This window comes from Halopseudomonas sp. 4NH20-0008 (genome assembly GCF_057548395.1).
In genome coordinates this window covers 172,171-228,066 of sequence record NZ_BAAJMD010000001.1, presented here as the reverse complement: position 1 = coordinate 228,066, position 55,896 = coordinate 172,171, and the positions used below count along the sequence as shown (strand labels likewise).

The window sequence follows — 55,896 nt, the reverse complement described above, 5'->3', positions numbered from 1 at the left end:
GTTGCCGGGGAGGGCCGAGTTCCACCTCGGCCTGCGGTGTATCGGCTGGCCCAGGTGTCGAGATGGAACTCGACACTCCCAGCATAAAGGATGGCGCATAAGACGAGCGATTTGTTCAAAGCGTTCAATTGATTGTTCGCCGGGCAGTAAAAGCGACCAGAAAAGTCATCATGCCAAGAGGGGATGGTCATATGTACAAAAAAGCCCGCCCCCTGTTAGTCAGGGACGGGCTTTTCCAATACAGCTTGTAGCTTGCGGCTTAAAGTTTGCCGCTATCTGCTCAGGCGAACTTCTGGATATTGGCCATCAGCTCACGCAGGGCTTCGATATTGTCTTTCGGGTGTACGGCGCCTTCGAAGCTGCACAGCTGCTCGAAGTTGGCTGCTACATCTTCCGGGGTAAAGCCTTCGTCCGGGTTGAAGCCTATACCCAGCGAACGCTCCCAGCGTACCTTGCCCATCCATCCGCCGCCGACTTCAAACAGGCTACCGGTCTCCTGGCACTGCTCGGAGCACAGGAAGGCCACCAGCGGGCTGACCAGCTCGGGCTTGAGCTTGTCAAAGGCGCCAGGTGGGAACAGGCCTTCTGTCATGCGCGTGCCGCCTGTCGGGGCAATGGCGTTGACGAAGATGTTGTTCTTGCGGCCTTCGATCGCCAGGGTGCGGGTCAGACCGTACAGGCCGAGCTTGGCCATGCCGTAGTTGGCCTGGCCGAAGTTGCCATAGATGCCTGAAGTGGAAGCGGTGAAGATGACGCGGCCGAAGTTGCTGTCCTTCATGTAGGGCCAGGCAGCGTGGGTGACTTTGTAGGCACCCTCAACGTGGACGCGATAGACCAGATCCCAGTCGGCGTCGGTCATCTTGGCGAAGCTCTTGTCGCGCAGGATGCCAGCGTTGTTGACGACCACATCCACACGGCCAAAGTTGTCCATGGCGCACTGAACGATCTTGTCGCCGTTGATCACGTTGTCCGGGTTGGCGACGGCAGTACCGCCAGCAGCCTTGATTTCTTCAACCACCTTCATGGCGGCTTCGCTGTTGGCGCCTTCGCCCTGGGTACTGCCACCCAGATCGTTAACCACTACCTTGGCGCCATGCTTGGCAAACAGCAGGGCGTGGGCGCGGCCAATGCCGCCACCGGCACCGGTGACAATAACGACTTTGTCGTCAAAACGAATATCGCTCATATAACTCTCCTGATTTGCGAGTCGAGTAAAAAGTGGCGCTCAGTGTCGAACACTTGTTCGAATCTGGCAAGCAGCGCAGCAAAGGTGAATGGTGCTGCATAATCGGCAACAAGCCACAGTTCTGGATGTTGACGGTTGGGTGGCCGCGAAGCCGCGGCTATACTTTTGCCTGTAGCTGGTGTGGGCAAGGGAGGCCTGAGATGCCGCCTAGCCGACACCCTGCCGTCCTGTCTCTGGAGAAAGCCCCATGGCGTCACTGTTTGCCCGCTTTTCCACCTGTTTTTATGTGCAAATGCGTGAACGCCGCTTGACCGTGACCAATGTTGCCACGGGTGAGCGCTGGGATCAGGCTCCTCTGCTGGCCATAGAAACCGGCGACAAGGGTCAGAAAGTCGTGGTCGCCTTTGGTGATGAGGCTAAACATCGCGCCAGCCCCACCATTCAGGTGATCAATCCATTTGCCCATCCGCGCTCGCTGTTGAGCGATTTTTCTGTGGCAGAGAAGCTGTTGCAGTTGGTTTTCAAGGCCTTGGGCAAGCGTCGCTTTATCCTTGTCACGCCTGCGGTGATCATGCATCCGATGGAAAAAGCCGAAGGCGGTCTGTCGCAGATTGAGATTCGTGCCTTCAGAGAGCTGGCCCTGGGTGCCGGCGCCCGCCGCGTGCTGGTTCAGGAGGGGCCTGATTTGCTTTTAACGCAGATCGACTTTGCCGAGCTGGAGCTGGAGCACCTGCGGCAACACTTCGGGGGGCTTGAGCAAGGTGTGTCGGCTGCGCGCCACGGCGGCTGGCTGATCAATATGCTTTTTATAGTGGGTGCGGTATTTTTGTTCTGGCGCCTGGGCAATGGCTGATCTTCAGCAGGTCAACCAACAGGTCTGTCCACTCTGTGGCGCCGGGAACAGCTGCGCCATGGCGGTTGGCGACGGCGGTGCTGAAACCTGCTGGTGCATGGGTGTAACCATCAGCCCGCAGACACTGGGGCTGGTGCCGGATCAACTGAAGAACCAGGCTTGCCTGTGCCCGGATTGTGCAGCAGGGCGGGTGCGCAATCAGGATGCAGACCGTGACGGGGTCTGAATCAATGGATGGCTGGCCAGCATGAGGCAGTCAATGGATAGCCGTCACCTGGTCATCTTTGATGGTGAATGCAACTTCTGCAATGGCGCGGTGAATTTCATCATCCAGCGCGACCCCGCTGGGCGCTTTGTGTTTACGCCCATGCAAAGCGAGCTGGCCCAGCAGACCATGCAGGCTTACGGTGTCATGAACGTCGGTATTGATACCTTCTTGCTGGTCAAGGATGGCAACGCTTTTCTCTACTCCACGGCGGCGCTGGAAATTGCCCGGGATCTGAACGGCTACTGGCCACTGTTCAACCTGTTCCGGGTGGTTCCTCGACCGATCAGGGACTGGTTTTATCGGCTCTTTGCTCGCAACCGATATGCCCTGTTTGGCAGAAGCGACTCCTGTATGGTGCCGGGCCCGGAAATTCGCGGCAGATTCGTGGGTGTGTGAGTCCGCTCAGGGGTAGTCCTCAAGTGGCTATACTGAGTTTTTCTCTCGCCAGGCCCTATGATTGCCACGCTGATGAGCTAAAAGGAACAAGGATGGTATGACGGTATTCAGGAAGCGCTTATGACATGTGTTCGGTTGCCTCTGTTACGCACCCCCCTTTTGTGGGTGGCAGGTCTTTTGTTCCTTGCCTGTGCCCCGAGTCTATCCCTGGCAACAGGTGTTGCCGGGGTTGATGCGGCTGGGCCACTGAGTGCTACAGATCACGAGCGGCTGCGTAACCAGATAGCAGGGTTGGCGGCGGAGCGTCCCGGGGTCAGGGATGTGTATTTCCTTGCCATCGGCGGAGATGGCAGCGAATCGGTGTTCATGCGCGATATCGAGGTGGCCCGAGCCGGCCTCGCCGCCCAGGTTGATCTGGATAATCGGGCGATCCGGTTACTCAATCATCGGGATTACGAAACGTTGCCGCTGGCGACACCAACGGGCATGCGCATGGCCTTGCGTGCACTGGATGCACAGATGAATCCGCAAGAGGATCTGCTGTTCATTCATCTGGTCAGCCACGGCGGACGGGATGGCGCGTTGGTGATGCGCCAGCCCGGCATGGACCTGCCCAACCTGACGCCCGAGGCCTTTGCACAGATGCTGGCGCCATTGGATGTGCGTCGCCGGGTGCTGGTGGTCTCGGCCTGTTATTCCGGCCATTGGCTGAGTCCGCTGGCCAATGCGGATACGCTGATTCTGACTTCCGCAAGAAAGGATCGCACCTCCTTTGGCTGTGGTGACGATTCGGAAATGACCTGGTTTACCAAGGCCCTGTATCAGCAGGGGGCGCTGTCACTGAGCGATCCGGATGGGATGTTCAAACAGGTCAATCAGTTGATTCGTACCTGGGAAAAGGACATTGGCATGGACAAGGACAGCTGGTCGCATCCGCAGTTTTTTCTGGGTAGCGCCCTGCGCCGGTGGTTGGGAGCAAGCCACCCTCAATAATGCGCTTAGGGTTTATCGTTGTGTTCATCTGGTGTTAATCCTTTGGATGGCCAAAGTTAATGGCAACAGGAGGCCGCCTTTCACGCTCGTGGGTTAATTTGGATCGTGCAGGCAGGCGTTGCTTGCTCCCAAGACAAACTCACGAGAGGCCGAGTATGCGAACAGGTATTGCTTCAACGATGTCCATCATTGCGCTGGTGTTTGGCGCAAGCCAACTGCAAGCAGAGACGGTTGTGAACAACAATATCACCGAAGCTGAAGTGCTTGAGGCACAACAGGCTTGGGGTGAGGCTTTGATGTCAATCAGTCTTGCGTATAGTCAAAACGGGCGTGAGCAGGCAGAACACCGGGCGCGTGAAGTGCTGGACGCCGCTTATGCATTCAATCAGGGCGCGGTCTTGTTCAAGCCGACGCTGGCCAGCGGTGATCAAACCTTCCGTACGGATTATGAGGGTGCACTTGCCTATTTTGTCGGAGGCAACCCCGCCTTTCCGAATGACAGTGGCTTTGCACTGAAGGGATGGCAAGGTTACCAGTTCAGCAATGCCGGTGTTTACATCAGCGGACGCCTTGCTTTGACCACAGGTCATGTGATGCTGACGGATGCTCAAGGTCAGACGACGACGGTGGACAAAACCTGGGGCTTTAAAAAAGATGAGCAAGGTAACCTGCGCATCGTTTTGCACCACTCCTCGTTACCGTTCAGTAGCTGATCGCCACGGTTGATTTTCTTGAAGGCCGGTCTAGTTCACGACTGACCGGCCTACTAAGGTGCCAGCAGGTAATACCCCAGGCCGCGACGGGTGTGCAATAACTTGAGCGTATGTTCATCGTCTATCTTCTTTCGCAATCGAGCGATGTAAACATCAACAATGTTGGTCAGTGGGTCTTCGTTCAACCCCCATACATTGGTCAAGATACGTTCGCGACTGAATACCTTTCCGCAGTGGCTCATCAGCAGCTCCAGAATCCCGAGTTCCTTGGCTGTCAATGTTAGCAGCTGTCCGCCGCGCTGGGCTTGCATGCTATCCAGATCCAGAACCAGGTCTGCTACACATAATTGCCGTTCATTGACAAAGGACGTATCGCGTTTGGCCAAGGCCTCAATGCGGGCCAGCAACTCTTCAAAGTGAAAAGGTTTGCCCAGGTAATCGTCCGCACCAGCACGCAGGCCTTTGATGCGTTCGTCTACTTCTGACATGGCAGACAGGATAAGGATTCGACAGGAAATCTGTTGGGCACGAATCTGCTGGCAGAGTGTCAGCCCATCGAGTTGCGGCAACATACGGTCCAGTACAACCACATCCGGCTCAAATTGCCGGACAAACTGCAAGGCATTCAGGCCATCGGCCAGTAACAAGGTCGTATACCCTTCAGCCTTGAGTCCTCGGGACAAAAAACTGCCGACCTTTTCATCATCCTCAATGATCAGGACTTTCATGCTCTACTCCGTGAAAACAGGGAAGTGCCAAATGCACCGTTGTGCCGGCTGGATGGTTCTGGCTCAGCTGGATGGTGCCGTCATGTGCTTCCATAATCGCCTTGGCGATACACAGGCCAATACCCAGTCCGTCTGGCCGTGTTTTGCGGGCCTGAGCCCCGCGATAATGACGAGCAAATAGCTGGCTTTGATTGTCCGCTTCCAGACCAATACCCTGGTCGGACAGTGAGAGTTGTACGTCACTGTCCGTCAGTCTGACAGACCAGGTAAGCACCCTGTGATGGGGGGAGTACTGTTGTGCGTTATCCGTGATGATGCGTAGTACACCGGCGAATTTGTCAGCATCAACCAATACCCATTGGTCAGCCTCGGGTTCCGGCAGGGATGACGTATCCATGCTGAACTGGCTATTTAACTGCTGCTCAACAGTGGTCGTCGCCATGCTAATGAACGCCTGCATACTCAGGGGTTTCAGAGCTATCTGCAGTAACCGTTCTTCACCGCGCGCCAGCATAAGCAGGTCTTCAATCCGCTTGGTCAGGTGCTGGCTGGCGGCCAAAATACGCTGGAATGATTCCTTGTATTCGCTGCTGTCCTTGTCTCGGCCGCGCAGGCTAATCTCCGCTTCACCCTGAATGCTGGTGGCCGGTGTGCGCAGTTCATGACTGATATCAGTCAGCAGTTGTTTTTGCCGGTTCTCGCTTTCATGCAGTTGCCCCAGCGTGTGTTGAAGTTCGGCTGTGCGCGCTTTGACCCGTTCTTCAGTGAGTTGCTGATTGAGCTTTTCCTGGGCTGCAAAGTCGGCGATGTAACCTGACATCAGATTGAATTGTTTGGCCAGTTCGGCAAACTCGCTGGGTCCCTGCTCTTCAATGCGATGGGCAAAATTGCCCCGTCGCAACTGCGAGGTGCCTTCAATCAAGCGCTGCAGGGGGAGGCTGATAGCCCTGGATAGATACCAGCTTAGGAAGATAGCGAAGATCAAGCCGCTAGCGCTGATCCAGATAACAATAGCCTGGATTCGTTGAACGGCATTTAGGGCATCATCCTCGGTGCTCTTGGCGCGTTGTTTTTGTTCCGAAATAGCACTCTGTAACAGCTCTGACAGATCGGTGTCCTGGAACTTGTCAAACAGGACAATCAGTCGCTGCCAATCGGCGCTGTCATAAGAATGGGCACTGATTGGCTCGTTTTTGAGCACGTGCTCCAGTGTGACCAGATTGGATTGCAATAACGAGATGACCTTGACTTGCTCCATGATGCTAAGCAGGTCCTGTTCACTGGTACTGTGGAGTTGGTCGCGCACGGCAAGTTGTTCGAGGGCGTTCAGCTGCTGACGCATGCGCAGAAACAACTCGTCGCGAAAGCTGATATTGGTGTCTTCGGTCAGCAAGTACTCTGCCAACCAGACTTTAAGACGCTGTTTGTCCGCGCGCAGGGAAATGAACTCCGAGAGCATCTGGTTAGCAATGCGGTTGCGCTGCGTATGCAGCTCTGAGCTCTTCAGCGCCCAAATGCCTATTCCAGATAACAGAAGAATAATCGTCATCATGATGCTGATAGAGACGATCAGTTTGCGAAGAAACATAGGTAGCGCCAGCAGGAGAGGGTGGTTGCCAGTATAGGTGGGCGATTGGCTGTGATCATGAAAATTACGTTAAGTTACCCGCGCGCGGCCATTCAATGCTGTGGGCGAGTTGATTGGCCGTACACTTTTTAGCCAGACATCGCTAGAATGCCGACCGCGCAAAGCCAGTCAGGCTGCGGCTATGGGTTCCCTCACCCCATTTCACCTAAAAAAGGACATCACATGCCACTGCTTTCTGCCTCGGTCAGCCGGTCCGTTGTTGCCGGACTGATTGTCTTTCATATCCTGATCATTATCGCCAGCAATTATCTGGTGCAGCTGCCGATCACCCTGTTCGGTTGGCACACCACTTGGGGCGCGTTCAGCTTTCCGTTCATCTTTCTGGCCACCGATCTGAGCGTGCGGATCATGGGCACGGGCGCAGCAAGGCGGGTGGTAGCGCGGGTCATGTTACCGGCACTGGTTGCCTCCTATGTGGTGTCTGTGCTGTTTCAGGAAGGGCGATTCGGGGGCCTGGCGGCACTGAGTGAATTCAATCTGTTCGTCTTTCGCATCGCTGTGGCCAGCTTTCTGGCCTATGCGCTGGGACAGCTTCTCGATATCAAGGTGTTCGATCGTCTGCGCCAGGTGCGCCTGTGGTGGGTGGCGCCAGCGGCGTCAACGGTGCTGGGCAATCTGCTGGATACTTACCTGTTTTTCTCGGTGGCGTTCTGGCATAGCCCCGACGCGTTCATGGCGGCCAACTGGGTTGAGATCGCCACGGTGGATTATCTGATCAAGCTGGTGATCAGTCTGCTGCTGTTTGTGCCGCTCTACGGCATGCTTTTGAACGGGATTGTTCGGGCGTTACAGCCGCGTGACGTGGTCAGCGGCTCTGCCTGAAAACCCGGCTGCGCATGGTGCTGATGTTTTATAGCGGCAATACGTCAGGTCTAATGCCAGTCATCGCCGCTGACTGGCTCAACGCTCTAGCCATATTCACAGGATGACCTATGTCGAGGAAGGCTTTTGCCACTGTGTTCTTTGCCCTGATAATCACCATGACCGGCTGCACCCCGCGTCTGGTGACCGAGCATGACGGCCTTGAGGCTGTTTTTGTTTCCGCCCGGACCCATGAGCCACTGGCCGATGTCAGGGTGTATGCCGGCCAGCCGGGCAGGCCTGATCAGCCGATACTGGCGCGCAGCGATGCGTCAGGCCGTGTCAGCATCAAGCCCAGCAGGCGCCTGGAATTTATCGTGTTTCTTGGTGAGCGCATGGCGCTGATGTCGTTGTGGGCCTGCAAGCCGGGTTATGCGCACCATGAGGTGGCGGGGCGGATGGGTTGGAATGCGGATTTTCGGGCAGTTACCCATCAGCCTGCAGAGCCGATAGTACTGACTCAAGCAACAGAAGACTGTCCCTAGGCTTGCTAGTCGGCGAAAACAAAGGGCTGCCGAGGCAGCCCTTTTTCATGGCCAGCAGCTATTACAGCAGCTCAATGGCCACCGCTGTCGCTTCGCCGCCACCGATACAGAGCGACGCTACACCCCGTTTGCCGCCGGTTTTCTGCAGGGCATTGATCAGGGTGACGATGATGCGTGAGCCAGTGGAGCCAACCGGGTGGCCCTGGGCGCAGGCGCCGCCGTAGATGTTGACCTTGCTGTGGTCCAGACCGTGTTCGCGCATCGCCAGCATGGTGACCATGGCAAAGGCTTCGTTGATTTCGAACAGGTCAACGTCATCCTTGTTCCAGCCGGTCTTGTTGAACAGGTTGGTCATGGCGCCGATCGGTGCGAGGGTGAATTCGCTCGGGTCCTGGCTCTGGGTTGCGTGGCCGACAATCCGTGCCAGTGGCTTGAGGCCCCGCTTCTGCGCTTCGGCGGCGGTCATCATGACCAGGGCGCTGGCGCCATCGGAGATCGAGCTGGCGTTGGCAGCGGTAATGCTGCCGTCCTTGCGAAAGGCTGGCTTGAGGCCGGGGATCTTGTCGACGTTGGCGTTATAGGGCTGCTCGTCATCCTTCACCAAGGTCTCGCCTTTGCGGCTGGTCACTGTGACCGGCACGATCTCGCTGTCCAGTGCACCGCTTTCAATGGCTTTTTTTGCCCGGGTCAGGGATTCGATGGCGTAGCCGTCCATGTCCTCGCGGCTGATGCCGTATTGGTCGGCGGTGTCCTGGGCAAAGGAGCCCATCAGGCGGCCAGTGCGGGCGTCTTCAAGGCCGTCGAGGAACATGTGGTCCTTGATTTCACCGTGGCCCATGCGCAGCCCACCGCGGGCCTTTTCCATCAGGTAAGGGGCGTTCGACATGCTTTCCATACCGCCGGCGACCATGATCTGGTTGCTGCCGGCCTTGAGCAGGTCATGGGCCAGCATCACGGCTTTCATACCGGAGCCACAGAGTTTGTTGATGGTGGTGCAGCCGGTGGCGGCGGGCAGACCGGCATTCAGGCTGGCCTGGCGAGCGGGGCCTTGCTTGAGACCAGCGGGCAAGACGCAACCCATGATCACTTCCTGTACATCGGCGGCGGTGATGCCGGCGCGCTGCACGGCTTCGCGAATGGCAACAGCACCCAGTTCAACGGCCGGGACGCTGGCAAGACTGCCCTGAAAACCACCCATGGGGGTGCGTGCACCACTGACGATGACAATGCTGGAATCGGACATCTTGGCTCCTGCTGAAAAAAATGACTGAAAAATGACCTGGAGTCATCTGACGACTGCTTTGCGGATTATAACCTCAAAGATGCTTTGCGGGCGGCCCGTAATGCGGTTCATACTTTGGAGTGATAGGTGGTCCTGCAACTGCTTGACTATAGTGCCTCTCAACCAGGCCCTATGCCTGATGGATAGACCATACAAGCCCAACAAAACAGGTCAGAGACAATGCTCAATACCCGTGTTATCAAACCGACCGAGGGTGCGCATTCAACGCCCCTGCTGATCAAAAACATTCTTTTGTCTGGCCAGCGCTACGAGCGCAGCCAGGAGATCGTCTACCGTGACATCAGTCGTTACGATTACGCCACCTTCAATCAGCGTATCCGTCGTCTGGCCAATGCCCTGACCCAGGCCGGTGTGAAGCCGGGTGACACGGTAGCGGTGATGGATTGGGATAGTCACCGCTATCTGGAGTGCATGTTTGCCATTCCGATGCTCGGCGCTGTGCTGCATACCATCAATATTCGCCTGTCGCCGGACCAGATTCTCTATACCATGAATCATGCCGAAGACATCTTCGTGCTGGTGAACAGTGAATTTCTGCCGATCTACAAGGCCATTGATGCTCACCTGACTACGGTCAAGAAGACCATTCTGTTGACCGATGGTGATGACAAGACCGCCGACCTGCCTGGTCTGGTAGGCGAATACGAAGAGCTGTTGGCGGCCGCCGAGCCGACCTATGAGTTTGCCGACTTTGACGAGAACTCGGTGGCGACGACCTTCTACACCACCGGCACCACCGGCAATCCCAAGGGTGTGTATTTCACCCATCGCCAGCTGGTACTGCACACCATGACCCAGGCGGCCATGATGGGCGGCCTTGAGGATAATCGGTTATTTGGCAACCGTGATGTGTATATGCCCATTACCCCGATGTTCCATGTGCATGCCTGGGGCATTCCCTATACCGCCACCTTGCTGGGTACCAAGCAGGTCTATCCGGGTCGTTACGAGCCAGAAATGCTCTGCAAGCTGATCAAGGAAGAGAAGGTTACCTTCTCCCACTGCGTACCCACCATTCTGCAGATGGTGCTGAATGCCAAGGGCGCCCAGGACTTTGATTTCGGTGGCATGAAAGTGATCATCGGCGGCAGTGCGCTGAACCGCAGTCTGTTCGATGCCGCCAAGGCCAAGGGCATGTTGCTCTCTGCGGCCTATGGCATGTCGGAAACCTGTCCGTTGATTTCGGCCGGCTATAACAATATCGAACTGGACCGCGCCAGCGCCGATGAGCGTGCGGCGTACAAGATCAAGGCCGGTATTCCGGTGCCGCTGGCCGATGCGCGGTTGATGGATCCGCAGGGTAATTTCCTGCCGCATGATGGCAAGGCTCAGGGCGAGCTGGTGCTGCGTGCACCCTGGCTGACCCAGGGCTATTTCCGTGAACCGGAAAAGAGTGCCGAACTCTGGGCCCATGGCTGGATGCATACCGGCGATGTGGCGAGTATTGATGAGATGGGCTTTATCGACATCCGCGACCGCATCAAGGATGTGATCAAGACCGGTGGTGAGTGGATCTCCTCGCTGGAGCTGGAAGACCTGATCAGCCTCAGCCCGGCGGTCAAGGAAGTGGCCGTGGTCGGGGTGCCTGATCCGCAATGGGATGAGCGGCCCTTTGCGCTGATTGTGGCGCGTGAAGGACACGAGATGAATGCCCGCATCCTGCGCGAACACCTCAAGCCCTATGCCGATGAAGGTCGCATCAACAAGTGGGCGATTCCGAATCAGATTGCCTGCGTCGCAGAAATCCCCAAGACCAGTGTCGGCAAGCTGGACAAGAAGGTTATTCGTGGCGAGATAGCCCAGTGGCAAGAGGCGCAAGCTCCGTTCCTGTCAACCCTGTAGGGTTTCGGCCGGCATCCCGAGAGGGGTGCCGGCTTCGTTTTTCCGGTTTATCCGCCCTGCAGTGCCCCCTGTTATGAATTGTTACCGACAGGCAAATTCATACTTTCGAGCGATCACCTCACGCCCTGCCTTGGCTATAGTCGCCACCCTGCACTACCCTTAATTCAGGCCTATCCAAGGCTGCAGGGTAACTGTCTCGTTAAATCTGCCGGTGTCATCTCCTCCCGGCCCCAATAAAGCAGAGCCTAATCATGAAAACACCCCTTCTGTCCTCCGCCCTCTGGGCCGCTACCCTGGTGCTGGGTAGTACTGCTGTTGCGGTCAACGCGCAGCAGGCATCTGATCTTGGTGGCAGCCTGACACCCATTGGTGCCGAAATGGCCGGCAATGCCGCGGGTACTATCCCAGCCTGGACCGGTGGCCTGGCTACCGACGCAGCGCCGATTGACGAGCGCGGCTTCTCCGCTGACCCCTATGCTGACGACAAGCCGTTGTTTGTTATAAATGCAGCCAACTTTGAACAGTACCAGGACACCCTGACACCCGGTCAGATTGCCATGTTCCGGCGCTATCCTGCCACTTTCCGTATGCCGGTGTTCGAGTCCCGTCGAAGCGTTGGCATGCCCGAGGCGGTCTATGAAGCGGCCCGTTACAATGCTGACAATGCTGAGCTGGTGCAGGGTGGTAACGGTGTCGTGGGTTACAAGCTGGCCAACGCCTTCCCGATTCCGCAGAGTGGCATCGAGGTAATCTGGAACCATATCACTCGTTTCCGCGGTGAAGCGCTGTTCCGCGTTGTGACCCAGGCCACACCGCAGACCAACGGCAACTTCACTATCGTGCGTTTCAACGAAGAGTATGTGCTGCCAACGGGTTTGACCGACTACAACCCTGAAACCATGCAGAACATCCTCTACTACTTCAAACAGCAGGTAACCGATCCGGCACGTCTGGCGGGTAACGTTCTGCTGGTACACGAGACCGTGGATCAGGTAGCTACGCCGCGCATGGCCTGGATTTACAACGCCGGTCAGCGCCGCGTTCGCCGCGCTCCGCAGGTGTCCTACGACGGTCCAGGTACCGCTGCTGACGGCATGCGTACGTCGGATAACCTTGATCTGTATAACGGTGCCCCTGATCGCTACGACTGGCAGTTGGTTGGCAAGCGCGAAGTCTATATTCCTTACAACAGCTATCGCCTGGGTTCGCCGCAGAACACCTACAGCGACATTATCCAGGCCGGTCATATCAATCAGGATCTGACCCGCTATGAACTGCACCGTACCTGGGAAGTAATCGCCACCGTCAAGGAAGGTGAGCGCCACATCTACGCCAAACGTCACTTCTTTATTGATGAGGACTCCTGGCAGGCTGCCCATATCGATCATTACGATGCCCGCAACACCCTCTGGCGTGTCGCTGAGGCCCATGCCATGCACCGCTTCCAGCCTCAGGTGCCTGGGTATGCCATGGAAACCCTGTACGACCTGGTGGCCGGCCGTTATCTGGCAACCGGTATGAGCAACGAAGAAGCGCATGACTACAACTACAACCACTCGGCCAGTGCCAGCGACTTCACCCCTGCTGCCCTGCGTCAGGCGGGTGTGCGTTAAGTTGAGTGTCATGGGTAAATAACCCGAACGGGTTATTTACAATTCTGCAAGACAGCTGGATGGGCATGCCGATACACTTATCGGCATGCCCATGTCCATCGCATCCTTCCCCGGCAAGATTTTTCGGCCGCCGCTACCGGCGGAGCATGTGCCGCGTCCCGAGCTTATCGGCCAGTTAAACCAGGCCGAACACTGTCGCTTGATTCTGATCTGTGCACCCGCCGGTTTCGGCAAAAGCACACTGGCGATTGAATACGCGGAGCAGCGTGACGCCCGCCATCCCTCTGTCTGGTTGGCACTGGACAGTCAGGACGCCGAGGGTGCGACCTTCCTGCGAAATCTGATCCTTGGCCTGCAGTCCCTGTATCCCGGTTTAGGGCGGCATGCATTATCACTCCTGCAACAAAAACAACGGCATCAGGCGTTGGCACTCGATCAATTGGTGGTGTCGCTGATGGCTGATCTGGGGCGCTGCTATGACGCTGCCTCGCAGCCGCTGCTGGTGCTGGATGACTATCATTTGATCCGTGGTCCGCAGGCAGACCGGCTCTGTGCCTTGCTGCTGGATCAATTGCCCAACGGCTTCCAGCTGTTGATCACCGGTCGTTGCAAGCCCGATTGGCACCTTGCGCGTCTGCGTTTGAATAATCGGCTGTTAGAGCTGGGTGAGGCGCAACTGCGCTTGACCCATGACGAGTCACGTTTTTTTCTGCAGAACAGCGGCCTGAGTCGCGCTGATCCGCTTTGGCTGCGGCAACGTCTGCTGCGCAACGAGGGCTGGATAGCTGGCCTGCGACTGCTGGCCATGACATCGCAAGCGACAGCAACAGCCGGCTCAGTGGTCGGCCCTCAGCCGCTGATCGGTGAATACCTGCTTGAAGAAGTCATCCTGCGGCAGCCACCAGAGGTGCAGGCCTTTCTTGACGATATAGGCGTGCTTGATCGCTTCACTGCCGCGCTATGTGACCAGGTCCGCTGTTCTGATCAAAGCGCCGAGATCATACAGTACCTGTTGCAGCATCAGGTCTTCCTGGTGCCGCTGGATGCGGACGGACAGTGGTTTCGCTTTCACCACCTGTTTTCCGATGCCCTGCGCGCTCGCCAACCACAGAACGTGGAGCAGCGGCGAGCCATGCAGCTGCGGGCCAGTGACTGGTTCAGCCAGCAGGGCAGGATTGCTGAGGCGGTGGAGCAGGCCCTGGCAGCGGAGCACCCGGAGCGGGCCGCCAGTCTGGTACAAAACCTGCCGCTGGAGCGACTGCTGGCTGAACAGCATGTGGACACCTTGCTGCGCTGGATGGCTCAACTGCCCGTCGCGTTGCAGGGTAGTTCCGCGCATCTGGTCATGTTGCATGGCTGGACCCTGGCGCTGGCCTGTCAGTTGGAAGAAGCCCGCAGCATGTTGGCGCGGTTGACGTATTTTCTACCGCAGCCCAGCGCTGACGGGCAGCGGCGGTTGATCGGGCAGGCACTGGTGCTGCGCGGCTTTATCGAACGTTCAGCGGGCCACCTTGAACAGGCCGCGCTGTTATGTCATCAAGGTTTGGCCACACTGGATGATGAGGATGCCGGCAGTCGTCTGATGGCCATGTTGCTGTTGGCTGATATTGATCTTTGTGAGCATCGGTTGGACAACGCCAGGCACTGGGGTCGCACGGCGCTGGAGATGGCCCAGCGACTTGGTGAGCCGCTGTTTGAAGCGCAGGCCATGTTGATGCGCGCACGGCTGTTGCAGGTGCGCGGGCATATTCAGCGTGCACTCAAGGTCACGACCCAGCAATGTCAGGTGTTACAGAGGTTGAGTTACCCCCGTGGCCTGGCGGTGCGCGCCAGACTCACGCTCTACGGGGGCTATCTACAGGGTTTGCTGGGCAACCTGCCCGAGGCGGTTCAGCAGTTGCAACAAGGTATTGACGAGGCGCGGGACTGCCGCGACGTGCACGTATTGCCCGGTTATTGCCTGCTGGCGGCATTCCAGGCACAACAGTCTGGCGGGACGGTCGACGCCTTTGACACCTTGACCGAGGCCGAGCGCCTGATGCATTTGTGGGATATCCCGCCGGTCTATTACCTGGGCTGGGGGACCGCACTGAAAAGTGATATCTGGATTACCTCGGGGCGCATGGATCTGGCCGAGCAGTGGCTGCCGCGCCTGCGCCAGACCTACTGTATGGATCGGCAGGCGGCACCGCCGCCGTTCTTCCATGCGTTGCCTGCCTTGATTGAGCGGGTCTATGCGCGGCTGCTCTGGCAACGTGGCGAGCAGGTAGCGGCTGAAAGCATCCTGCGAGGCCAGCTACGCCAGTTGCAGCACAGCGGTGAGCATTTACAGGTGTTGCTGGTCATGACGCTGCTGGCACGTCTGTTGTACCGCAGTGAGCAGGGCGTTGAGGCGGATAAGGTGGTGCTGGCTGCGTTGGCATTGGCAGCTGAGGACAGCATCCTCGGACCCTTTCTGCCATTAATGCAGCAAACCCCACCAGGCCTGCCGGATATTCTCTCGCGTGCGCCGGCATCCTCACTGCGTGATACCTTGCTGGGCATGTTGCCAAGGGTGCCGCGTCCAGACGGTCGTCAGGTCGCCGTAACGCTTCAGGGTGCCCTGAGCGTCCGTGAACTGGATGTGCTCAAGTGCATCGCCCAGGGTTATTCCAATCAGCAGATCAGTGAGGCATTGTTCATTTCGCTGCATACGGTCAAAAGCCACGCCCGCCGCATCAACCACAAGCTGGGTGTCGAGCGCCGTACCCAGGCGGTGGCGCAGGCCAAGGTGCTGGGTCTGCTTCAGTAGCCGCAGGCCATGATTGCGCTGAACCCATGCCGGGGGTATAAATCAGCGCCCTGTCTTCCCTGAGTATGTCGAGTGTCTCCATGTCGTTAGATCATGCGCGTTTTGAATCATTGACGCCTCGGCCAGCCGGCCGCAAGCAGTGGTTGGGTCTGGCGGTGCTGATTCTGCCAACGCTGTTGCTGGCGTTGGATATGACCGTATTGCATCTGGCGGCTCCGCACCTGAGTGCCGACCTGCAACCCACCAGCTCGCAGCTGCTATGGATACTGGATATCTACGGCTTCATGATTGCCGGCTTTCTGATCACCATGGGTACCCTGGGTGACCGTATCGGTCGCCGTAAACTGCTGCTGATCGGTGCCGCCGCTTTCGGTTTTGCCTCGGTTCTGGCGGCGTTTTCCACCTCGGCCAACATGCTGATCCTGACCCGCGCGCTGCTGGGCATCTCCGGTGCCACGCTGATGCCCTCGACCTTGTCGCTGATCCGTGGCCTGTTTGAAGTGCCTGCCGAGCGAACCTTGGCCATTACCCTGTGGATGACCGGCTTTCTGGTCGGCAGTGCCATCGGTCCGTTGGTGGGTGGTGCCTTGCTGGAGTTCTTCTGGTGGGGCTCGGTGTTTCTGCTCGGCGTGCCAGTCATGCTGGTGCTGCTGATTGCCGGCCCGCTGCTACTGCCCGAGTCCCGGGATACTCAGGCTGGACGGCTGGATATCACCAGCGCCGTGCTCTGCATTGGTACCTTCCTGTCTTTGGTCTATGGCATCAAGGAGCTGGCGCGCGACGGCATCAGCCTGATAGTTGGCGTTGCGGTTGCGCTCGGACTGGTAATCGGCTGGTTGTTTGTTCGCCGCCAGCGCAGGCTGGCCCAGCCGATGTTCGATCTGGGGTTGTTCGCCAATCGCGGTTTCAGTACCTCGGTCGGCGCCATGCTGCTGACCATTCTGGCGCTGTCCGGCTCCTGGCTCATGGTGTTCCAGTACTTGCAGGGCGTGCTCGGGCTCTCGGCATTCCGGGCGGGCGTGCTGATGGTGCCCTCGGCGGTCATCCAGGTCATGGTCTCGTTGCTGGTGCCGCGTCTGGCACGGCACGTCAAACCGTCGCACCTGGTCAGCAGTGGTTTGTTGCTCGGCGTGCTGGGCTTTGTCTGTCTGATGCTGGTCAACGGCATGGATACCCTGTGGCTGCTGATAGTGGGCACCGTTGTCATGGGGGTGGGGATCATGCCGATGATGATTCTGGGGACTGATCTGGTGGTCAGTTCGGCGCCCGCAGAAAAGGCGGGTGCCGCTTCCGCCACCTCGGAGACCGCAGCCGAGCTGGGGATGGCGCTGGGTATCGCAGTGATTGGCAGCATTGGCACAGCGGTGTATCGACGGCATATGGCTGAGAATATAGCGCCAACACTGGCGCCGGATCAGGCGGCCGTGGCCATTGATACCATAGGCGGTGCGCTGGGAGTGATTGAACAACTGCCGGTTGAGGCGGCAGCGGTGTTGCTGGTGGCCGTACAGCAAGCCTTCAGCGCTGCGCTGCATACCAATGCCATCATTGGTGCTTTGATCATGTTTGCCACGGCGCTGCTGACGGCGCGCTTTCTCAGGCATTTGACCGTGCCGGCCGCCAGTCATGCCGAGTATCCGCCACATTGATGTATTCTTGACCCCTGACAGGACGCAAACAGCAGCATAAAACCAGCGGAGATTCTATCCATGCCCAGCTCCATGCCCAGCCTGAACATACAGATTCTGATCGCCGCCTGCCTTGGCGTGCTGGTGGGTTGGCTGGTCGGTGGACTGCCGGCTGACGACAGCCTGCGTGAGGGCGTGCTGTATGCGAGCCAACTGGTGGGCAGTGTGTTTGTCGGCATGCTGCGGATGATCCTGATCCCGCTGGTGTTCACCTCGATTGTGGTCGGGGTAGCGAATCTGCAGGCGCACCATCAGGTGGGTCGGGTCTGGAAAGTAACCCTGGCCTATTTTGTTCTGACCCTGTCGCTGGCCATGCTGCTGGCGCTGGTAGCAGCGAATATCTTCAAACCCGGTGCGGGATTGTCGATCACCCTGTTTGCCGATGCCATGGCCGACTTCGAGGCGCGACAACTGAGTGTGCCGGAATTCTTTTTGCACTTTTTTGCCAACCTGTTCCAGAACCCCTTTGCCGCCCTGGCCAATGGCAGCATTCTGGCCGTGGTGGTGTTTGCCCTGTTCATGGGTGTGGCACTGGTCGCCGGTGGCGAGCGCTACCGCTCGATTCTGCAGGTGTTTCAGGAGTTCCTTGAGCTGCTGCTGCAGCTGGTCGGCTGGATCATGCGCCTGGCCCCCTTGGGTATTCTGGCGCTGCTGATCGGTCTGGTGGCCGGGCAGGATGCCAGCCTGCTGGTGACTATGGCCGGTTTTGTGGTACTGGTATTTGCCACCACCCTGTTGCATGGCGTGGTGGTGTTGCCGGGGATTCTCTATGCGGTCACCGGCAAGTCGCCTTTGTGGTTCTGGCGCGGCGCGCGCGAAGCGCTGATTACCGCCTTTGCCACCAGCTCCAGTGCCGCCACCCTGCCGATTTCCCTGCGCTGCGCCGAGCACAACCTCAAAGTCAGACGCAGTGTGGCCGGTTTCGTTCTGCCCCTCGGCGCAACCATGAACATGGACGGCACTGCCCTTTATGAAGCCGCCGCCGCCCTGTTCGTGGCCAATCTGGTTGGTATCGAACTGAGCTTTGCCCAGCAGATGGTGGTGTTCTTCACCGCCATGATCGCCTCCACCGGCGCACCCGGCATCCCCAGCTCCGGCATGGTCACCATGGTCATGGTCCTCCAGGCCGTCGGCCTGCCCGCCGAAGCGATCGCCATCCTGTTGCCGATCGACCGCTTGCTGGATACCGTGCGCACCGCGGTGAATGTCGAGGGCGATATTGTTGGTAGTCTGGTGGTGGATAAGCTGGTGGGAGACAAGTCGGCATAATGCCAGGCATTTTTGAATTGGAGAGCATGCTATGCAGCCAGATACAGCCCTGATCCGCGAAACCTTCCCGGTCGGGCCCTTGCAGTGCAATTGCACCATCATCGGCGATCCGATGACGAAAAAGGCCCTGGTGATTGATCCCGGCGGAGACCACCAGTTTATCCTCAAGCGGCTTGAGGAACTGGGTCTGCAGGTGGTGAGCATCATTCATACCCATGCGCACCTGGATCACTTTCTGGCGTCCGGTGAAATGAAAAAAGCCACCGGGGCGACGCTGCACCTTCACAAGGACGATCAGTTCCTGTGGGATAACCTGGAGATGCAATGCCGGCTCTTTGGTGTGCCCTATGTCCCGGTTCCGGCACCGGATCAGTGGCTGAGTGATGACGAGGCGCTGGCCTGTGGTTGTGGCGTGGCGCTGCATACACCCGGGCATACGCCGGGCTCCATGAGCTTCTGGTTTCCCCAGGACAAACTGCTGATTGCCGGGGACACGCTGTTCCGTCGGGGTATCGGGCGCACGGATTTATGGGGGGGTGATTATGCGCAGATCGAGAAGTCGATTCGTCAGCGTCTGTACAGTCTGGACGAGGAGGCGGTGGTAGTAACCGGGCATGGCCCCGATACCCTGTTGGGTGATGAAATCCGCGAGAACCCCTTTATCCGAGGCTGATGTCTGTCAGGGAAACTAATCCTTGTTTTGTGGTCTTATAGTCGGAACCTGTGGTGCAATGCGTGTTAGTGTGGTGCACCTGTGTATTAGCAAATAAAAGGACTATTTCATGAAAACCCAAGCATTGCTTGTTGCCGGCTTCTGTACTGCTTTGCTGGCAGGCTGTACGACCAACCCTTATACCGGTGAGCGTGAAGCTGGCAAGGCCGGGATTTATGGCCTGGGTGGCGCTGCAGCCGGTGCCGTTATTGGTGCCGCTACGTCCAGCCGTGATGATCGCGCCAAAGGCGCCCTGATTGGTGCCGCTGTTGGTGGCGCTGCGGGTGGTGGTTACGGTTATTACGTTGATCAGCAGGAAGCGCGCCTGCGTCAGGAGCTGACCGGTACCGGTGTACAGGTTATCCGCAATGGTGACAATCTGCAGTTGGTGATGCCGGGTAATATTACCTTTGCCAGCAACTCCTCGGATGTATCCAGTAGCTTCTACCCGACGCTGAATTCACTGGTACGGGTGTTCAAGGAGTTCGACAAGAACGGTGTCGATATCGTCGGTCACACCGACAGCACCGGTGGTATGGACCTGAACATGCGTCTGTCCCAGGAGCGTGCGGCCAGTGTAGCCAGCTACCTGACCGGTCAGGGCGTATCCGGTGCCCGTATCAGCAGCCGTGGTGTTGGCCCGAACCAGCCGATCGCCAGCAACAATACAGCTGAAGGCCGCTCACAGAACCGTCGCGTGGAAATCAACCTGCGCCCGCTCTGAGTCCCGCCAGCGATTCGCCCTGACATCGGGGCGATTCCATGACAAGACACAACCACCTTCGGGTGGTTGTGTCGTTCAGGGGGCAGGAAAAAAGGGCCGAACCGCGTTCAGTTCAGCTGTCAGACTGGCGGTCTGGGCGGCTGAGGGTAGTCGCGGTGCAGGGTGCTCATCAGCGCATCCTTTTCTTGCCATAGGCGATTGACCCAGCTTTGGAAACGCTCACGGAATTCAGCATCGTTCTGGTAATCCTGGCCAAGGAATTCAGCCGGAATCTCGCGGATTTGGCAGCGCACGATGACCTGGTTGAGCTTGCCGCTGAGCAGGTCCCAGAAGCTCGGGCTACCCTCAGGGTAATGGATGGTGATATCCACCAGCGAACGCAGTTGCTGGCCCATGGCGTCGAGCACAAAGGCGATGCCGCCTGACTTGGGTCGCAGCAGGTGCTGAAAGGGGGATTGCTGTTCTGCGTGTTTGCTGTCGGTCAAGCGCGTGCCTTCGAGAAAGTTGAACACGGCGACGGGCGTGGTCTTGAACTTTTCGCAGGCCTTGCGCGTGGTGGCGACATCCTGACCGGCCTTTTCCGGGTGGCGGGCCAGATAGGCTTTGCTGTAACGCTTCATGAACGGGAAATCCAGCGCCCACCAGCACAGCCCAATAACCGGCACCCAGATCAGTTCCTGTTTCAGGAAGAACTTGAGCATCGGCATGCGCCGATTCAGGTTGTGTTGCAGCACCAGGATGTCGACCCAGCTCTGGTGGTTACTGGTGACCAGATACCAGCCGTCGTAATCCAGCCGCTCCAGCCCCTGAATGTCCCAGCGGATATTGCCGGCCAGGCGCATCCAGCCACTGTTGCAGTGCATCCAGAATTCGGCGATACGGATCATCACCCGGGTGCAGTAGAGCTTCAGGGCTGGGATGGGCAGCAGCTTGAACAGCGCCACGGCAAACAACACGCTGCAGCAGATCAGCGTGTTACAGATCAGCAGCAGCATAGACAATGCGCCACGCACGGCAGGAGGCAGAAAACTCAGCATCAGGGTGTGCTCTCACGGATGTGCCGGCTAATGCCGGTCTGGATTCAGTCGGTCTTGTCCGCTTGAATGGCTGTCAGGGCGATGGTGTAGACAATGTCATCTACCAATGCGCCACGGGACAGGTCATTAACGGGTTTACGCAGGCCCTGCAGCATCGGTCCGACGCTGATCACGTTGGCACTGCGTTGAACGGCCTTATAGGTTGTGTTGCCAGTATTCAGATCCGGAAACACAAACACAGTGGCCTTGCCGGCCACCAGGCTGTCCGGGGCTTTTTGCCGGCCTACGCTGGCAATGGCAGCGGCATCGTATTGCAGCGGACCGTCGATCAGCAGCGTCGGTTCACGCTCGCGGGCGATGCGGGTGGCCTCGCGTACTTTTTCCACATCCAGTCCGGTACCTGATTCGCCGGTCGAATAACTGATCATCGCGACCCGTGCCGGAATCCCGAAGGATTCCGCGGAGCGTGCACTCTGGATGGCGATCTCGGCCAGGTCTTCGGCATTCGGGTCCGGATTGACGGCACAGTCGCCGTACACCAGCACCTGCTCCGGCAGCAGCATGAAAAAGATCGACGACACCAGGTTGTAGCCGGGTGCGGTCTTGATCAACTGGAACGCTGGGCGGATGGTGTTGGCGGTGGTATGGATAGCGCCGGAGACCAGACCGTCAACCTCATCCAACGCCAGCATCATGGTGCCCAATACCACATTGTCTTCCAGCTGCTGCAAAGCCATGGGCGCATTCAGTCCCCGGCCCTTGCGCAGCTCGACCATGGCCTCGACATAGCGCTCACGTACCGAATCCGGGTCAATGATTTGCAGGCCTTCGGGCAGGGTGATGTGCTGGGCCCGGGCTACGGCTTCGACGGACTCCGGTTTGGCCAGCAGGATGCACTGGGCAATGCCTCGGCGTTGGCAGATGGCGGCAGCCTGAACGGTGCGTGGCTCGTCGCCCTCGGGTAGAACAATGCGCTTGCCAGCCTTCTGGGCACGGCGCATCAACTGGTAGCGGAAGGCCGGCGGCGACATGCGTGCTTCCTTGGGTGTGCCACAGCGCCGCTCAAGCCAGGCATGATCGATGTGCGAGGCGGCATAGTCGGTAACCCGTTCGGTACGCTCCTGATCGTCGACCGGAATTTCACGATTCATGCGATCAAGCTGGGTCGCGGTGTCAAAGGTATTGGTCTCCACGCTGAGTACTGGCAGACCGCCGTCCAATGCCGGTTGGCAGAGTTTCATGACCCGTGGATCGGGGGCAAACCCGCTGGTCAGCATCAGTCCGGCCAGTGGTGTGCCGGCCAGTGAGGCCAGGCTGGCGGCGATGATCACGTCATCCCGGTCGCCAGGCGAGACCACCAGGGTGCCGGGCTTCAGGCGTTCAACGATATTCGGTACGGTGCGTGCGCACAGGGCAATGTCCATGACCCGGCGGTTGTGCATGTCGCCGGGATGCAGGATCGCGGTTTGCATCAGACTGGCGACATCCGAGGTGCGCGGGGCGTTCAGTTCATCCTGCCAGGGGATGCAGCCGATCAGGCGGAAGTCTTCAGTATCCAGCACCTTGGATTCGGCCTTGAGGGCCAGGGCGAATTCTTTCAGGGTGCGCTTGAGTGCATCCCTGTCTGCCGGTGGATCGTCGCGGGTATCGAGTCCGCGTACCTTGTTGACGATCACGCCCAAAACCTTGGGGTGCTGTGGGCCGCCAAAGCCCTGGGCCTGGATTTCAATGCGGTCGGCAAGACTGGCCATGTCATCGCTATCCGGGGCGGTGACAAGAATGACGTCAGCATCCAGCGTGCGTGCTAGATGGTGGTTGATACGTGCGGCATAACTGGCCTGGCGAGTGGGCACCATGCCTTCGACAATCACCACGTCTGCATCCACAGCAGCAAGTTGGAACTTGCTGACGATATCTTCCAGCACCTCATCCAGTTGTCCATTGGCCAAGCGGTGTTCAACCTCTGGGAGGGCCAGCGGTACAGGTGGCTGAAGGCCCAGGGTGCGACTGATCAGTTCGGTTGAGCGCTCCGGGCCCGTGTCGCCGGGATGCGGCTGGGCAATCGGCTTGAGAAAGTGTACGCGCAGGCCGGTACGTTGCAGGGCGCGGATCAGGCCAAGGCTGATCGATGTCAGGCCAACACCAAAGCCAGTGGGGGCAATAAAGAATGTATGCATAGCAAGCGTCCTGCTTGTGAATATGTGTCAGTGGTCGAGGAGGGCCAGACTTTCGTCTGCAATTTGTCGTTCTTCATCCGTTGGAATGACCAATATGGCCGGTGAGCCATGCTGTTGAATCGGGGTGGCTTCGCCGCGTTTCAGATTACTGTTGGCCTGACTATCCAGGCGGAATCCCAGTACGGCCATATGCGTCAGGGTCTGGGCGCGAATCAGCGCCGAGTTTTCACCAATGCCGCCAGTAAAAATGACCCCGTCCAGGCGTTGAAGTGCCGCTGCCAGGCCGAGCATCGAACGTGCCAGACGATAGCAGAATACGTCAATTGCCAGTTGTGCGCCGACATGGCCCTGGGCGCGGGCTTGCTCGAGTTGACGCATGTCGTTGGACAAGCCCGACAATCCCAGCAGGCCACTCTCGCGGTTAAGCAACTGCTCGATACGCGGCAGATCCCAGCCCAGTGTGCGTTGCAGGTGCGCGTGCAGGTTGGGGTCAACATCGCCGCTGCGGGTGCCCATGACCAGCCCTTCCAGCGGTGTCAGTCCCATGCTGGTATCCAGGCTGCGGCCATCCAGTACGGCGCAGGTCGAGCAGCCATTACCCAGGTGGGCGCTGAGCCAGGCACCCTGATCGACGCGGCGGCCGGTCAACAGACTGGCCTGGCGGGTTACATACTGGTGGCTGGTGCCGTGAAAGCCATAACGTCTTATGCCGTGCTCGGTATACAGGTCATCAGGCAGGGCATAGCGGTAGGCATGCGCTGGCATGCTCTGATGAAAGGCGGTATCAAAGATGGCCATATGCGGGGTAGCAGCAAAGACCTGCATGGCGGCCTCTATGCCAACCAGATTGGCCGGATTGTGTAACGGTGCCAGCGGCGCATTGGCGCTGATCGCCTCGATCACATGGGTATCAATACGCTGTGCCCGAGTAAAGTGTTCGCCACCGTGCACGACACGATGACCGACCGCCGCGAGAGGTGTGCTGGCCTGTGCCGAAATCAGTGGCAACAGCGCCGAGAGGGCGTCTGCATGGCTGCCGCCGGGCAGTGCGTGCTGATCCTTGCGTGTGTCTGTCTGCCACGCCAGGCTGGCTTCCGCGCTGCCCAGACGTTCGGCTAGCCCGCTGATGACCGCCTGTGATGAGCCTTCGCGGCGCAGCGCGAACTTGAGTGAAGAGCTGCCGCAATTGATCACCAGTACCAATCTGTCTGTCATGCTTTTCCTTGAAACTGAACAGGCTCGGCCACCGGCGCCGAGCAATGCGGACCATCTTCAGGGCCAACCACACATCGGTCAACCCGTGCGTTAGCGCAGCAATCCGCGTAGACTGGCCCATTTTAAGCAAAACGACAGGTATTAAACTATGCAGATTGCTGCCAACAAAGCCGTATCCATTGAATACACTCTGACCAATGATGCGGGCGAAGTTATCGACTCTTCCGCTGGTGGTGGTCCGCTGGTCTACCTGCACGGTGCAGGCAATATCATCCCCGGTCTGGAGCAGGCCCTGGATGGCAAGCAGGTCGGCGATGAGCTGAAGGTTTCCATCGAGCCGGAAAACGCCTATGGCGAATTCAGCGCTGAGCTGGTTGCGGTGCTCGGTCGCAACATGTTTGAAGGCGTTGATGAGCTGGAAGTGGGCATGCAGTTCCATGCCTCTGGCCCGGACGGCGGCATGCAGATTGTTACCATCGCCGCGCTGGAAGGCGATGAAGTAACCGTCGATGGCAATCACCCGCTGGCCGGTCAGCGCCTGACCTTCGAAGTCAAGGTCACCAACGTGCGTGACGCCAGCGAAGACGAACTGGCCCATGGTCATATCCATGGTGAAGGCGGCGTCGAGCACTGAGCCGCTTCGCGGAGCTTCAAGCCGCAAGCTTGAAGCTGCAAGAAAAAACCGGGGCCTTCCCCGGTTTTTTCTTGCCTGAGATAGGCTTTGCCGCAGACTTTTGCTTCCAGCTTCCAGCTTCCAGCTTCCAGCTCAAAATTATCCCTCACCATCACCGCTATCAATGTCATTTAATACGTCTATAAATTAAAGATGACCAGTCGTATAGTGCTTGGCATGAACGCTATCCAAGACAAACGCGCACGTATTCTCGCCGCCGGCACTGAAGTGATGCTGCTCAAGGGCTATAACGGGACCGGGGTGCAGGAAATCACCCAAAGCGCCGGTGTACCCAAGGGTTCCTTCTATCATTACTTCGAGAGCAAGGAAGACTTTGCCATTCAGGCGTTGCACTACTATTACCTGCCCCGGCTGGAGCGTTTTGCCAATGCCCTGCAGGCCGGTGATGTGTCGCCGCGTGAGCGTGTACTGCGCTTTTACCGTGATCTGGTCGGGTATTTTGCCAATCAGGCCGAGCCAACCCATCAGTGCTTTATCGGCAGTCTGTGTCATGAGATGGCCGATGAAAGTCAGCCCATAGGTTATGCCGCCAGCGCCATCCTCAATCGTTCCAGCGAAGTGCTGGCGGCGTGTCTGGAGCAGGCCAGGGCGGCAGGTGAGTTGGCCGCCGATCAGGACCCGCAGGCACTCGGCGCCTTTATTGGTGCGGCTTGGGAAGGCGCCTTGCTGCGCATGAAGGTGGATCGTCAGATCGCGCCGCTGCGGGTCTTTATTGCCCAGCTGGAGCGTCTATTGCGCCCTTGAAGGCATTCTTGAAAATTAGATGACCGGTCAACCTTGGACCGTCACCGCTTATTAGTCACCGTAATCCACTGGAGAATACTGATGTCCGCTGATACCAGCCCGCTGTTTGCCTCGTTTCAACTTGGCCCCATGCAACTGAACAATCGCATCGTCATGGCGCCCATGACCCGTAACTTTTCGCCAAACGGCGTACCGACCGAGCAGGTTGCCGAGTACTACCGTCGCCGTGCCGAATCCGGTGTTGGCCTGATCATCACCGAGGGCACCACGGTTGGTCATTGCGCCGCCAACGGCTACCCCGACGTGCCGGCCTTCCATGGCGAAGAGGCATTGGCTGGCTGGAAAAAGGTGGTTGACGCTGTGCATGCGGTGGGCGGCAAGATTGCTCCCCAGCTCTGGCACGTCGGTAATGTCCGCCGTCTGGGCACGCCGCCGGATGCTGATGTGCCTGGCTATGGTCCGATGGAAAAGCTCAAGGATGGTCGTGAAGTGGTGCATGGCATGACCAAGCAGGACATCCAGGATGTGGTCCAGGCCTTTGCCCAGGCGGCCAAGGATGCCCAGTCCATTGGTTTCGATGCCATCGAATTGCATGGTGCGCATGGCTACCTGATCGACCAGTTCTTCTGGGAAGGCACCAACCAGCGCACCGACGAGTACGGTGGCAGCATGGAAAATCGTGGCCGCTTTGCCGTGGAGATCATCCGCGCCGTGCGTGCTGCAGTGGGCCCGGACTACCCGGTTATCTTCCGTTTTTCACAGTGGAAACAGCAGGATTACACCGCGCGCCTGGCGCCTACTGAGGCGCTGCTGGAGGCCTTCCTCAAGCCGCTGTCTGAGGCTGGCGTGGATATCTTCCACTGCTCGCAGCGGCGCTTCTGGGAGCCCGAGTTCGAGGGGTCCGATCTGAACCTGGCCGGCTGGACCCGCAAGATCACTGGCAAGCCCTGTATCACAGTAGGCAGCGTCGGCCTGGATGGCGAGTTCCTGGAGTTCATGGTCAAGACCGACAAGGTGGCTCAAACCGCCAACATTGACGGCCTGCTCGAACGACTGGGGCGCAACGAGTTCGATCTGGTTGCCGTGGGTCGTGCACTGATTGTTGATCCACAGTGGGCTGACAAGGTGCGCGAAGGTCGCTTTACCGACATCCTGCCGTTCAGCCGTGACGCGCTGAAAACCCTCGCCTGATAACCTCAGACACGGCCAACGCGACGTTGGCCGTGTCTATCAGGTCGGCAGCCCGGATAACGGGCTGCCGGCCGCCTTCATCAAATACCCTTCAAAGCGTTGCACCACCGGCTCCCAGCCTAGCTGGCAGGCGCGATGGCGCGCATGCAGCCGAATACTGCGACGGCCTTCCGGATCGCGGGCCAGCCAACACAGGTTGTCGATAAACAGCGAGTCGTTGCCCATAGGCGCCAGACAGCCACTGAATCTGTCGCGAATATGCTGGTGTGCGGCGGCGGCGTCAAAGGCGCATACCGCCAGGCCAGAGGCCATGGCCTCTGTCACCACGTTGCCGAAGGTCTCGGTCATGCTGGGGAAAACGAATACATCGGCGCTGGCATAGGCCTGCCCAAGCGGTGTGCCCGTCAGCGCGCCGGTAAAAATCGCCTCGGGTAGCTGCTGTTGCAAGTCGCCGCGCAGCGGGCCATCTCCCACAATCACCAGTTTGCAGCGCTCTGAGCCCTGTTTGCTGAGCTGCAGCTGTTTCCAGGCGTTGACCAGTAGTTTGAGATTTTTCTCCGCCGCCAGTCGGCCGACATGCAGCAGGACCAGATCGCCTTCCTTGACTCCCCATTGTGTTCGCAGGGCTGGATCGCGCAGTCCCGGGTGAAAGCGATCACAATCAACGCCACGACCCAGCAGGGCCAGATTCTGTATGCCGGCACGCAGAAGCTCGCGCTGCTGACTGGGACTGGCGGTCAGGGTCATGCGCGTGTTGTTGTGGAACCAGCGCAAGTAGGCCATGACCGGTGCATGCAGCAGGCTCAGGCCATAATGCTGGGTATACTGCTGAAAGTGGGTATGGAAGCCACTGATCACCGGTATCTTCAGTCGATTTGCGACGCGCAGGGCGGACCAGCCAAGCGGTCCTTCGGTGGCCAGGTACACTGCATGGGGGCGTTCTGCCTGCCACAGACGCTTTAACGCTGAAGCCGCAGGCAGCCCCCATTGCAGCTCCGGATAACCGGGAATCGGCAGGCCGCGCAACAAGTGCTCTGACAGTCCATCCTGGCTGTGTTTGGCCGAAGATTCACCGGCCAGCGCCGGTCGAATCAACTGTAATTGATGGTTGCGTTGCAGCAGGCCGCTGCCGAGTCGGCCCAGGGTATTGGCAACGCCGTTGATCTGTGGCGAATAGGTTTCAGTGACCACAGCAAAGCGCTGCGACAGGGGCAAAGGAGTATTCATATCAGCATCATCCAGCAGCTGGATGATGCCGTTATGACAAAGACAAGACAGATTTATGACGGGCGCGGGCCGCCCTCTCGAACCCATAGCAGGGTTGATCCAGCCACGGCAGCAGGCATCACCAGCAAGTTCACCAAAGGAATAATGCTGCCCACATAGACCGGCAGGCCAAAGCCCAGGGACAGAGCCCGGCGTCCGCGCATCCAGCGCAGCAAATCGATGAAGCTGACCTTGTCGTTGTCGGCCTGCAGGTCGATATACTGCACGGCCATCATCCAGACCCCGAACAGCAGCAGCAGAGGCGAGCTGACCAGGTTGACCACTGGAATCAGCGTCAGGAGCAACAAGACAATCAAGCGTGGCAGGTAGTAGAGAATCTTGCGGATCTCACGGCCGATGCTCTGAGGGACCACGAGTAGAATATCCCGGTAGCTGGTGGCGGGGCTGACTTCGCCGCGTTCCTGTTCAGCGATTTTTTCCGCCAGGATGCCGTAAAACGGCGAGGCGATGATATTGGCCAGCATGGTGAAGCTGAAAAACAGCACCAACAGAATCACCAGAGCAAACAGCGGCCAGAGAATCCATTCGATAAAACCCAGCCAGTCAGGCAATTGTGGCAGCAGGCGCGCCATCCACAGATTGAACTGCCTGATGCCCCAACCGATCAGGGCGGCAAAAAGAATCAGATTGAGCAATAACGGTACCAGCACAAAGCGGCGTAGCCCAGGCTGGGTGACGCGCTGCCAACCTTCGCGCAGATAGTCTGTGCCACGCATGACGGGATAGGGTGAAGCCATACTGTTTTCCTTGCTTGGGATAGCGCACAGTCCGTCACTATAGGGGTAAACTATGCCACCAATAAAGGCTTTGGATCGTCTGTTTGGATCTGGCTGTATTACCATGCAGCTCTCAGTTACACCAAGACGAAGCATTCAGCCTGTTAGTCAGGGCTGACACCGGTCCCATCGGTCAGGACCACGATTTAGTTTGTGAGCGTTCTATGTCAGGGCATCCCCCTTGGCCCGCCGGGCGCTCCGTTTTAATTGATCCCACCGCACAGCGGTGTTCTGGAGGCAGCATGTCTGATGTACGTAGCACCCGTCTGATCATTCTTGGTTCGGGCCCGGCCGGTTACAGTGCCGCGGTCTATGCCGCCCGTGCCAACCTCAAGCCAGTGCTGATCACGGGCATGCAGATGGGCGGTCAGTTGACCACCACGACCGAGGTCGACAACTGGCCGGGTGACGTCGAAGGCCTGCAGGGCCCGGCGCTGATGGAGCGCATGCGTCAACATGCCGAGCGCTTCGAGACCGAGATCATCTTCGACCATATCAACAGGGTTGATCTGAGCAAGCGTCCCTTCAGCCTTTGGGGTGATCAGGGTGAGTACCAGTGTGATGCCCTGATTATCGCTACCGGCGCTTCGGCCCAATACCTGGGTCTGCCTTCGGAAGAAGCGTTCATGGGCAAGGGTGTATCAGCCTGTGCCACCTGTGACGGTTTTTTCTACCGCAATCAGGATGTGGCCGTGATCGGCGGTGGCAATACTGCCGTCGAAGAAGCGCTGTACCTGGCCAATATCGCCCGCAAGGTTACCCTGGTGCATCGCCGCGATACCTTCCGTGCCGAGAAAATCCTGATCGACAAACTCATGGCGCGGGTTGCCGAGGGCAAGATCGAGCTAAAACTCAACGCCACACTGAACGAAGTGCTGGGTGATGCGACCGGGGTAACCGGCATGCGTATTGCCCACAATGCTGGTGGTACCGAGGATATCCCCTTGGCAGGTGTGTTTATCGCGATCGGGCACAAGCCCAATACCGATCTGTTTGTCGGCCAGTTGGACATGAAGGACGGTTACCTGAAGGTCCACAGCGGCACCGAGGGTAACGCGACCGCGACCAACATACCCGGTGTCTTTGCAGCTGGTGATGTGGCCGACCACATCTACCGCCAGGCCATCACCTCAGCCGGTGCCGGCTGCATGGCGGCTTTGGATGCGGAGCGGTATCTGGACGAGCAGTAAATTTTCTTTGCGTTACGAAGACCCCCTGCTCACTCTGAATAGGGGGTCTTTGCGTTTTCTGAATCACGCTTACAAGGTGAGATCAGTGAATTCAAGGGCATGTAGCTGGCGAATCAGTTCTGCGATATTGGTTCTGACAGCCCCCTCGTTGGCTATACGCAATCGCTCAGTTCCTAGAAATGCTGTGTTGAAGGCCGCGGTATATGGCAAGTCTATGGTCTTCTCGAAAAGTTTCTCTCCTGTTTGCCTGTCAGCCAGTGTGTAATGAACTTTGGCTGAAACAGTCATCGAGGCACCCGCTAAAGGTTGGCGCAAATTGTCCAAGTTTGCGCTTAGTACATACTGGCTGGAGTCGGCATTGTTGGCCAATAGACCGGCGTTGCTCAGTGATTTTTGCAGTGATGCGCGAAAGTCCTCGTTACTGACCTGTGAGACCCACATCGGATTGGTATTCTTGCCGCCCATGATCGAGCCCATGGCAAGGTTGCTGTGGAGAGAGCTCTGCTGGTGGTTGGCAGGCAGATCGGCTCGAACAGCCATTTGATCAACTCGGGCGGGAGCGGCGCATCCGCTCAGGATCAAGCTGAAAATCAGAAGTGCCAGGCAATGTGAGGCGCGCATAAATGTTTTCCTTAACGATGATTTGACATTCAATCATAAAGCGGAAAGCGGTGCTTTGTGTTCAATATTTTTGTTGACCAGTGTGTATCGCGCCGGTCTTGTGGTGTGCAACATCGCCCGCACTTTCTAGTGGTATCAGGTTAAGGCGGCCTGGCGAGACTGGATACGAAGCATTAACTGGGCGATTATTAAGCTTGCGCAAACCACTCCTGCGTTGATGTTTTCGAAGTTGGCAAATGAAGGTGTAATTTTTCTTGGGTTCAGGTCTGGAAGATTACTGTTGATCATGGGTGGGTTCAGTAGACTTATTGGTAAAACTAATAATGCTGAGACTTTTTAGAATAAAAGTATATTATCCGTTGGCGGCCAATGAAGGCCGATTGCCATTATCCAACAAGGATTATATAGATGAAATTCAGCAATTTTCTGGTTCTGCCTTTAGTGGGCGCCTTAGTTTCAGGTTGTGCCAGTATCATCAGTGATTCCCAGTATCCGGTAGCTATGTCCTCAAGCCCATCTGGCGCTAACTTTGAAATCCGTAATGAGCAGGGCTCCGTTATTCACAGTGGCGTTACGCCCGGAACGGTTACCTTAAAGGCAGGAGATGGTTACTTCAGTGGTGCGAATTACACTATTGTTTTCAAAAAGGAAGGCTACTCAGACCAGATAAATACTCTGGCTCCGTCTGTTGACGGTTGGTACGTAGCTAACATTATATTTGGTGGGCTGATTGGTTTGCTTATCGTCGATCCTGCTACAGGTGCCATGTACAAGCTTCCGGAGTCCTCAAATGCACAATTGTCCGAGATCAGAGCTAGCACGTCATCCACCCCTTCTGTGACTGTCCTTGACATATCTTCATTGAGCGAAGAGCAGCGATTGGAGCTTGAAAGAATTATGTGATTGGGTCGTGAGTGCCGAGCATATAGCTCGGCATTTGGACTTATCTGAGAAAAACCTGTACCAAGCTGATGTGCTTGGTGCCTCGAGGGAGAATCGAACTCCCACTCTGTCACCAGAAACGGATTTTGAATCCGCCGCGTCTACCAATTCCGCCATCGAGGCATGCGTCCAGCGCAAGCAGGCGCGGAGTATACGAATCCAGCATGCTGGTGGTCAATCCTCTTGGTGACTGAAAAGCGCTTTTTCCGCTAACATGGCCTCCTTTTTCCCAGTGAGTCCTCCGTCAAGATGCGTGTCAGTGATTTCCACTTTGAGTTGCCCGATCAATTGATCGCCCGTCATCCGCTGGCTGAGCGGCGTGCCAGTCGCCTGCTGTGCCTGGATGGTCCCAGCGGCGAGCTGACGCATCGGCACTTTGCTGACCTGCTCGACTACGTGCAGCCCGGCGATCTGATGATTTTCAATAATACCCGGGTTATTCCAGCCCGCTTGTTCGGCCAGAAAGAAACGGGCGGGCAGGTGGAAATACTGGTTGAGCGGGTGCTCGACAGTCATCGTGTGCATGCCCATGTGCGTGCCAGCAAGTCTCCCAAGCCAGGTAGCCGAATTGTGCTTGAGGGTGGCGCAGTGGCTAATATGCAGGCGCGGCATGAGGCATTGTTCGAGCTGGCCTTTGATGAGCCGGTGTTGCCGCTGCTGGAGCGGGTCGGACATATGCCTTTGCCGCCTTATATTGACCGTGCCGATGAGGCCGCCGACCGCGAGCGTTATCAGACGGTCTATGCCGAGAAGGCGGGTGCCGTGGCGGCGCCGACGGCCGGCCTGCATTTTGACCTGCCGCTGCTCGAGGCGATTGCCGCCAAGGGTGTTGAAAGTGCCCAGGTTACCCTGCATGTGGGGGCGGGGACTTTCCAGCCGGTGCGGGTTGAGCGTATCGAAGATCACCATATGCACAGCGAATGGCTGGAGGTCAGCCAGCAGGTGGTTGATGCGGTCAAGGCCTGCAAGGCACGCGGTGGCCGGGTTATTGCCGTGGGGACGACCAGTGTGCGCTCGTTGGAAACCGCTGCCCGTGACGGTGACATCCAGGCCTTCAGTGGCGACACCGATATCTTTATCTATCCCGGCAGGCCTTTTCATGTGGTGGATGCGCTGGTCACCAATTTCCATTTGCCCGAGTCGACCCTGTTGATGCTGGTCTCGGCCTTTGCCGGTTATCAACAGACCATGGCCGCCTATCGCGCTGCGGTGGATAATCAATACCGCTTTTTCAGCTACGGTGATGCCATGTTCATTACCCGCAATCCGGCTGCAGCCGGTCCCGAGGATCTGGCATGAGCCATATGCGTTTTGAACTCCTGGCAACCGATGGCAGGGCCCGTCGTGGCCGCCTGACCTTTCCCCGCGGCGTGGTCGAGACCCCGGCTTTCATGCCGGTGGGCACCTACGGCACCGTCAAGGGCATGTTGCCACGGGATATTGAGGCCATTGGCGCGCAGATCATTCTGGGCAATACCTTTCATCTCTGGCTGCGGCCGGGTACCGAGGTGATCCGCAAGCACGGCGACCTGCATGATTTCATGCAGTGGCAAGGGCCGATCCTGACCGACTCAGGTGGTTTTCAGGTGTTCAGTCTGGGTGCGATGCGCAAGATCAAGGAGGAGGGCGTGTACTTTTCCTCCCCGGTTGACGGTGCCAAGGTGTTCATGGGGCCGGAGGAGTCGATGCAGGTTCAGCGTGATCTGGGCTCGGATATCGTGATGATCTTTGATGAATGCACGCCCTATCCAGCCGATGAGGATACCGCGCGTCGCTCCATGGAGTTGTCATTGCGTTGGGCCAAGCGCTCCAAGCAGGCGCATGAAGGCAATCCTTCGGCGCTGTTCGGCATCATCCAGGGTGGTATGCACGAGAACCTGCGTCTGCGCTCGCTGGAGGGTCTGAACGAGATGGACTTTGACGGCCTGGCGATTGGTGGTCTGTCAGTGGGTGAGCCCAAGGAAGAGATGATCAAGGTGCTTGATTATCTGCCCGGGCATATGCCGGCGGACAAGCCGCGTTATCTGATGGGCGTGGGCAAGCCACAGGATCTGGTCGAGGGTGTCCGTCGTGGCGTCGACATGTTCGATTGCGTGATGCCATCGCGCAATGCGCGTAATGGTCACCTGTTCACCAGCAGCGGCGTGATCAAGATTCGCAATGCCGTGCACCGACATGATGATTCGCCCCTGGATCCGAGCTGTGACTGTTATACCTGTCAGCACTTTTCCCGTGCCTATCTGCATCACCTGGACAAATGTGGCGAGATGCTCGGCAGCATGCTCAATACCATCCACAACTTGCGGCACTATCAGTCCCTTATGGGTGGTTTGCGCGGTGCCATTCAAACAGGTACATTGAGCGCCTTTGTGGATGACTTCTACGCCCGCCTCGGCCTGCCGGTGCCTCCGCTGGAGGCTTGAAAAGCGACCAGGAAGCCCCATTAACCTTTTCTTGCGTGTTTAAACTAGGAGTATCACATGAGCTTTTTCATCCCTGCTGCCATGGCCCAATCTGCTGAGGGTGCAGCCCCTGTTGGTGGCGGTTTCGAGTGGATTTTCCTGATTGGTTTTCTGGTCATTTTCTATCTGATGATCTGGCGCCCCCAGGCCAAGCGTGCCAAGGAACACAAGAATCTGATCAGCGGCCTGGCGACAGGCGATGAAGTCGTTACCGGTGGCGGCATTCTTGGCAAGGTAAAGAAAGTCACCGAAGAGTTCGTGGTGCTGGAAGTCAGCGACAGCCAGGAACTCAAGTTCCAGAAAGGTGCCATCGTTGCGGTGCTGCCCAAAGGCACGCTGAAAGCCATCTAATAATGACAACCATCTAATCCGGGCGCCCATGGGCGCCCGGCTTGTTATCGGGCTCAGATATGCTCAATCGTTACCCATTGTGGAAATACCTGCTGATACTGGTCGTGCTCGGGCTCGGCCTTGTCTATGCCATGCCCAATCTTTATCCGGATGATCCGGCGATCCAGATTTCCGGATCCAGCTCGACCTACAGCGTCGAACAGCGCGATCTAGATCGCATTGAGCTGGCGCTTAATCAGGCGGGTATCCAGACCAAGGGCACCGAAGTGGCCAATCTGGCCCGTTCGGGTCTGGTGCGTCTGGTCAAGCGCAGTGATCAGTTGCCGGCCCAGGATATCGTTCGGCGGACCCTGGGCGACCAGTTTGTGGTAGCGCAGAATCTGGCCCAGACCACACCTGACTGGTTGAAGGCGATTGGTGCAGGCCCCATGAAGCTGGGTCTGGATCTGTCCGGTGGTGTGCACTTCCTGTTGGAAGTGGATATGGATAAAGCCATCGAAGCACGGGTCAATGTCTACGAGAGTGAAGTGCGCACGTTGTTGCGCGGTGAGCGTGTGCGTTTTCGCAGCATGCCCAGTCAGGCCAATGTACTGCAGTTCGGTTTTACCGATGCGGAACAGCTTGACCAGGCGCAGCGGCTGATTGCTCGCCAGTACACTCAATTCCAGCTCAGTACCGTGACGCGTGACGAGCTAGAGGTATTACGGCTTGCCCTGACCGATGCCGAGATGGCCTCGATTCGCGAATATGCCGTCAACCAGAACCTGACTACAGTACGCAACCGGGTCAACGAGCTGGGTGTGGCAGAGCCCCTGGTTCAGCGCCAGGGTGCCAATCGTATTGTGGTTGAGTTGCCTGGCGTGCAGGACACCGCCGAAGCCAAACGGATTCTTGGCAAGACAGCCAACCTTGAGTTTCGTCTGGCCGCCGAGCCAGATGCGCCCCGCGCAACGGTTGAGAACTTTGAATTCCGCGGTGGCAGCCGTCCACCGGCTGACGTTGAGCGCAGTGTGATTCTGACCGGTGACCAGGTCACCAATGCGCAGTCCAATTTTGACGAAAATGGCCGCCCTCAGGTCAACATCACCCTGGATGGCCATGGTGGCGAGCTGATGACCCGCGCCACGCGTAACAGCGTCGGGCGCGGCATGGCGGTACTCTTTATCGAGCAGCGGCAGATCACTCGAGAGGTCATGCAGGACGTCGACGGCGTCATGCAGCGGGTTGAAGTGCCGGCTTTTGTTGAAGAAAAGGCCATCATCAGCCTGGCAACCATCCAGAGTACCCTGGGTAACAATTTCCGCATTACCGGTCTGGACTCGCCCGCCGAAGCCTCCGAACTGGCGCTGCTGTTGCGCGCTGGTGGTCTGGCTGCGCCCATGTACTTTGTCGAGGAGCGCACCATAGGTCCGAGTCTGGGTGCAGAGAACATTGCCAAGGGCGTTACTGCGACCCAGGTTGGCTTCATTCTGGTACTGATCTTCATGGTGCTGGTCTATCGGGTGTTCGGCATCTTTGCCGGCATTGCCCTGAGCTTCAACCTGGTGTTGCTGCTGGCGTTGATGTCTCTGCTGGGCGCGACCCTGACCCTGCCAGGTATTGCCGGTATCGTACTGACCCTGGGTATGGCAGTGGATGCCAACGTGCTGATCTTCTCGCGTATAAAGGAAGAGGTGGCAGCCGGCATGTCGGCCCAGCGCGCCATCCACGAGGGTTTTGACAAGGCGTTCTCGGCTATTGTTGACGGTAACCTGACTACCCTGCTGGTGGGTGTGATTCTCTTTGCCATGGGTTCCGGTCCGATCAAGGGCTTTGCCGTGACGCTGTCGCTGGGGATTCTGACCTCGATGTTCAGTGCCATTATGGTCACCCGCGCTATGGTCAATCTGACCGCCGGCGGCCGTGACATCAAAAAGCTGTGGCTCTGAGGAACGCATCATGATTATCAACAAAACAATCAATTTCATGGCGCTGCGCAAGTTCTTTTTCGCGGTTGCCATTGTTCTGATGGTTGGCTCGGTTGTCAGCCTGGCGATCAAGCAACTGAACCTTGGTCTGGACTTTACCGGGGGGGCTCTGGTCGAGTTGAACTACGAGACGCCGCCAGACCTGGAAGATATTCGCCAGATGCTGCGGACCGAAGGCTGGTCCGATGCCGTGGTCCAGAATTTCGGCGCCTCAACGGATGTGCTGATTCGTCTGGCCAGTGACGATCCGAATTTGGGTGGCCAGATTGCTGGCTTGATCCAGCGCGAGGATGGCAGTGCCGTCACCGTCAAACGCGTCGAGTTTATTGGCCCGCAGGTGGGGGAAGAGCTGCGCGACAAGGGTGGCCTCGGCATGTTGCTGGCCATGGGTGGCATCCTGCTGTATGTATCGCTGCGCTTTCAGATGAAGTTTGCCGTGGCCGCAATTGTTGCCCTGGTGCATGACGTCATCTTTACCCTTGGCTTCTTTGCCTTCTTTGGCCTGTCGTTCGACCTGACCGTGCTGGCGGCACTGCTGGCGGTGATTGGTTACTCACTGAACGATACTATTGTGGTGTTTGACCGGGTGCGGGAAAACCTGCGGATCATGCGCAAGGCCGAACTGGAAGAGGTCATCAACGTCTCTACCACCCAGACGCTGGCGCGGACCCTGGCAACGTCCTTCTCGACCATTCTGGTGTTGCTGGCGCTGTTCTTCTTCGGTGGTGAAAACATCCATGGCTTTGCCACGGCGCTGTTGATCGGTGTGCTGGTCGGTACTTACTCGTCCATTTACGTCTCCAACGGCCTGTTGATGACGATGAATCTGACGCGTGAAGATCTTATTCCGCCGCAGATCGAAGAGGCTGCCGACGAACGGCCTTGATTCGGGTCGATACCAACAAAGCCCCGGTCACTGATCGGGGCTTTTTTATGGCTGCCTTAATGGCGGACCAAGGCGGCGGATCAAGCTGTAATACAGCCTGCTGAGGGCGTGAATGGTTTCTCAAGCCAGCGAGGTTAGAGGATCTGTGCGATATCGGGTCGGGCTGACTGAGCATTGTTGCAGGCATTATCCTGCTCCAGCCGGCTTTGCAGTGCGTCGATGGTCCGTTGCAGTCCTTCCGATAGCGGGGTGCTTGGCAGCCAGCCGAGTAACTGCCGGGCGCGTTCGATATTCGGCTCTCTTTGCAACGGATCGTCCTGCGGAAGAGGGCGATGGACAAGGGTAGAGCGGGAGTGGCAGAGGCGTTGAATCAACGAGGCCAGCTGCAGCATGTTGACGGGCTCCGGATTGCCCAGATTGACCGGTTCGCCGTTGTGATCAGGGAGCGCCATCAGGCGCTGCAGGCCATCGACCAGGTCGGCGACATAGCAGAAGCTACGGGTTTGCGACCCGTCACCATAGACGGTCATGGGCCGATTGCTTAGCGCCTGGGCGATAAAGTTGGTAATCACGCGGCCATCGTCGATCTGCATGCCGGGGCCGTAGGTGTTGAAAATACGCACGATCCGTGTATCCAGCTGAAATTGTCGCCGATAATCGCTGCACAGGGTCTCGGCACAACGCTTGCCTTCGTCATAGCAGGCACGCGGGCCGATGGGATTGACGTTGCCGTTGTAGGATTCGTGTTGTGGACTGGTCAGGGGGTCGCCATAGACCTCACTGGTTGAGGCTTGCAGCAGCCGGGCGCCATGTTGGCGGGCTAGCTCCAACAGGTTCAATGTGCCGACGACATTGGTTTTCAGGGTCTGAATCGGGTCCAGCTGATAGCGAACGGGCGAGGCTGGACTGGCGAGGTTGAAGATGCGCTCGATCTTTAACGGCAGATCCAGCGGGGTGCAGATATCCTGTTCGATCAACTGGAACCCGATTTGCGCGCGCAACGGGCCGAGGTCGTTGGGGTGGCTGCTGCTGAAGTTGTCGACACAGATAACATTGTGTCCTTTATCCAGCAGCGCCTGACACAGGTGGCGACCAATGAAGCCAGCGCCACCGGTCACCAGAATGTTGTGCATGTGTCAGGCCCCTGAAGTCGCCTTAACGCTTCATCGCCGGCGTAAGGTGCGGCTGAATAGCCGTCAGTACGGCTTTGAAGCACTTGGGGTTGCCGGCGACCACGTGGCCCCTGTCGAGGAAATGGTGGCCGCCGGTGAAATCACTGACCAGCCCGCCCGCTTCCTGAATCAGTAGGCTGCCTGCGGCCATATCCCACTCGGCCAGACCGAATTCCCAGAAGGCATCATAGCGACCGGCAGCCACATAGGCCAGATCCAGGCTGGCGGCGCCGCAGCGGCGAATGCCCGCAGTCTGGCCAACCAGGCTGCGGAACATGCCCAGATAGTTGTCGAGGTCGTCGACTTGGTCACTGCGAAACGGGAAACCGGTACCCAGCAGGGCGCCATCCAACGTCTTACGCGCACTGACGCGCAGGCGCTTGCCGTTTAGCGCCGCGCCGCGACCGCGGCTGGCAGTGAATTCTTCCTGACGGACCGGATCCAGCACCACGGCGTGTTCGATACGGCCCTTGATGCGGCAGGCAATGCTCACGGCATAGTGCGGAATGCCGCGCAGGAAGTTGGTGGTGCCGTCCAGCGGGTCAATGATCCAGACAATATCGGCGCCTTCGCCGGTGCCCGGCTGAAAGCCCGACTCCTCAGCGTGAATACCATGATCCGGGAAGGATTTGCGCAGGGTGGCGATGATGCTTTGTTCTGCAGCCCGGTCAACTTCGCTGACGTAGTCATTGGCCTCTTTTTCGTTGACGGTCAGAACGTCGAGCCGCTCCACGGAGCGATAGATCAGTTCTCCGGCACTGCGGGCGGCGCGCAGGGCGATGTTCAACATGGGCTGCATACGGGTGTCTCTGGTAAGGGAATGATGAAAAGCCGGAAATTGTAGCAGATAAGCCTGACAACTTGAATGCGTCATGGTCTTTGTCTTCTGGCTTTTGTAAGATGCGAGGTCCTGTTCCCTCGCTGCTGCTCGCTCCGGAGTCCGTTGTGCTCGACAATGTACGTGTGGTTCTGGTCAATACTAGTCATCCCGGCAATATTGGTGGGGCTGCTCGGGCCATGAAAAACATGGGTCTGACCCGCCTGGTGCTGGTTGACCCAGAGCGCTTCCCTGACCCGAATGCCAGTGCCCGTGGCGCGGGTGCCGACGATGTGCTGGAGAACGCCCTGGTGGTCGCCACCCTTGAGGAAGCGATAGCCGACTGTGTGCTGGTGATGGGTACCAGCGCGCGTGACCGGCGCATTCCCTGGCCGGTGGTGGACCCGCGTGAGGCGGCCGACAAAGTACTCGACCAGTTGGACAGCCTGCCGGGCTGCCAGGTTGCGCTGGTGTTTGGCCGCGAGCACTCGGGGCTGACCAGTGACGAGCTGCAGCGCTGTCAGTTCCATGTGCATATTCCCTCGAATCCGGATTTCAGCTCGCTGAATCTGGCGGCGGCTGTGCAGGTTCTGGCTTACGAGCTGCGCATGCAGGGGCTGCAGCGCCAGGGCCAGCCGACCCATATGCTCAAGGTCGAGACCACGGCAACGCAGAACGAGATTCCGACCACGGCCGAGGAGCTGGAGCAATATTTTGCCCATTTGCAGCAGGTACTGGTTGAAATCGGCTTCCTTGACCCGCAGAAACCAAGACAGTTGATGCCGCGCCTCCGTCGCCTGTTTGGTCGCATTCGGATCAACCGGATGGAAATGAACATCCTGCGCGGTATCCTGACCCAAACCCAGAAAGCCATCGGCGTCAAAGCCGCCGGTGAGCGGAGAGAATGAGCATGTTCAAGCGCATGAAGGAAGATATCGCCAGCGTATTCCACCGCGATCCAGCTGCCCGTTCGACGCTCGAGGTGCTGTTCTGCTATCCCGGCCTGCATGCAATCTGGTTGCATCGTCTGGCCCATGCGCTGTGGATTCGTCGGGCTTATCTGCTGGGTCGTATGGTCTCCAACTTTGCTCGCTGGGCGACCGGCGTGGAGATACATCCCGGTGCCAAATTAGGCAGGCGCTTCTTTATTGACCACGGCATGGGTGTGGTGATTGGCGAGACTGCCGAGATCGGTGATGACGTCACCCTTTATCAGGGTGTAACCCTCGGTGGCACCAGCTGGAACAAGGGCAAGCGCCATCCAACCCTGGAGGATGGTGTCGTGGTCGGTGCCGGTGCCAAGGTGCTGGGTCCCTTCACGGTGGGTGCAGGCGCCAAGATCGGCTCCAACGCCGTGGTGACCAAGGCGGTGCCGCCGGGTGCGACGGCAGTGGGTATTCCCGGGCGCATCATTCTCAAGGATGTCGAGCCGGCGGATGCCAGTTGTGCGCGGCGCCAGGCCATGGCGGAAAAACTCGGTTTCGATGCCTATGGTGTGACCCGCGATATGCCTGATCCGGTCGCTAATGCCATAGGTCAGATGCTTGATCACATGCATGCCGTGGACAATCGCCTGCAGGGCATGTGTGCTGCCCTTAGTGAGTTGGGTAGTGATTATTGCGCCAAGGAGTTGCCGAGCTTGGGTGGTGATGATTTTGACATGCTCAAGGATGCGATTGAATCTGAAGCGGGTAAAGTACAGCGGGCAGCCGGGCGGGAGTCGTCCTGACTATGCTGGATGCATTGCGCCCCATTTATCTGGACTATGCCGCGACCACCCCGGTGGACCCGCGGGTGGCCGAGAAAATGGCCGCTTGCCTGACGCTGGAGGGCAATTTCGCCAATCCGGCGTCACGCTCGCATATCTTCGGCTGGCGTGCCGAAGAGGCGGTTGAGCTGGGGCGGCGCCAGATTGCTGACCTGGTCGGTGCGGATCCACGCGAAATCATCTGGACATCCGGTGCGACCGAGTCGGATAACCTGGCCATCAAAGGCCTGGCCCGCGCCCGCGCCCAGCGCGGGCGACATATCATTACCTCGCAGATTGAACACAAAGCCGTGCTCGACAGCTGCAAGCAACTCGAGCTGGAAGGCTTTGAGGTGACCTACCTGCAGCCGGACACAGAGGGTCTGATTCAGCCTGAGCAATTGCGCGCTGCACTGCGTGACGACACCCTGTTGGTGTCGCTGATGCACGTCAACAATGAAATCGGCACCATCAATGACATCGCGGCACTCGGTGAAATTGCCCACGCCGCTGGCGCCATCATGCATGTGGATGCGGCTCAGTCGACGGGCAAGTTGCCCATCGACCTTCGCAGCCTCCCGGTTGACTTGATGTCCTTCTGCGCGCACAAGACCTATGGTCCCAAGGGTATTGGTGCGCTCTTTGTGCGGCGTGACCCGCAGCTCAAGCTGGAGGCATTGATCCATGGTGGTGGACACGAGCGCGGCATGCGCTCCGGCACGCTGGCGACCCATCAGATTGTCGGCATGGGCGAGGCCTTTGCTCTGGCGGGCCAGCAGATGCAGCAGGACGATGCGCACATTCGCGCCCTGCGCCAACGCTTGCTCGACGGCTTGTCCGGTCTTTCTGGTGTCAGCCTGAATGGCAGTGATCAGCAGCGCATCCCGCATAACCTGAATCTGGCCTTTGCTGGCGTGGATGGTGAGCTGCTGTTGCTGGCGCTCAAGGATCTGGCGCTGTCCTCCGGTTCGGCCTGCAACTCGGCCTCGGTTGAACCTTCCTTCGTGCTGCGTGCCATAGGCATACCTGATGCCCTAGCTCACAGCTCGCTGCGCCTGTCGATCGGCCGCTTCAGTCAGGCTGCTGAAATGGATGCGGCCGCAGGCATTCTGGTCGAGGTGGTAACGCGGTTGCGTCAGACGGCTTGAGCGGGTGCGGCATTCAGGCGGTTCTGCCGTAATGACTTTGGCTGCAACCTGCGTATAATCGGCAAGTTAACCTTTCTTGTTGTCTTTATTGATCTATCACTGCCCATTGGAGAGTTTCATGGCCGTAGAACGTACCCTGTCCATCATCAAGCCCGACGCCGTTGCCAAAAACGTTGTTGGCCAGATCATCAGCCGCTTTGAGCAGGCCGGTCTGCGCGTTGTCGCAGCCAAGATGGTTCAGCTGTCCCAGTCCGATGCCGAAGGCTTTTACGCTGAACACAGTGCGCGCCCGTTCTTCAAGGATCTGGTTGGTTTCATGACTTCTGGTCCGGTTGTTGTTCAGGTGCTGGAAGGTGAGGGTGCGGTTCTGAAGAACCGTGAGCTGATGGGCGCAACCAACCCTAAGGAAGCCGCTGCCGGTACCATTCGCGCAGACTTCGCTGAGTCAATCGACGCCAATGCAGTTCACGGCTCCGACTCCGCAGCCTCGGCCGCCCGTGAAGTAGCCTACTTCTTTGCTGAAACTGACCTCTGCCCCCGCGGCTGATGCGTTTCTCGACACCAACCAAGTGATGTGACCGCCATGACCGATACAACCGGCAAGATCAATCTGCTGGGACTGACACAGCCGAAAATGGAAGCCTTCTTCGAGAGTCTTGGGGAAAAACGTTTCCGTGCTGGACAGGTCATGAAGTGGATCCATCATTTTGGTGTCGATCGCTTTGAAGATATGACCAATGTCGGCAAGGCGTTGCGCGAGAAGCTCGACGCCTGTGCCGAGATTCGACCACCCGAGGTGGTCAGTGAAGATATCTCCAAGGATGGCACCCGCAAGTGGGTGATACGCGTTGCTTCAGGCAGTTGCGTAGAGACGGTTTATATTCCACAGAATGGCCGCGGGACGCTGTGCGTATCCTCGCAGGCTGGCTGTGCGCTGGATTGCAGCTTTTGCTCTACCGGCAAACAAGGATTCAATAGTGACCTGACCGTAGCCGAGATCATTGGTCAGGTCTGGGTTGCCAACAAGTCCTTCGGGACCATTCCGGCCAAGTCCGACCGCGCCATCACCAACGTGGTGATGATGGGTATGGGGGAGCCGCTGCTGAACTTTGATAACGTTGTCGATGCCATGCTGCTGATGATGGATGACCTGGGTTACGGTATTTCCAAGCGCAAGGTAACCCTGTCTACCTCCGGCGTAGTGCCGATGATCGAGCGTCTGGGTGAGATCACCGATGTGGCCCTGGCGCTGTCGCTGCACGCGCCGAACAATGCGTTGCGCAACCAACTGGTTCCGCTGAACAAGAAATACCCGCTGGAAGTGCTGTTGCCGGCCTGCAACCGTTATATCGCACGCCTTGGCGAGAAGCGCGTACTGACCATCGAGTACACCCTGATCAAGGATGTCAACGATCAGCCTGAGCAGGCGGAAGAGATGATCGAGCTGCTGCGCTCAACGCCCTGCAAGATTAACCTGATTCCTTTTAATCCCTTTCCGCATTCGGGCTATGAGCGCCCCAGCAATAACAGCATCCGGCGCTTTCAGGACATGCTGCACAAGGCTGGCTATCAGGTGACCGTACGCACCACGCGTGGTGAGGACATCGACGCCGCCTGTGGCCAGTTGGTAGGGCAGGTCATGGATCGTACGCGTCGCAGTGAGCGTTACATCGCCTTGCGTGAACTTCCCGTGGACGAGGTCGTTGAACTGTCTGCCTCTGTCCAGGACAGGTAATTCCCAACCAAGGATTGATTGAGATGAACAGAACAAGACTCGCCACCAGCCTGATCTGCCTGCTGATACTGACCGGCTGCGTAACGACGACCGATCAGCCGAGTCGCAAGACGGATCCGAATGCGGCGCGTGATGCCTACATCCAGTTGGGTATCGGTTACATGCAGCAGGGCGAGACAGAAAGCGCCAAATCACCCCTGAGCGAGGCGTTAAAGCTCGATCCGCGCTCAGCCTCGGCACATATCGCGCTGGCTCAGGTGTTTGCCCAGGAAGGTGAGTACACCGCTGCTGAACGACATTTTCGTTCCGCTTTGGCCAGTGAGCCGAACAACCCCCGTGTTTTGAACAACTTTGGGGTGTTTCTGCTTAACCAGGAGCGCTACCCGGAAGCCCTGCAGCAGTTCGAGGCGGCGGTTGAAGATAATCTTTATGGAGAGCGTTCCAGGGTGTTTGCCAATATTGGCCTGACCCATGCGCGTATGGGCAATACAGCTGAGGCGCGCAGCAGCTTCGAACGTTCGTTACGTCTCAACAGCCGACAGCCCATGCCGCTGTTGGAGTTGGCGAGAATTGAATTTGCCGAGCAGAATTATGTGCCGGCCTGGGATTACTACCTCAGTTTTACCCGAATGTCCGGTCAGGATGCCAGCAGCCTGTGGCTGGGCGTACAGCTGGCACGACGTTTTGAGGATCACAACCGCGCGGCCAGTTATGCCCTGCAGTTACGGCGACTTTACCCTGCCAGCCCGGAAGCGGCGGCCTTGAGTGCCTCGGAATAAGCATGACAGTTGATCAGCAGCACAATATCGACAAAGAACCGGTTAACCCTCCAGTAAATCCTGGTAAGGCCTTGCGTGCAGAGCGTGAGAAGCGTGAGCTGTCGGTTGCTGATGCCGCCGCCAGTCTGCGTTTGCCAGTCAAGACCCTTGAGCATATTGAGGCGGGCCGATTTGAGAGGTTGCCAGGCATAACCTTCTCTAGGGGTTATGTCCGCAGTTATGCCCGCCTGTTGGGTCTGGATGCCAACAGATTGGTTTTGGAGTTCGATCAGTTCGCGGGTGCCGAAGAGCGAGAAGGTAAGGTCGGTGCCATAGATACCCTGAACAAACCAGTACGTCGTGGCCTGCACTTTACCCGCATGGGCAGCCTGCTGGTGGTATTGGCTGTTATTGCTTCCGGTGTGCTCTGGTGGCATGAAAGCCGGATGGCTCAGCCGGTCCCGGAGCGTGTCGATCAGGTGGTGCAAACTATCGAAGAGGTGAAGGTTGATGCATCGCCCATGCCCTTGGCCATTCAGGGTGAGGTTGCGCTGCCATTGACCCCTGTCGCTGACAATGACTCCGACAGCCTGTCTGAGCCGACTGCCGAAGCGGCTCCCGCTGAGGCCGAGCCTGAATCCGCAGTTGTGCCTGAAACCCAAGTGCAAGCTCCAGTGTCCGCGCCGACGTCAAACGACGGGCTGAGCATGCAGTTCAGCGCGAGTTGCTGGGTCGAGATTACGGCGGCTGATGGTCGAGTACTGCACAGTGCACTGATGCAGCCCGGTCAGGAATTGCAGATGCCTGCCAGCGGCCCTGTGGAGGTGCTTGTCGGTGCAATCGAGTCGGTATCTCGTTTCCACTATCAGGGCCAGCCAGTCACTATACCGTCATCAAATCGGTCCGGCGTTGTGCGCCTGCGACTGGGCCAGTAGGGAGTCAGTCAATGCACCATGCTTCTCCGATAAAGCGCCGGGTGTCCCGGCAGATTCGTGTCGGCTCGGTGCTGGTGGGTGGTGATGCGCCTATATCAGTGCAGAGCATGACCAATACGGAAACCTGTGATGTAGCGGCAACCGTGGCGCAAATCAACCAATTGCAGGCTGCGGGTGCCGATATTGTTCGCGTTTCGGTTCCCAGCATGCAGGCTGCCGAAGCCTTCGGTGAAATCCGTCGGCTGGTCAGTCTGCCGTTGGTAGCTGACATTCACTTTGATTACAAGATTGCCCTGCGCGTCGCCGAGCTGGGTGTGGATTGCCTGCGCATCAACCCCGGCAATATTGGCCGGGAAGACCGTGTTAGGGCGGTGGTGGATGCGGCCAGATACCATGGCATTCCAATTCGCATCGGTGTGAACGCCGGTTCATTGGAAAAGGATCTGCAAAAGAAATACGGTGAGCCAACGCCCGAGGCGCTGGTTGAGTCAGCCCTGCGTCATGTTGCTTACCTGGACAAGCTGGATTTTCAGGACTTCAAGGTCAGCGTCAAGGCATCTGATGTGTTCATGGCCGTTGGCGCGTACCGCTTGCTTGCCGCACAGATCGAGCAGCCCCTGCATTTGGGTATTACCGAGGCGGGTGCATTGCGTTCAGGTACGGTGAAGTCTGCTGTTGGCCTGGGCATGCTGTTGGCTGAAGGGATAGGCGATACAATCCGTATCTCCTTGGCGGCTGACCCGGTTGAAGAGATCAAGGTTGGCTTTGATCTGCTCAAGTCCCTGCATTTGCGCTCGCGTGGCATCAACTTTATTGCCTGTCCCAGCTGCTCACGACAGAACTTCGATGTCATCAAGACCATGAATGAACTTGAAGCGCGGCTTGAAGATGTGGTCACGCCGCTGGATGTGGCGGTGATAGGCTGCGTGGTCAATGGCCCCGGCGAGGCCAAGGAGGCGGATATCGGTTTAGCTGGTGGCACGCCGAACAACCTGATCTATGTCGGTGGGACGCCCGATCAGAAGGTCGACAATCTGCAGTTGGTCGATACCCTCGAGCGGCTGATTCGTGACAAAATTGCGGCAAAACAGGCGCTGGACGCCAATACCATCGCCCGTGGATGAATAAGGAAAGACCCTGTTGAAAACCCTGCAAGCCGTGCGCGGCATGAACGATATTCTGCCCGCCCACAGCGCCCTGTGGCAGTACCTTGAGCGAAGCATTGCGGATCTGCTGGGCCGCTATGGCTACCAGCAAGTACGTATGCCGATTGTCGAGTCGACCGAGTTGTTCAAGCGCTCGATCGGCGAGGTGACCGACATCGTTGAAAAGGAAATGTACACCTTTGCCGACCGTAACGGTGATTCGCTGACCCTGCGTCCGGAAGGCACTGCAGGCTGTGTGCGGGCCATGCTTGAGCATGGATTGACCGGTGGCGGTGTCAGTCAGAAGGTCTGGTATGCCGGTCCCATGTTTCGTCATGAGCGTCCGCAGAAAGGTCGCTATCGCCAGTTCAATCAGATCGGTGTGGAAACCTTCAATATTGCCGGTCCGGATATTGATGCCGAGCTGATCATTCTGACCTGGCGCCTTTGGCAGCAATTGGGTCTGCGCGAGGCTGTCACACTGGAATTGAACAGCTTGGGTAGCAGTGAAGACCGGGCCCGTTATCGTGCTGATCTGGTTGACTACCTGCGCGCACGTTTTGATCAGCTGGACGAGGACAGCCAGCGTCGCCTCGATTCCAACCCGCTGCGCGTTCTTGACAGCAAGAATCCTCAGACCCAGGCCCTGCTGCAGGACGCGCCGAAGCTAGCGGACTATCTGAATGAACAAGCGGTTGCGCATTTTCAGGGGCTGCGTGCCCTGCTCGACGCGGCAGGCGTCCCCTATGTGCTTAACCCCCGGCTGGTCCGAGGGCTGGATTATTACGGGTTGACAGTGTTCGAATGGACAACCGACAGGTTGGGTGCCCAGGGTACCGTTTGTGCTGGCGGCCGCTACGATGGTTTGGTTGAGCAGTTGGGTGGCAAGCCAACGCCGGCAGTTGGCTTTGCCATGGGTATCGAAAGACTGTTGCTGTTAATCGAAACCCTCGGTAAGGTGCCGGCTGAATTGGCCAATCAGGTGGATGTCTACCTGGTTACCCTGGGGCCGGGAGCCGTGTTGGCGGGCTTCCGTCTGGCTGAAACCCTGCGTGACGCCTTGCCTGATCTGCGACTGGTAGTGCATTGTGGCGGCGGCAGTTTCAAAAGCCAGTTCAAGAAGGCTGACAAGTCTGGTGCGCGCTTTGCCCTGATTCTGGGTGAAGAGGAAGCGCTGGCTGAGCAGGTCGGCCTGAAGCCGTTACGCACGGATGGCGAACAGAAAAATATTGCCTGGCAGGACGTGCCAGCGCAGCTAAAACAAGTGTTGTGAGCGGAACGCAAGCCACTATCGATACGGCAAGGAGTGTAGGGTGACTTACCAGACAGAAGAAGAACAGGTTCAGAGAATCAAGGATCTCTGGAGTAGCCATGGCGTTCCGTTGTTGACCGGGGTGGTACTGGCCCTGGCGGGTGTATTCGGTTGGCAGGGCTGGAATAACTACCAGGAAGCCCAGGCGGCCAACGCCTCGGCGCTTTACCAGAATATGCTGGAGACCATGCTCAGCGATCAAAGCGAGGAAGCCAAGGCGCGCAGTGCCGAGCTGGCAGCGCAGATCCGCAGTGATTATGCCGGTACCCGTTACGCCGATTTTGCCGGCTTGATGCAGGCGCGTCTGGCGGTTGAGGGCGGTGATCTGGCCAGTGCTGAGCAGGTCTTGAGCGAACTGGTCGAGAGCCGTACCGATGCGGTTATGAATGAAGTTGCCCGTCAGCGCCTGGCCCGTATTCTGGCCGCGCAGGAGCGTGCCGAAGAAGGGCTGAAGCTGTTCGTGCAGCCGGTGACGGGTCCTTTGCTGGCTGGCCGTGAAGAAGTGCGTGGTGACCTGCTTCTGGGACTGGGTCGGGTAGAGGAGGCGCGCGCAGCTTACCAGGCGGCAATTGATGCCCTGGAAGATCCGCGTCAGCGCCCACAATTGCAGTTAAAGCTGGATGATCTGGCGGAGGAAGTCTAGTGAACCTGACGTTGCGTTTTCTTGCTGTGGGTATGTCAGCCCTGATGATTCTGGGTTGTAGTGGTTCCGGCAAGAAGGAGTTGCCTCCCGCCGAACTGGAAAAGTTTGAAGCCGAGGCTGAGCTGGAACGCAGTTGGAGTCGCAACATTGGTAGCGGGCAGGGCAAGCTGTTTAACAGCCTCGTGCCGCAGCTTGATGGTCTGACTCTGTATGCTGCCGATGATCGTGGCCGGGTTGTTGCCATGGCGCGCGATACCGGCGATATCAAATGGCAAGTGCGCTTGAAAGAACGCCTGTCCGGGGCTGTCGGCGCCGGTGGCGGACGAGTCATGGTCGGTACTCTGGACGGTGAAGTCATTGTCTTGAGTGAAGAGGACGGCAGTGAGCAGTGGCGCGCGCAGCTGTCCAGTGAAGTGCTGGCACCCCCACAGACCAACGGTGACGTTGTCGTGGTGCAAACCCAGGACGACAAGCTGACAGCACTGGATATCAGCAATGGCGAGCAACGCTGGATTTACGAGTCGACCTTGCCGGTGCTTACTGTGCGTGGTCACAGTGCGCCAATCGTGAATGTGCGCCGGGTCTATGCAGGTCTGGCCAGTGGACGTGTGGTGGCGTTGGCTGCCGATACCGGTTTACCCATCTGGGAGCAACGTGTGGCACAGCCGCAGGGTCGTTCCGAATTGGAGCGGATGGTCGATATCGACGGGCGTCTGCTGCTCGAGGGCGATACCCTGTATGTCGCTACCTTTCAGGGCAGCATGACGGCACTTGATGCCGAGTCCGGTAATCTGCGCTGGCAGCGCGACGCGTCCAGTTACAGTGGCCCGGCGAGTGGTTTTGGCAACATTTATCTGAGCCATGCAGATGGCAAGGTCGAAGCGGTTGAAAGTGGTCGTGCCACGCCCCTGTGGACCAACGAATCACTGCTGCGCCGCAGTCTGACGGCGCCGGTTGCCTTCAGCAGCTATGTAGCAGTGGCCGACTATGAAGGTTATGTGCACTTGCTGGCGCAAACCGATGGGCGCCTGGTTGCACGCATCCGGGTAGACCGCAAGGGTGTCAGAGCCCCGCCTATTACCGCAGGCGATACGCTGTATGTTTATGGTAACAGCGGCAATCTGGTTGCCCTGAAGCTGCGCTGACGCCAGCCAGCTATACTATGCCGGCCGCTGCCCGTTGATTCAGGCGCAGCGGCATTGTTGTTTATTGCACGGACGTCCGTGCGCGGAGTGATCATGGTTCCTGTTATTGCCCTGGTGGGCCGGCCCAACGTCGGTAAATCCACCCTGTTCAACCGTCTGACCAAAAGTCGTGACGCTATTGTGGCCGACGTGGCCGGTTTGACCCGTGATCGCCAATACGGTGAAGCGGTATGGCAGGGCAAGCCCTTTATCGTGGTCGATACCGGTGGTCTGACCGGTGACGAGCAGGGTCTGGACATGATCATGGCTGGCCAGTCGCTGCAGGCCATCGAAGAAGCCGATGCGGTGCTCTTTCTGGTTGATGCCCGTGCCGGTCGTACCGCCGGTGATGAGCAGATTGCCGAGCACCTGCGCAAGCGGAACAAACATACTTATCTGATTGCCAACAAGATTGATGGTGCTGATCAGGATTCCATCCACGGCGAATTTTCCAAGCTGGGTATTGGTGATCCGATCGGCATTGCCGCCGCCCACGGCCGCAATATCAACCCGATGCTGGAGCAGGTGCTGGGTGAGCATGGCCTGCTGACACTGTTGGCCGAGGCTGAAGCTGGCGAGCGCATGGTTGTCGAGGCCATCGGCACCAAGATTGCTGTGATCGGTCGACCCAATGTCGGCAAATCAACGCTGGTCAATCGCATGCTGGGTGAAGACCGCGTGGTGGTCTTCGATCAGGCGGGTACCACCCGCGACAGTATTTACATCCCCTACGAACGTCACGACAAACCCTACACCCTGATTGATACCGCTGGTGTACGGCGACGCGGCAAGGTCTTTGAAGCAATCGAGAAATTCTCGGTGATCAAGACGCTGCAGGCAATTCAGGACGCCAACGTGGTGATCTTTGTGGTCGATGCCCGCGATGGCATCGTCGAGCAGGATCTGCACCTGTTGGGGTTTGTGCTGGATGCCGGGCGCGCATTGGTGATTGCCGTCAACAAATGGGACGGCATGGATGAGCGCGAGAAGGACTTCGTCAAGATCGAGCTGCAGCGCCGACTGATCTTTACCCAGTTTGCCGATCTGCATTTTATCTCCGCACTGCATGGCAGTGGCGTAGGGCTGCTTTACAAGTCAGTGGACAAGGCTTATGCCAGTGCCATGACCAAAGTACCGACCAATCGTATGACACAGATTTTGGAAGATGCCGTTGCGGACCACCAGCCGCCGCTGGTCAAGGGTCGCAGGATTAAGCTGCGTTATGCCCACCTGGGTGGCTCGAACCCGCCGATTATCGTGATTCACGGCAATCAGGTGGACGATGTGCCACGCTCCTATACGCGCTACTTGGAAAATACTTTCCGTAAGGTGTTGAAGCTGGCTGGCACGCCGATTCGGGTGGAGTACAAGTCGGGTGATAACCCCTTTGCCGATCGTAAGAACACCTTGACTGATCGCCAGGTGAACAAGAAGCGCCGGTTGATGAGCCACCACAAGAAGGCTGAGAAGAAGCGCAAGGACAAGCGCTGAGGCAGGGCCCCAGCGCTTTGGGCAGTATCAGTCCATGCTGGGGTAGTCGGTGTAACCTTCTGCGCCGCCGCCATACAGGGTGGCGGGATTGATCTGATTCCAGGCGGCACCGGCTGCCACACGCTGGGCCAGATCCGGGTTGGCAATATACGGACGACCAAAGGCGATCAGGTCGGCCAGACCGGATTCCAGCGCCTTGGCGCCGCTCTCTGCATCCATGCCGCCGCACAGGATCAAGGTGCCTTTGTAGATGTCGCGCAGTGCCACCAGCAGGTCGTCAAACCCCTCATATATGCCACCTATCCAGTCCGGTTTGTTGACGTGCAGGTAGGCCAGGTTGCGGCTGTTCAATTGGTTAAGCAGATAGGTGAAGGTTTCCAGCGGATTGGAATCGTTCACATCGTTAAAGGAGCCCATCGGCGAAATGCGGATGCCGACCTTGCCACTGTCACCGGTGGCCGCGACCACCGCATCGACTACCTCAAGGACCAGACGAGCACGGTTTTCCACGCTGCCACCGTAGGCATCGGTGCGCTGGTTGCTGTTTGAGCAGAGGAACTGGTCAAGCAGGTAACCGTTTGCCGCATGCACTTCAACCCCGTCAAAGCCGGCTGCCAGTGCGTTGCGTGTGCCCTGGGCGTAGGCTTCAACAATGCCGGGCAGTTCATTGGATTCCAGTGCCCTCGGCATGGCGCAGGCGGCCTTGTGATGGCTGCCATCGGCTTCCTGCACATAGCACTCGGCCTTGGCTTGAATCGCCGAGGGCGCAACCGGTGCCACGCCATTTGGCTGAAGCAGCGGATGTGAGATACGGCCTACATGCCAGAGCTGCAGAATGATTTTGCCGCCCGCCGCATGGACACCCTCGGTGGTCAGTTTCCAGCCTTCAATCTGCTCTGCGCTGTGAATGCCGGGGCTCCAGGCATAGCCCTGACCTTCCGGGCAGATCTGACTGGCTTCGCTGATAATCACCCCGGCATTGGCGCGCTGGGTGTAATACTCGGCATTCAGGGCGTGGGGAATGTTACCCGGTTGTTTGGCACGCTGGCGGGTCAATGGGGCCATGACCATGCGGTTGGCCAGAGACAGTGAACCCAGTTGAACCGGTTGTAGCAGAGAATGCTCGGACATGCTGTTAACTCCAGGAAGAGATATTGATCAGAGGGTACTGACAGTGCATGTCATTATGGGGGTCGCATTCATAATGACAAGTACGTACGATATCGACAGTCACTTACTTTAAGGTAACCAATTATGCTGCCTGTTGAGAGCGTACAAGCCGAATCGAAGCGTCTGGTTCAGGGCGACAAGGTCTATAACACGCCGATTGAAGTGACCCTTGAGGTGATCGGGGGGAAGTGGAAGTCGGTGTTGGTGTATCACATCCTTCAGCAGCCATTGCGCTTTTCCGAGCTGAAAAGATTGGTTCCGGATATTACCGAGAAGATGCTCACTCAGCAGTTGCGCGAACTCGAGCGTAACGGCGTAATAAGTCGCACGGTTTTTGCCGAAGTACCACCGCGGGTTGAGTACCGGATTACCGAGCATGGCAGTAGCCTACAGCCGGTGCTCGAAGCCATGTGTCTTTGGGGTCGCGGTCACTGGCAGCGCAGTGGCGAGTGACGGGGCGCCGGTTGTCGGGCACCCCGATCAGGCTCAGGCAGCCTGCACTTCGGCTTGACGCAAGGCCCGGTTCAGGGCGCTGAATAGCGCACGAAAACTGGCGGTGGTGAGGTTCTCGTCAATACCGACACCGTGCAACGGCTTGCCCTGGCCCAGGCGGATTTCGATGTAAGCGGCGGCTTTGGCCTGGGTGCCAGAGCCAATTGCGTGCTCGTGATAATCCATGATTTCAACCGCCATGGGCAGGCAGGCGACCAGGGCTTCCAGTGGGCCCTTTCCGATACCACGCCAATGCTGCGTGGTGCCGTCATCCTGAATCTCCAGGTCAACGGCGCTGGTACCATTATCTTCCTGCAGGCGATGGCGAACCAGCGTATAGGGATGGCAGGCCTTCAGGTATTCCTTGTCGAGCAACTCAAAAATCTGCCGAGCGCTCATTTCCAGACCCAAGCGGTCAGTTTCAGACTGCACAACCTGACTGAATTCGATCTGCATGCGCCGTGGCAGACTGATGCCGTATTCCTGTTCGAGCAAATAGGTAATGCCGCCCTTGCCGGACTGGCTGTTGACGCGGATCACCGCCTCATAGCTGCGGCCGATATCGGCCGGATCAATCGGCAGGTAGGGTACTTCCCAGCGTGCATCTGGCGCCTGCTGGGCAAAGCCCTTGCGGATGGCATCCTGATGCGAACCGGAAAAGGCGGTATGCACCAGATCACCTACATAAGGATGCCGCGGGTGCACCGGCAACTGATTGCACTCTTCGACCACTTTGCGCACCGCGTCGATATCCGAAAAGTCCAGACCCGGATGCAGGCCCTGGGTGTACATGTTCAAGGCCAGGGTAACCAGATCGACGTTGCCGGTACGTTCGCCGTTACCAAACAGGCAGCCCTCGACCCGGTCGGCACCGGCCAGCAGTCCGAGCTCGGTGGCGGCAACACCGGTGCCGCGGTCGTTGTGGGTATGCAGGCTGACCAGCACGCTGTCACGGCGACTGATATGGCGGCAGAACCACTCGATCTGATCGGCATAGATATTCGGCGTCGAGACCTCAACGGTGGCCGGCAAATTGAGAATCGCCTTGTGCTCTGGCGTTGGTTGCCAGATGTCGAGAACGGCATCACAGACCTCAACGGCAAAGGGCAGCTCGGTTGAGGTGAAGATCTCAGGGGAGTACTGGAAGGTCCACTCGGTCTGCGGCTGCGCTGCGGCCAGATCGCGAATCAGGGTGGCGGCCTTGACCGCGATATCCACTACGCCGGCCTTGTCTTGATTGAAGACGATACGGCGAAAGCTCGGCGCTGTGGCGTTGTATACATGCACGATGGCGCGCTTGGCGCCGCGCAGGGACTCGAAGGTGCGGGTAATCAGGTCGGCACGGGCCTGGGTCAGCACCTGTATGGTCACATCGTCAGGGATATGGCCGTCTTCGATCAGCGTGCGGACAAAATCAAAATCGGTCTGCGAAGCCGAGGGGAAGGCCACTTCGATCTGCTTGACGCCGACCTTGACCAGCGTCTGAAAGAAACGCAGTTTTTTTGCCGGATCCATGGGCTCGATCAGCGACTGGTTGCCATCACGCAGGTCAGAACTGGCCCAGAAGGGGACCTGGGTTATGGTCTTCGACGGCCAGGTGCGGTCGGGGATATCGACGGGCGTGAAGGCGCGGTATTTGCGCGATGGGTCGCTGAGCATGCTCATGGCGTGTCCTCGAATGGCATCTTGTGGATGCGGGTATTAAATGGGGTTTTGTTGCAGTAAAGGTAGGATTGTTCGGTATTTATTGCAACAGTGGTTTTTAATTTGGCAGAAATGCATATTTATAGAAGGTTTACGGCATTAAATAGCGCGCAATTGGGCAGGGTATGCATCCGATTGCGCAAAACAGCTCAGGGCATAAAGGCGCCAATAAAGATTGCCGGGTCCACGCGCACATTGTTCAGACTGACGTTCCAGTGCAGATGCGGCCCGGTGGCACGACCGGTAGCACCGACCTTGCCGAGCACCTGACCGCGATCCAGCTCATCGCCGACCTGCACGTCAATCTCGGAAAGATGACAGAACATGCTGATCAGGCCCTGACCATGGTCAACGAACACTGTCTTGCCATTGAAGAAGTAATCACCAACCAGAATCACTTCGCCGGCCGCCGGGGCGCGTATCGGGGTGCCACTGGGTACGGCAAAGTCCAGGCCGGAATGTGGATTGCGCTCTTCGCCATTGAAAAAGCGGCGCAAACCAAAGGCGCTGGACAGTCGCCCGTCTACGGGTCGGTCGAGCATGAGATTGCTGGGCTGACGCGGACTGAAACGCCGGTAGGCGGTCAGTTGTTCCTCGAGCTCGCGGGCGATCCGACGCTGATGGGCCGGGTCCGGAGTGACGTGCTGCTGGTTGCGCAGGGTGATGTGTTGGGCCGGGTAGTGGCGGTCGCCGACCTCAAAGGCCAGTCGGCTGCCGTCATCCAGCTCGATATGCTGGGTGCCGACTGCGGTGCCGAGTGGAATGCCGGTAATGGCAATCCAGCGCTTGCCCTCTTCGCGGATCACCAGCACCGGCTGATCCTGAAAGCG

At 58.0% G+C, this 55,896-nt stretch carries 52 protein-coding genes and 1 tRNA gene (1 of these 53 only partly in view); 37 read left to right on the top strand and 16 right to left on the bottom strand.

What is annotated here, in order from left to right:
* Positions 1 to 280: 280 nt before the first annotated feature.
* Entirely contained in the window at positions 281 to 1,186 is a 906-nt protein-coding gene (locus AC27HQ_RS00995) for an SDR family oxidoreductase (protein WP_487153949.1), read from the bottom strand.
* Positions 1,187 to 1,433: 247 nt separating this feature from the next.
* On the opposite strand from AC27HQ_RS00995, the gene AC27HQ_RS00990 reads away from it, so the two are divergent.
* From AC27HQ_RS00990 to AC27HQ_RS00970, 5 genes are all read left to right on the top strand, one after another.
* On the top strand, positions 1,434 to 2,039 hold the full coding sequence (locus AC27HQ_RS00990; protein ID WP_487153948.1) for a rod shape-determining protein: 606 nt from the start codon (positions 1,434 to 1,436) through the stop codon (positions 2,037 to 2,039).
* Positions 2,032 to 2,265, top strand: a complete 234-nt coding sequence (locus AC27HQ_RS00985) for a cysteine-rich CWC family protein (protein ID WP_487153947.1) — start codon at positions 2,032 to 2,034, stop codon at positions 2,263 to 2,265. The genes AC27HQ_RS00990 and AC27HQ_RS00985 overlap by 8 nt, the downstream gene beginning before the upstream one ends.
* A 33-nt stretch (positions 2,266 to 2,298) precedes the next feature.
* Complete coding sequence (locus AC27HQ_RS00980) at positions 2,299 to 2,703, top strand: thiol-disulfide oxidoreductase DCC family protein (protein ID WP_487153946.1); 405 nt, start codon at positions 2,299 to 2,301, stop codon at positions 2,701 to 2,703.
* A 120-nt stretch (positions 2,704 to 2,823) separates the two neighbouring features.
* Positions 2,824 to 3,696, top strand: a complete 873-nt coding sequence (locus AC27HQ_RS00975) for a C13 family peptidase (protein ID WP_487153945.1) — start codon at positions 2,824 to 2,826, stop codon at positions 3,694 to 3,696.
* Between the two features lie 155 nt (positions 3,697 to 3,851).
* Positions 3,852 to 4,409 carry a hypothetical protein gene (locus tag AC27HQ_RS00970; RefSeq protein WP_487153944.1) on the top strand — a complete coding sequence of 186 codons (558 nt, stop codon included), beginning with the start codon at positions 3,852 to 3,854 and terminating at the stop codon, positions 4,407 to 4,409.
* A 53-nt stretch (positions 4,410 to 4,462) separates the two neighbouring features.
* Here the strand turns inward: AC27HQ_RS00970 and AC27HQ_RS00965 are convergent, their stop codons facing one another.
* Together AC27HQ_RS00965 and AC27HQ_RS00960 are read right to left on the bottom strand one after the other, a co-directional pair.
* Entirely contained in the window at positions 4,463 to 5,137 is a 675-nt protein-coding gene (locus AC27HQ_RS00965; protein WP_487153943.1) for a response regulator transcription factor, read from the bottom strand.
* The gene (locus AC27HQ_RS00960) at positions 5,118 to 6,725 is read right to left on the bottom strand and encodes a sensor histidine kinase (RefSeq protein WP_487153942.1); all 1,608 of its coding nucleotides are present in this window, start codon (positions 6,723 to 6,725) and stop codon (positions 5,118 to 5,120) included. The genes AC27HQ_RS00965 and AC27HQ_RS00960 overlap by 20 nt, the downstream gene beginning before the upstream one ends.
* 222 nt (positions 6,726 to 6,947) lie before the next feature.
* Here AC27HQ_RS00960 and AC27HQ_RS00955 point away from each other — a divergent pair, with 222 nt between their 5' ends.
* Positions 6,948 to 7,607, top strand: coding sequence for a 7-cyano-7-deazaguanine/7-aminomethyl-7-deazaguanine transporter (locus AC27HQ_RS00955; RefSeq protein ID WP_487153941.1), 660 nt, complete (start codon positions 6,948 to 6,950; stop codon positions 7,605 to 7,607).
* A 110-nt stretch (positions 7,608 to 7,717) separates the two neighbouring features.
* Entirely contained in the window at positions 7,718 to 8,131 is a 414-nt protein-coding gene (locus AC27HQ_RS00950) for a hypothetical protein (protein WP_487153940.1), read from the top strand.
* Between the two features lie 61 nt (positions 8,132 to 8,192).
* Here the strand turns inward: AC27HQ_RS00950 and AC27HQ_RS00945 are convergent, their stop codons facing one another.
* Positions 8,193 to 9,374, bottom strand: a complete 1,182-nt coding sequence (locus tag AC27HQ_RS00945) for an acetyl-CoA C-acyltransferase (protein WP_487153939.1) — start codon at positions 9,372 to 9,374, stop codon at positions 8,193 to 8,195.
* Between the two features lie 219 nt (positions 9,375 to 9,593).
* On the opposite strand from AC27HQ_RS00945, the gene AC27HQ_RS00940 reads away from it, so the two are divergent.
* From AC27HQ_RS00940 to AC27HQ_RS00910, 7 genes are all read left to right on the top strand, one after another.
* Positions 9,594 to 11,276, top strand: a complete 1,683-nt coding sequence (locus tag AC27HQ_RS00940; RefSeq protein ID WP_487153938.1) for a fatty acid--CoA ligase — start codon at positions 9,594 to 9,596, stop codon at positions 11,274 to 11,276.
* Between the two features lie 251 nt (positions 11,277 to 11,527).
* Positions 11,528 to 12,889: a DUF1329 domain-containing protein gene (locus tag AC27HQ_RS00935; protein WP_487153937.1), complete on the top strand. Its 1,362-nt coding sequence runs from the start codon at positions 11,528 to 11,530 to the stop codon at positions 12,887 to 12,889.
* Between the two features lie 91 nt (positions 12,890 to 12,980).
* Positions 12,981 to 15,680: a winged helix-turn-helix domain-containing protein gene (locus tag AC27HQ_RS00930; protein ID WP_487153936.1), complete on the top strand. Its 2,700-nt coding sequence runs from the start codon at positions 12,981 to 12,983 to the stop codon at positions 15,678 to 15,680.
* An 80-nt stretch (positions 15,681 to 15,760) separates the two neighbouring features.
* A complete protein-coding gene (locus AC27HQ_RS00925; protein WP_487153935.1) occupies positions 15,761 to 17,329 on the top strand; it encodes an MFS transporter in 1,569 nt (522 codons plus the stop codon).
* 72 nt (positions 17,330 to 17,401) lie between these two features.
* On the top strand, positions 17,402 to 18,637 hold the full coding sequence (locus tag AC27HQ_RS00920) for a dicarboxylate/amino acid:cation symporter (RefSeq protein WP_487154189.1): 1,236 nt from the start codon (positions 17,402 to 17,404) through the stop codon (positions 18,635 to 18,637).
* Positions 18,638 to 18,668: 31 nt separating this feature from the next.
* The gene (locus tag AC27HQ_RS00915) at positions 18,669 to 19,310 is read left to right on the top strand and encodes an MBL fold metallo-hydrolase (RefSeq protein ID WP_487153934.1); all 642 of its coding nucleotides are present in this window, start codon (positions 18,669 to 18,671) and stop codon (positions 19,308 to 19,310) included.
* A 109-nt stretch (positions 19,311 to 19,419) separates the two neighbouring features.
* Positions 19,420 to 20,073: a YiaD family glycine zipper/OmpA-like lipoprotein gene (locus tag AC27HQ_RS00910; protein WP_487153933.1), complete on the top strand. Its 654-nt coding sequence runs from the start codon at positions 19,420 to 19,422 to the stop codon at positions 20,071 to 20,073.
* Between the two features lie 119 nt (positions 20,074 to 20,192).
* On the opposite strand, the gene AC27HQ_RS00905 is transcribed toward AC27HQ_RS00910, so the two are convergent.
* From AC27HQ_RS00905 to AC27HQ_RS00895, 3 genes are read right to left on the bottom strand one after another with little or no spacing between them, the layout of a single operon-like run.
* Complete coding sequence (locus AC27HQ_RS00905) at positions 20,193 to 21,110, bottom strand: acyltransferase (protein ID WP_487153932.1); 918 nt, start codon at positions 21,108 to 21,110, stop codon at positions 20,193 to 20,195.
* Between the two features lie 44 nt (positions 21,111 to 21,154).
* Complete coding sequence (gene pta / locus AC27HQ_RS00900) at positions 21,155 to 23,287, bottom strand: phosphate acetyltransferase (protein ID WP_487153931.1); 2,133 nt, start codon at positions 23,285 to 23,287, stop codon at positions 21,155 to 21,157.
* Between the two features lie 27 nt (positions 23,288 to 23,314).
* A complete protein-coding gene (locus AC27HQ_RS00895; RefSeq protein ID WP_487153930.1) occupies positions 23,315 to 24,502 on the bottom strand; it encodes an acetate kinase in 1,188 nt (395 codons plus the stop codon).
* A gap of 148 nt (positions 24,503 to 24,650) precedes the next feature.
* Here AC27HQ_RS00895 and AC27HQ_RS00890 point away from each other — a divergent pair, with 148 nt between their 5' ends.
* The 3 genes from AC27HQ_RS00890 (at position 24,651) to AC27HQ_RS00880 (ending at position 27,131) form a co-directional block, all read left to right on the top strand.
* Positions 24,651 to 25,136 carry an FKBP-type peptidyl-prolyl cis-trans isomerase gene (locus AC27HQ_RS00890; RefSeq protein ID WP_487153929.1) on the top strand — a complete coding sequence of 162 codons (486 nt, stop codon included), beginning with the start codon at positions 24,651 to 24,653 and terminating at the stop codon, positions 25,134 to 25,136.
* 216 nt (positions 25,137 to 25,352) lie between these two features.
* On the top strand, positions 25,353 to 25,940 hold the full coding sequence (locus AC27HQ_RS00885) for a TetR/AcrR family transcriptional regulator (RefSeq protein WP_487153928.1): 588 nt from the start codon (positions 25,353 to 25,355) through the stop codon (positions 25,938 to 25,940).
* A gap of 81 nt (positions 25,941 to 26,021) precedes the next feature.
* Complete coding sequence (locus tag AC27HQ_RS00880) at positions 26,022 to 27,131, top strand: NADH:flavin oxidoreductase (protein WP_487153927.1); 1,110 nt, start codon at positions 26,022 to 26,024, stop codon at positions 27,129 to 27,131.
* Between the two features lie 39 nt (positions 27,132 to 27,170).
* Here the strand turns inward: AC27HQ_RS00880 and AC27HQ_RS00875 are convergent, their stop codons facing one another.
* On the bottom strand, positions 27,171 to 28,358 hold the full coding sequence (locus AC27HQ_RS00875) for a glycosyltransferase family 4 protein (protein ID WP_487153926.1): 1,188 nt from the start codon (positions 28,356 to 28,358) through the stop codon (positions 27,171 to 27,173).
* 53 nt (positions 28,359 to 28,411) lie between these two features.
* A complete protein-coding gene (gene cysZ / locus AC27HQ_RS00870) occupies positions 28,412 to 29,155 on the bottom strand; it encodes a sulfate transporter CysZ (RefSeq protein ID WP_487153925.1) in 744 nt (247 codons plus the stop codon).
* 281 nt (positions 29,156 to 29,436) lie between these two features.
* Here cysZ and trxB point away from each other — a divergent pair, with 281 nt between their 5' ends.
* The gene (trxB, locus tag AC27HQ_RS00865; RefSeq protein WP_487153924.1) at positions 29,437 to 30,384 is read left to right on the top strand and encodes a thioredoxin-disulfide reductase; all 948 of its coding nucleotides are present in this window, start codon (positions 29,437 to 29,439) and stop codon (positions 30,382 to 30,384) included.
* Positions 30,385 to 30,453: 69 nt separating this feature from the next.
* Here trxB and AC27HQ_RS00860 read toward each other — a convergent pair whose 3' ends face one another.
* A complete protein-coding gene (locus tag AC27HQ_RS00860; RefSeq protein WP_487153923.1) occupies positions 30,454 to 31,005 on the bottom strand; it encodes a hypothetical protein in 552 nt (183 codons plus the stop codon).
* A 408-nt stretch (positions 31,006 to 31,413) separates the two neighbouring features.
* Between AC27HQ_RS00860 and AC27HQ_RS00855 the strand changes: the two genes are divergently transcribed.
* Complete coding sequence (locus AC27HQ_RS00855; protein WP_487153922.1) at positions 31,414 to 31,908, top strand: hypothetical protein; 495 nt, start codon at positions 31,414 to 31,416, stop codon at positions 31,906 to 31,908.
* Positions 31,909 to 31,983: 75 nt separating this feature from the next.
* Here AC27HQ_RS00855 and AC27HQ_RS00850 read toward each other — a convergent pair.
* Positions 31,984 to 32,070: transfer RNA gene (locus tag AC27HQ_RS00850), tRNA-Leu, on the bottom strand.
* 126 nt (positions 32,071 to 32,196) lie between these two features.
* On the opposite strand from AC27HQ_RS00850, the gene queA reads away from it, so the two are divergent.
* From queA to secF, 5 genes are read left to right on the top strand one after another with little or no spacing between them, the layout of a single operon-like run.
* Complete coding sequence (gene queA / locus AC27HQ_RS00845) at positions 32,197 to 33,246, top strand: tRNA preQ1(34) S-adenosylmethionine ribosyltransferase-isomerase QueA (RefSeq protein WP_487153921.1); 1,050 nt, start codon at positions 32,197 to 32,199, stop codon at positions 33,244 to 33,246.
* A 5-nt stretch (positions 33,247 to 33,251) separates the two neighbouring features.
* Positions 33,252 to 34,370, top strand: coding sequence for a tRNA guanosine(34) transglycosylase Tgt (tgt, locus tag AC27HQ_RS00840; RefSeq protein WP_487154187.1), 1,119 nt, complete (start codon positions 33,252 to 33,254; stop codon positions 34,368 to 34,370).
* Between the two features lie 57 nt (positions 34,371 to 34,427).
* Positions 34,428 to 34,760, top strand: a complete 333-nt coding sequence (gene yajC / locus AC27HQ_RS00835) for a preprotein translocase subunit YajC (RefSeq protein ID WP_487153920.1) — start codon at positions 34,428 to 34,430, stop codon at positions 34,758 to 34,760.
* 59 nt (positions 34,761 to 34,819) lie between these two features.
* The gene (secD, locus tag AC27HQ_RS00830; protein ID WP_487153919.1) at positions 34,820 to 36,688 is read left to right on the top strand and encodes a protein translocase subunit SecD; all 1,869 of its coding nucleotides are present in this window, start codon (positions 34,820 to 34,822) and stop codon (positions 36,686 to 36,688) included.
* Between the two features lie 10 nt (positions 36,689 to 36,698).
* Positions 36,699 to 37,613, top strand: a complete 915-nt coding sequence (gene secF / locus AC27HQ_RS00825; RefSeq protein ID WP_487153918.1) for a protein translocase subunit SecF — start codon at positions 36,699 to 36,701, stop codon at positions 37,611 to 37,613.
* A 134-nt stretch (positions 37,614 to 37,747) separates the two neighbouring features.
* Here secF and AC27HQ_RS00820 read toward each other — a convergent pair whose 3' ends face one another.
* Positions 37,748 to 38,746, bottom strand: coding sequence for a UDP-glucuronic acid decarboxylase family protein (locus AC27HQ_RS00820; protein WP_487153917.1), 999 nt, complete (start codon positions 38,744 to 38,746; stop codon positions 37,748 to 37,750).
* 22 nt (positions 38,747 to 38,768) lie between these two features.
* Positions 38,769 to 39,584, bottom strand: coding sequence for a type III secretion system regulator SuhB (suhB, locus tag AC27HQ_RS00815; protein WP_487153916.1), 816 nt, complete (start codon positions 39,582 to 39,584; stop codon positions 38,769 to 38,771).
* Between the two features lie 101 nt (positions 39,585 to 39,685).
* Here suhB and trmJ point away from each other — a divergent pair, with 101 nt between their 5' ends.
* From trmJ to der, 12 genes are all read left to right on the top strand, one after another.
* Positions 39,686 to 40,510 (top strand): tRNA (cytosine(32)/uridine(32)-2'-O)-methyltransferase TrmJ, encoded by an 825-nt coding sequence (trmJ, locus tag AC27HQ_RS00810; protein WP_487153915.1) that lies wholly within the window; start codon positions 39,686 to 39,688, stop codon positions 40,508 to 40,510.
* 2 nt (positions 40,511 to 40,512) lie between these two features.
* Entirely contained in the window at positions 40,513 to 41,331 is an 819-nt protein-coding gene (gene cysE / locus AC27HQ_RS00805) for a serine O-acetyltransferase (RefSeq protein WP_487153914.1), read from the top strand.
* 2 nt (positions 41,332 to 41,333) lie between these two features.
* On the top strand, positions 41,334 to 42,497 hold the full coding sequence (locus tag AC27HQ_RS00800) for an IscS subfamily cysteine desulfurase (RefSeq protein ID WP_487153913.1): 1,164 nt from the start codon (positions 41,334 to 41,336) through the stop codon (positions 42,495 to 42,497).
* 118 nt (positions 42,498 to 42,615) lie between these two features.
* Positions 42,616 to 43,044: a nucleoside-diphosphate kinase gene (ndk, locus tag AC27HQ_RS00795; RefSeq protein WP_487153912.1), complete on the top strand. Its 429-nt coding sequence runs from the start codon at positions 42,616 to 42,618 to the stop codon at positions 43,042 to 43,044.
* A gap of 36 nt (positions 43,045 to 43,080) precedes the next feature.
* Positions 43,081 to 44,232 (top strand): dual-specificity RNA methyltransferase RlmN, encoded by a 1,152-nt coding sequence (gene rlmN / locus AC27HQ_RS00790; protein ID WP_487153911.1) that lies wholly within the window; start codon positions 43,081 to 43,083, stop codon positions 44,230 to 44,232.
* 23 nt (positions 44,233 to 44,255) lie between these two features.
* Positions 44,256 to 45,011, top strand: coding sequence for a type IV pilus biogenesis/stability protein PilW (gene pilW / locus AC27HQ_RS00785; protein ID WP_487153910.1), 756 nt, complete (start codon positions 44,256 to 44,258; stop codon positions 45,009 to 45,011).
* 2 nt (positions 45,012 to 45,013) lie between these two features.
* A complete protein-coding gene (locus AC27HQ_RS00780; RefSeq protein WP_487153909.1) occupies positions 45,014 to 45,925 on the top strand; it encodes a RodZ domain-containing protein in 912 nt (303 codons plus the stop codon).
* An 11-nt stretch (positions 45,926 to 45,936) separates the two neighbouring features.
* Entirely contained in the window at positions 45,937 to 47,049 is a 1,113-nt protein-coding gene (gene ispG, locus AC27HQ_RS00775; RefSeq protein ID WP_487153908.1) for a flavodoxin-dependent (E)-4-hydroxy-3-methylbut-2-enyl-diphosphate synthase, read from the top strand.
* Positions 47,050 to 47,062: 13 nt separating this feature from the next.
* On the top strand, positions 47,063 to 48,343 hold the full coding sequence (hisS, locus tag AC27HQ_RS00770; RefSeq protein WP_487154186.1) for a histidine--tRNA ligase: 1,281 nt from the start codon (positions 47,063 to 47,065) through the stop codon (positions 48,341 to 48,343).
* A 40-nt stretch (positions 48,344 to 48,383) separates the two neighbouring features.
* Entirely contained in the window at positions 48,384 to 49,025 is a 642-nt protein-coding gene (locus AC27HQ_RS00765) for a YfgM family protein (RefSeq protein ID WP_487153907.1), read from the top strand.
* Complete coding sequence (gene bamB, locus AC27HQ_RS00760; protein WP_487153906.1) at positions 49,025 to 50,170, top strand: outer membrane protein assembly factor BamB; 1,146 nt, start codon at positions 49,025 to 49,027, stop codon at positions 50,168 to 50,170. Before AC27HQ_RS00765 ends, bamB begins: the two co-directional genes overlap by 1 nt.
* A gap of 93 nt (positions 50,171 to 50,263) precedes the next feature.
* Positions 50,264 to 51,700, top strand: a complete 1,437-nt coding sequence (gene der / locus AC27HQ_RS00755; protein WP_487153905.1) for a ribosome biogenesis GTPase Der — start codon at positions 50,264 to 50,266, stop codon at positions 51,698 to 51,700.
* A 27-nt stretch (positions 51,701 to 51,727) separates the two neighbouring features.
* On the opposite strand, the gene AC27HQ_RS00750 is transcribed toward der, so the two are convergent.
* Positions 51,728 to 52,831 (bottom strand): alkene reductase, encoded by a 1,104-nt coding sequence (locus tag AC27HQ_RS00750; protein ID WP_487153904.1) that lies wholly within the window; start codon positions 52,829 to 52,831, stop codon positions 51,728 to 51,730.
* 123 nt (positions 52,832 to 52,954) lie between these two features.
* Between AC27HQ_RS00750 and AC27HQ_RS00745 the strand changes: the two genes are divergently transcribed.
* Positions 52,955 to 53,323 carry a winged helix-turn-helix transcriptional regulator gene (locus AC27HQ_RS00745; protein WP_487153903.1) on the top strand — a complete coding sequence of 123 codons (369 nt, stop codon included), beginning with the start codon at positions 52,955 to 52,957 and terminating at the stop codon, positions 53,321 to 53,323.
* A gap of 33 nt (positions 53,324 to 53,356) precedes the next feature.
* On the opposite strand, the gene leuA is transcribed toward AC27HQ_RS00745, so the two are convergent.
* Both leuA and AC27HQ_RS00735 read right to left on the bottom strand, forming a co-directional pair.
* Positions 53,357 to 55,027 carry a 2-isopropylmalate synthase gene (gene leuA, locus AC27HQ_RS00740; protein ID WP_487153902.1) on the bottom strand — a complete coding sequence of 557 codons (1,671 nt, stop codon included), beginning with the start codon at positions 55,025 to 55,027 and terminating at the stop codon, positions 53,357 to 53,359.
* Positions 55,028 to 55,215: 188 nt separating this feature from the next.
* Positions 55,216 to 55,896, bottom strand: the 3' portion of a protein-coding gene (locus AC27HQ_RS00735; protein WP_487153901.1) for a peptidoglycan DD-metalloendopeptidase family protein. The gene runs 156 nt beyond the window's last position; 681 of the gene's 837 nt are visible here — the last part of the coding sequence; the start codon falls outside the window, past its right edge — the gene reads right to left on this strand; it ends in the stop codon at positions 55,216 to 55,218.

What these genes read in the sequence shown, in the direction of transcription:
- AC27HQ_RS00950 (WP_487153940.1), top strand. Translation starts at nt 7,718, where the DNA reads ATGTCGAGGAAGGCTTTTGCCACTGTGTTCTTTGCCCTGATAATCACC.
- AC27HQ_RS00995 (WP_487153949.1), bottom strand. Translation starts at nt 1,186, where the DNA reads ATGAGCGATATTCGTTTTGACGACAAAGTCGTTATTGTCACCGGTGCC.
- AC27HQ_RS00975 (WP_487153945.1), top strand. Translation starts at nt 2,824, where the DNA reads ATGACATGTGTTCGGTTGCCTCTGTTACGCACCCCCCTTTTGTGGGTG.
- AC27HQ_RS00875 (WP_487153926.1), bottom strand. Translation starts at nt 28,358, where the DNA reads ATGAATACTCCTTTGCCCCTGTCGCAGCGCTTTGCTGTGGTCACTGAA.
- AC27HQ_RS00955 (WP_487153941.1), top strand. Translation starts at nt 6,948, where the DNA reads ATGCCACTGCTTTCTGCCTCGGTCAGCCGGTCCGTTGTTGCCGGACTG.
- leuA (WP_487153902.1), bottom strand. Translation starts at nt 55,027, where the DNA reads ATGAGCATGCTCAGCGACCCATCGCGCAAATACCGCGCCTTCACGCCC.
- rlmN (WP_487153911.1), top strand. Translation starts at nt 43,081, where the DNA reads ATGACCGATACAACCGGCAAGATCAATCTGCTGGGACTGACACAGCCG.
- AC27HQ_RS00935 (WP_487153937.1), top strand. Translation starts at nt 11,528, where the DNA reads ATGAAAACACCCCTTCTGTCCTCCGCCCTCTGGGCCGCTACCCTGGTG.
- AC27HQ_RS00970 (WP_487153944.1), top strand. Translation starts at nt 3,852, where the DNA reads ATGCGAACAGGTATTGCTTCAACGATGTCCATCATTGCGCTGGTGTTT.
- AC27HQ_RS00990 (WP_487153948.1), top strand. Translation starts at nt 1,434, where the DNA reads ATGGCGTCACTGTTTGCCCGCTTTTCCACCTGTTTTTATGTGCAAATG.
- AC27HQ_RS00885 (WP_487153928.1), top strand. Translation starts at nt 25,353, where the DNA reads ATGAACGCTATCCAAGACAAACGCGCACGTATTCTCGCCGCCGGCACT.
- AC27HQ_RS00800 (WP_487153913.1), top strand. Translation starts at nt 41,334, where the DNA reads ATGCTGGATGCATTGCGCCCCATTTATCTGGACTATGCCGCGACCACC.
- suhB (WP_487153916.1), bottom strand. Translation starts at nt 39,584, where the DNA reads ATGCAGCCCATGTTGAACATCGCCCTGCGCGCCGCCCGCAGTGCCGGA.
- queA (WP_487153921.1), top strand. Translation starts at nt 32,197, where the DNA reads ATGCGTGTCAGTGATTTCCACTTTGAGTTGCCCGATCAATTGATCGCC.
- AC27HQ_RS00985 (WP_487153947.1), top strand. Translation starts at nt 2,032, where the DNA reads ATGGCTGATCTTCAGCAGGTCAACCAACAGGTCTGTCCACTCTGTGGC.
- AC27HQ_RS00855 (WP_487153922.1), top strand. Translation starts at nt 31,414, where the DNA reads ATGAAATTCAGCAATTTTCTGGTTCTGCCTTTAGTGGGCGCCTTAGTT.
- AC27HQ_RS00745 (WP_487153903.1), top strand. Translation starts at nt 52,955, where the DNA reads ATGCTGCCTGTTGAGAGCGTACAAGCCGAATCGAAGCGTCTGGTTCAG.
- AC27HQ_RS00905 (WP_487153932.1), bottom strand. Translation starts at nt 21,110, where the DNA reads ATGCTGAGTTTTCTGCCTCCTGCCGTGCGTGGCGCATTGTCTATGCTG.
- trxB (WP_487153924.1), top strand. Translation starts at nt 29,437, where the DNA reads ATGTCTGATGTACGTAGCACCCGTCTGATCATTCTTGGTTCGGGCCCG.
- AC27HQ_RS00915 (WP_487153934.1), top strand. Translation starts at nt 18,669, where the DNA reads ATGCAGCCAGATACAGCCCTGATCCGCGAAACCTTCCCGGTCGGGCCC.
- AC27HQ_RS00820 (WP_487153917.1), bottom strand. Translation starts at nt 38,746, where the DNA reads ATGCACAACATTCTGGTGACCGGTGGCGCTGGCTTCATTGGTCGCCAC.
- trmJ (WP_487153915.1), top strand. Translation starts at nt 39,686, where the DNA reads ATGCGAGGTCCTGTTCCCTCGCTGCTGCTCGCTCCGGAGTCCGTTGTG.
- ispG (WP_487153908.1), top strand. Translation starts at nt 45,937, where the DNA reads ATGCACCATGCTTCTCCGATAAAGCGCCGGGTGTCCCGGCAGATTCGT.
- der (WP_487153905.1), top strand. Translation starts at nt 50,264, where the DNA reads ATGGTTCCTGTTATTGCCCTGGTGGGCCGGCCCAACGTCGGTAAATCC.
- cysE (WP_487153914.1), top strand. Translation starts at nt 40,513, where the DNA reads ATGTTCAAGCGCATGAAGGAAGATATCGCCAGCGTATTCCACCGCGAT.
- yajC (WP_487153920.1), top strand. Translation starts at nt 34,428, where the DNA reads ATGAGCTTTTTCATCCCTGCTGCCATGGCCCAATCTGCTGAGGGTGCA.
- AC27HQ_RS00750 (WP_487153904.1), bottom strand. Translation starts at nt 52,831, where the DNA reads ATGTCCGAGCATTCTCTGCTACAACCGGTTCAACTGGGTTCACTGTCT.
- AC27HQ_RS00895 (WP_487153930.1), bottom strand. Translation starts at nt 24,502, where the DNA reads ATGACAGACAGATTGGTACTGGTGATCAATTGCGGCAGCTCTTCACTC.
- AC27HQ_RS00910 (WP_487153933.1), top strand. Translation starts at nt 19,420, where the DNA reads ATGAAAACCCAAGCATTGCTTGTTGCCGGCTTCTGTACTGCTTTGCTG.
- ndk (WP_487153912.1), top strand. Translation starts at nt 42,616, where the DNA reads ATGGCCGTAGAACGTACCCTGTCCATCATCAAGCCCGACGCCGTTGCC.
- cysZ (WP_487153925.1), bottom strand. Translation starts at nt 29,155, where the DNA reads ATGGCTTCACCCTATCCCGTCATGCGTGGCACAGACTATCTGCGCGAA.
- AC27HQ_RS00925 (WP_487153935.1), top strand. Translation starts at nt 15,761, where the DNA reads ATGTCGTTAGATCATGCGCGTTTTGAATCATTGACGCCTCGGCCAGCC.
- AC27HQ_RS00940 (WP_487153938.1), top strand. Translation starts at nt 9,594, where the DNA reads ATGCTCAATACCCGTGTTATCAAACCGACCGAGGGTGCGCATTCAACG.
- tgt (WP_487154187.1), top strand. Translation starts at nt 33,252, where the DNA reads ATGCGTTTTGAACTCCTGGCAACCGATGGCAGGGCCCGTCGTGGCCGC.
- secD (WP_487153919.1), top strand. Translation starts at nt 34,820, where the DNA reads ATGCTCAATCGTTACCCATTGTGGAAATACCTGCTGATACTGGTCGTG.
- AC27HQ_RS00860 (WP_487153923.1), bottom strand. Translation starts at nt 31,005, where the DNA reads ATGCGCGCCTCACATTGCCTGGCACTTCTGATTTTCAGCTTGATCCTG.
- AC27HQ_RS00960 (WP_487153942.1), bottom strand. Translation starts at nt 6,725, where the DNA reads ATGTTTCTTCGCAAACTGATCGTCTCTATCAGCATCATGATGACGATT.
- AC27HQ_RS00930 (WP_487153936.1), top strand. Translation starts at nt 12,981, where the DNA reads ATGTCCATCGCATCCTTCCCCGGCAAGATTTTTCGGCCGCCGCTACCG.
- AC27HQ_RS00780 (WP_487153909.1), top strand. Translation starts at nt 45,014, where the DNA reads ATGACAGTTGATCAGCAGCACAATATCGACAAAGAACCGGTTAACCCT.
- AC27HQ_RS00980 (WP_487153946.1), top strand. Translation starts at nt 2,299, where the DNA reads ATGGATAGCCGTCACCTGGTCATCTTTGATGGTGAATGCAACTTCTGC.
- AC27HQ_RS00920 (WP_487154189.1), top strand. Translation starts at nt 17,402, where the DNA reads ATGCCCAGCCTGAACATACAGATTCTGATCGCCGCCTGCCTTGGCGTG.
- AC27HQ_RS00965 (WP_487153943.1), bottom strand. Translation starts at nt 5,137, where the DNA reads ATGAAAGTCCTGATCATTGAGGATGATGAAAAGGTCGGCAGTTTTTTG.
- pilW (WP_487153910.1), top strand. Translation starts at nt 44,256, where the DNA reads ATGAACAGAACAAGACTCGCCACCAGCCTGATCTGCCTGCTGATACTG.
- secF (WP_487153918.1), top strand. Translation starts at nt 36,699, where the DNA reads ATGATTATCAACAAAACAATCAATTTCATGGCGCTGCGCAAGTTCTTT.
- AC27HQ_RS00945 (WP_487153939.1), bottom strand. Translation starts at nt 9,374, where the DNA reads ATGTCCGATTCCAGCATTGTCATCGTCAGTGGTGCACGCACCCCCATG.
- AC27HQ_RS00880 (WP_487153927.1), top strand. Translation starts at nt 26,022, where the DNA reads ATGTCCGCTGATACCAGCCCGCTGTTTGCCTCGTTTCAACTTGGCCCC.
- AC27HQ_RS00890 (WP_487153929.1), top strand. Translation starts at nt 24,651, where the DNA reads ATGCAGATTGCTGCCAACAAAGCCGTATCCATTGAATACACTCTGACC.
- pta (WP_487153931.1), bottom strand. Translation starts at nt 23,287, where the DNA reads ATGCATACATTCTTTATTGCCCCCACTGGCTTTGGTGTTGGCCTGACA.